We start from the raw sequence: 56,964 nt of genomic DNA on the forward strand, positions 1-56,964 counted from the left end.
AGAGCACACTAGGGCACTGCGAACCGTAGCGGGAGTGCTTCGGCCACTCGAATACTGAACTAGAGCACCTACCTGTCAAGAGGTCGGCCCTGTGATGTTCGAGAGGTGGCGATGCGCAGTGACGGAGCCGACCAGGTACTCCACCCCGGCGGTCGAACTCCCGTTGCGGCTGGACCCGGAGCCGACGCCCGTCGAAGGCTGTGCGGGGTGCGCGGAGCTGGCCGACGTACGCGACCGGGCCCGTGCGGTCGGCGACATGACCACCGTCAGCGACTGCAACGTGTACCTGGGACGCCACCCGGAGGGCCACCGGTGACCCCCCGCGCCGCCTACCGGCACGTTGATCACACCATCCGCCACGCCCCTGACGGGGATGTCACCTACGCGGCGTTCTGCGCCACCGCCGACTGTGAAGCCCGATCCGGCCCCCAGGACCGGCAGGAGACCGCTCAGGACTGGGCCCTTCGCCACGCCGGGCTCACCGGCCACCGCCTCTTCCGGCGCGTGTACACCGACCACGCCGAAGTGACCTGGGCCGGGGTGCGGGGCCGGTGAACCGCGCCCGCTCCGGGCCGGCACGGCCCGAGCGCGCCACCACGGGGCCGGGGTGAGCCACCGGCTCCGTCGCGGCCGGGACGGGCGCCCCGCCCCGGCGCTCCTTCCCCCGGGGCGGGACCGGGCGACGGCGCGAGGCCCGCAGCCCGGCCCGCCCCCGTCCCACGGCCGGAAAGCCCACAGGGCCGCCGCCCCCCTCCGGGGCGGCGGCCCTGTGGCAGCAGGGAGGGGTGGGTCAGAGGACCCGGACCGCGCCCGTGGCCGGGTAGCCGGACAGGTCCTGGATGACGACGCCCTTGCTCGGGTTGGCCGCGTCCAGGTACTTGCCGTCCCCGATGTAGACGCCGACGTGGTACGCCGAGCCCGCGGCGCCCCAGTAGAGGATGTCGCCGACCTGGAGGTTGGAGGTGCCGACCTGGGTGCCGGCGACCGACTGGTCCTGGGAGACGCGGGGCAGGTCGATGCCGACCTGGCGGAAGGCGGCCTGGACCAGGCTGGAGCAGTCCCAGGCGTTGGGGCCCGAGGCGCCCATGACGTAGGCGTCGCCGAGCTGGGCCTTGAGGAAGGCCACGACGGTGCCGGCGGAGCCGCTCGCCGGGGCGGAGGCGGTCTGGGAGGACGGCGCGGAGGCGGTGCTCGCGGTCGTGGAGAGCGTGGTGCGCTCGGTGCTGCGGCTGGCGCGCTCCTGGGCGGCCGCGGCCTCGGCGGCCTCGGCGTCGGCGCGGGCCTTCTCCTCGGCCTTCTTCTTCGCCTCGGCCTCGCGGTCGGCCTCGGCCTTGGCCTTCTTGGCCTCCTTGGACGCCTTGAGGGCGGCGGCGTCCTCCTGGGCCTGGAGCTCGGCGTCGAGCGCGATCTCCTGGGTGGCGGCGGCCGCCTGGGCGACGTGGGCCGAGAGGTCCGCCGAGGTGAGGACCGGCATCTCGATGGTCTCGGTCACCGGCTCGGCGTGGGCCGGACCGGAGGCGCCGGCCACGGCGATGGTGCTGAGGAAGCCACCGGCAACTCCGGCGCGGAGCGCGCTGCGCGAGCCGCCGCGGCGGGGCTTCCGGTGGCTGGGTATGTGAGCGGTGTGGGACATGGACACCACCGCTATCAGGGCCCGATGGTTCCCTTCAAGAAACGTGGGCTGCACCACAGTTGCCACCGGAACCGGTGAATCCGTCCCCGGCGACCCTTTATTGACGCCGTATCGGGCAAATCGGGCAAGCATGATCAAGCCTGTGATCATGGGCTTTGAATAAAAGGTCCGAATTGCCGGACGCCTACCACCGCTTCAGGCCGATGGCCAAGCCCTCTTTTCCGCCCACTCCCGATACGTGGTGCAGGTCACAGGGCGGTCACCATCGGGAGACGGTCCGGGGGCTCGTGAACCGGTGCACGTGTCCACCGCGGTCCGCCGCGTCCCACGACCGGGTGAGGCGCAGTCCTTTACCACCGCCGTGCCTCCCCTCGCCAATTTGCTTGTACAGGCCATGGCTTGATAGAGGCGACACCGCTCCGACCAGCGGTAACGGGGCCGCTTGTCACGTCTGGTGATCATCCGTGAGCTTCGCGTACGAAGATCACGGGTCCGGCGGCTTCATGATCCTTCGTCGGGTGGTGGAGATCACAAACTCGATGCCGGACCCCGTGTCGCAGATCACAGACCGACGGGCATAGGATGCGGGGCAGTCGGGCTTGTGAACTGCCTCACATGTGCACGATCTTCGAGGCGGCGCAGCGCTTGCCCGGTGCGGTCCAACGGTCAAGGACGACTGGAAGGAGCGGGGAGGGTGAATGCCTACACGCCCATCCTTGTGCTCGGCGCCCTCGGGGCAGGGTTTGCGATCTTCTCCGTGGTCATGGCCACGCTTATCGGCCCAAAAAGGTATAACCGGGCGAAACTTGAAGCGTACGAGTGCGGCATCGAGCCGACGCCCGTACCGGCCGGAGGCGGCCGCTTCCCGATCAAGTACTACCTGACGGCGATGCTCTTCATCATTTTCGATATCGAGATCGTCTTCCTCTACCCCTGGGCCGTCAGCTTCGACGCCCTGGGGATCTTCGGGCTCGTGGAGATGCTGCTCTTCGTGCTCACCGTCTTCGTCGCCTACGCCTACGTGTGGCGGCGCGGCGGCCTGGAATGGGACTGAGGGACGAAGGGGCACTCTCATGGGACTCGAGGAGAAGCTGCCGAGCGGCTTCCTGCTGACCACCGTCGAACAGGCCGCGGGCTGGGTGCGCAAGTCGTCCGTCTTCCCCGCGACCTTCGGCCTCGCCTGCTGCGCCATCGAGATGATGACCACGGGCGCCGGCCGCTACGACCTGGCCCGCTTCGGCATGGAGGTCTTCCGCGGCTCGCCGCGCCAGGCCGACCTGATGATCGTCGCCGGGCGGGTGAGCCAGAAGATGGCGCCCGTCCTGCGGCAGGTCTACGACCAGATGCCCAACCCCAAGTGGGTGATCTCCATGGGTGTCTGCGCCTCATCGGGCGGAATGTTCAACAATTACGCGATTGTGCAGGGTGTTGATCACATTGTCCCCGTCGACATCTATCTGCCCGGCTGCCCGCCGCGCCCCGAGATGCTGATGGACGCGATCCTCAAGCTCCACCAGAAGATCCAGTCCTCCAAGCTCGGCGTGAACGCGGAGGAAGCGGCCCGCGAGGCGGAGGAAGCCGCGCTGAAGGCCCTTCCGACCATCGAGATGAAGGGGCTGCTGCGGTGAGCGACGAACCGAACCCGGAGAAGGAGCTCTCCGAGCAGAACCTCCCCGGGCAGCGGGGCGAAGGCGGCGAGGAGATCCGCGTCCAGCGCGGCATGTTCGGCGCCGACGACGGAGGGGACACCTCCGGCTACGGCGGGCTGGTGCGCTCCGTGCGCCTGCCCGGCGCGTCCAGCCGCCCCTACGGGGGCTGGTTCGACGAGGTCGCCGACGAACTCGAAGGGGCGCTGGAGGAGCAGGACCTCCTCCCGGAGAACGCCATCGAGCGGACGGTCGTCGACCGCGGCGAGCTGACCTTCCACATCGCCCGCGAGCACCTGGTGCGCGTGGCCCGCACACTGCGCGACGACCCCGCGCTCCGCTTCGAGCTGTGCACGGGCGTCAGCGGGGTGCACTACCCCAACGACACCGGCCGCGAGCTCCACGCGGTCTACCACCTGCGCTCGCTCACCCACGGCCGGCTGATCCGGCTGGAGGTCTCCGCCCCCGACGGCGACCCGCACATCCCGTCGCTGGTGCCGGTCTACCCGACCAACGACTGGCACGAGCGGGAGGCGTACGACTTCTTCGGCCTGGTCTTCGACGGGCACCCCGCCCTCACCCGGATCATGATGCCGGACGACTGGCAGGGCTTCCCGCAGCGCAAGGACTACCCCCTCGGCGGCATCGCCGTCGAGTACAAGGGCGCCCAGATCCCGGCTCCGGACCAGCGGAGGTCGTACTCGTGACCACACCACCCGCCAGCCCCCGCGAGACCACCGAGGGCACCGTCTACACCGTCACCGGCGGCGACTGGGACGAGGTCGCCCGCTCCGCGGCCAGGGCCGACGACGAGCGGATCGTCGTCAACATGGGCCCCCAGCACCCGTCCACCCACGGCGTGCTCCGGCTGATCCTGGAGATCGACGGCGAGACGGTGACCGAGGCCCGCTGCGGCATCGGCTACCTCCACACCGGCATCGAGAAGAACCTCGAGTATCGGACGTGGACCCAGGGCACCACCTTCGTGACGCGCATGGACTACCTGACGCCGTTCTTCAACGAGACGGCGTACTGCCTCGGCGTGGAGCGGCTCCTCGGCATCGAGGACCAGATCCCGGACCGCGCCAGCGTCATCCGCGTCCTGCTGATGGAGCTCAACCGCCTCTCCTCGCACCTGGTGTGCATCGCCACCGGCGGCATGGAGCTGGGCGCCACCACCATCATGATCTACGGGTTCCGCGACCGCGAGCTGATCCTCGACCTCTACGAGCTGATCACCGGCCTGCGCATGAACCACGCCTACATCCGGCCCGGCGGCCTCGCCCAGGACCTGCCCCCGGGCGCGGTCGACCAGCTGCGCGAGTTCGTGAAGACCATGAAGAAGAACCTGCCGGAGTACGACAAGCTCGCCACCGGCAACCCGATCTTCAAGGCCCGCATGCAGGACATCGGGTACCTCGACCTCACCGGCTGCATGGCGCTCGGCGCCACCGGGCCGATCCTGCGCTCCGCGGGCCTCCCGCACGACCTGCGCAAGACCGACCCCTACTGCGGCTACGAGACCTACGACTTCGAGGTCCCGACCGCCGACACCTGCGACTCCTACGGCCGCTTCCTGATCCGGCTGGAGGAGATGCGCCAGTCGCTGCGGATCGTCGAGCAGTGCCTCGACCGGCTGGAGCCCGGCCCGGTCATGGTCGGCGACAAGAAGATCGCCTGGCCCGCCCAGCTCGCGCTCGGCCCCGACGGCCTGGGCAACAGCCTCGACCACATCAAGAAGATCATGGGCACCTCCATGGAGGCCCTGATCCACCACTTCAAGCTGGTGACCGAGGGCTTCCGGGTCCCGGCCGGGCAGACGTACGCGGCCGTCGAGTCCCCCAAGGGCGAACTCGGCGTGCACGTCGTCTCCGACGGCGGCACCCGGCCCTTCCGGGTCCACTTCCGCGACCCCTCCTTCACCAACCTCCAGGCCATGGCGGCCATGTGCGAAGGCGGCCAGGTCGCCGACGTGATCGTCGCCGTCGCGTCCATCGACCCCGTGATGGGAGGCGTCGACCGATGACGGACGTATCGCTGGGCATGCCGCAGCTGCCCGCACCCGACTACCCCGCGGACGTGCGCGCCCGGCTGGAGGCGGACGCGCGCGAGGTCATCGCCCGCTACCCCGGCTCGCGCTCCGCGCTGCTGCCGCTGCTGCACCTGGTGCAGTCCGAGGAGGGCTACGTCTCCCGCACCGGGATGGGCTTCTGCGCCGAGCTGCTCGACCTCACCACCGCCGAGGTCACCGCCGTCGCCACCTTCTACTCCATGTACCGCCGCAAGGAGTCCGGCGACTACCAGGTCGGCGTCTGCACCAACACCCTGTGCGCGGTGATGGGCGGCGACGCGATCTTCGAGGAGCTCAAGGAGCACCTCGGGGTCGGCAACGGCGAGACCACCGAGGACGGCGCCGTCACGCTGGAGCACATCGAGTGCAACGCGGCCTGCGACTTCGCCCCCGTGGTGATGGTCAACTGGGAGTTCTTCGACAACCAGACCCCCGACTCGGCCAGGCGGCTCGTCGACGACCTGCGCGCCGGGCGCCCCGTCACCCCCACCCGCGGGGCGACCCTGTGCAGCTTCAAGGAGACCTCCCGCATCCTGGCGGGCTTCCCCGACGAGCGCCCCGGCGCCGTCGAGGCCGGTGGCGGCGCGGGCCCCGCCTCCCTCGTCGGCCTGCGCCTGGCCCGGGGCGAGAGCGCCTCCGCCCGCGTGGTCCACCCGCGCGGCGAGGCGCCCGCCGACAGCCCGCAGCCCGGGTCCGAGCACCTCAGCTCGCACGACGCGCCGCAGCAGACGTCCGCATCCGACCCGGAGCACCCGGCCGGACCCGCCGGCGAGGAGGGGGAGTGATGACCGTGTCCACCCAGCACGGGGGACGGCCCGGCACCGGCGGCGAGCACAGCGCGGAGAAGCTGCTCGCCCCCGTGCTCTCGGCCTTCTGGGACGAGCCCGGGTCCTGGACCCTGGAGACCTACCTCCGGCACGACGGCTACCAGGGCCTGCGCAAGGCGCTCGCCATGAACCCCGACGACCTGATCGCCTACGTCAAGGACTCCGGCCTGCGCGGCCGCGGCGGCGCGGGCTTCCCCACCGGGATGAAGTGGCAGTTCATCCCGCAGGGCGACGGCAAACCCCACTACCTGGTGGTCAACGCCGACGAGTCGGAGCCCGGGACCTGCAAGGACATCCCGCTGCTCTACGCCAACCCGCACTCCCTCATCGAGGGCATCGTGATCGCCTGCTACGCGATCCGCTCCCGCCACGCCTTCATCTACCTGCGCGGCGAGGTCGTGCCCGTGCTGCGCAGGCTGCACGAGGCCGTGCGCGAGGCGTACGAGGCGGGCTACCTCGGCACCGACATCCTCGGCAGCGGCCTCGACCTCGAACTGACCGTGCACGCGGGCGCGGGCGCCTACATCTGCGGCGAGGAGACGGCCCTGCTGGACTCCCTCGAAGGACGCCGCGGCCAGCCCCGGCTGCGGCCCCCCTTCCCCGCGGTCGCCGGTCTGTACGCCTGCCCCACCGTGGTGAACAACGTCGAGTCGATCGCCTCGGTTCCCGCGATCCTGCACCGGGGCAAGGACTGGTTCCGGTCCATGGGCAGCGAGAAGTCCCCCGGCTTCACGCTCTACTCGCTCAGCGGCCACGTCGCCTCGCCCGGCCAGTACGAGGCCCCCCTCGGCATCACCCTGCGCCAGCTCCTCGACATGAGCGGCGGGATGCGGCCCGGGCACCGGCTCAAGTTCTGGACCCCGGGCGGCTCCTCCACGCCGATGTTCACCGACGAGCACCTCGACGTCCCCCTCGACTACGAGGGCGTCGGCGCCGCCGGGTCGATGCTCGGCACCAAGGCCCTCCAGTGCTTCGACGAGACCACCTGTGTGGTCCGCGCCGTCACCCGGTGGACCGAGTTCTACGCGCACGAGTCCTGCGGCAAGTGCACCCCCTGCCGGGAGGGCACCTACTGGCTGGTCCAGCTGCTGCGCGACATCGAGGCCGGCAAGGGCGCCATGGACGACCTCGACAAGCTCAACGACATCGCCGACAACATCAACGGCAAGTCGTTCTGCGCCCTCGGCGACGGCGCCGCCTCGCCGATCTTCTCCTCGCTGAAGTACTTCCGCGAGGAGTACGAGCAGCACATCACGGGCAAGGGCTGCCCCTTCGACCCGGCGAAGTCCACGGCCTGGGCGGGCCGGAACGGCATGGATGCTGAGGTGAACGCATGACCGTCACGACCAGTGCGCCCTCCGGCGGCGGCCAGGGCGCCGTCCCGCCGGAGGACCTCGTCACCCTGACGATCGACGGCGTCGAGATCTCCGTCCCCAAGGGGACGCTGGTCATCCGCGCCGCCGAGCAGCTCGGCATCGAGATCCCCCGGTTCTGCGACCACCCGCTGCTCGACCCGGCCGGTGCCTGCCGCCAGTGCATCGTCGAGGTGGAGGGCCAGCGCAAGCCGATGGCCTCCTGCACCATCACCTGCACCGACGGCATGGTGGTCCGCTCGCAGCTCACCTCGCCCGTCGCCGAGAAGGCGCAGCAGGGCGTGATGGAGCTGCTGCTGATCAACCACCCGCTGGACTGCCCGGTCTGCGACAAGGGCGGCGAGTGCCCCCTCCAGAACCAGGCCGTCTCGCACGGCCAGGCCGAGTCCCGCTTCGAGGGGCGCAAGCGCACCTACGAGAAGCCGGTCCCCCTCTCCACCCAGGTGCTGCTGGACCGCGAGCGCTGCGTGCTGTGCGCGCGCTGCACCCGCTTCTCCCAGCAGATCGCCGGGGACCCGATGATCGAGCTGGTCGAGCGCGGCGCCCTCCAGCAGGTCGGCACCGGCGAGGGCGACCCCTTCCAGTCGTACTTCTCCGGCAACACCATCCAGATCTGCCCGGTGGGCGCGCTGACCTCGGCCGCCTACCGGTTCCGCTCCCGCCCCTTCGACCTGGTCTCCTCGCCGAGCGTCTGCGAGCACTGCGCCGGCGGCTGCGCCACCCGCACCGACCACCGGCGCGGCAAGGTCATGCGGCGGCTGGCCGCCGAGGACCCCGAGGTCAACGAGGAGTGGGTCTGCGACAAGGGCCGCTTCGGCTTCCGCTACGCCCAGCAGCGCGACCGGCTCACCACCCCGCTGGTGCGCGGGGAGTCCGGCGAACTGGAGCCCGCGAGCTGGCCGGAGGCGCTGCGGGCCGCCGCCGAGGGGCTGGGCGCGGCCCGCGGCCGGGCCGCCGTGCTGACCGGCGGCCGGCTCACCGTCGAGGACGCCTACGCCTACGCCAAGTTCGCGCGGGTCGCCCTCGACACCAACGACATCGACTTCCGGGCGCGGGCGCACTCCGCTGAGGAGGCCGACTTCCTCGCCGCGCACGTCGCCGGGCGGGGACGGGACCTCTCCGGCGACGCGGTCACGTACACCGCCCTGGAGCAGGCCCCCGCGGTGCTGCTCGCCGGGCTGGAGGCGGAGGAGGAGGCCCCCGGCGTCTTCCTCCGGCTGCGCAAGGCCCACCGCAAGCACGGGCAGCGGACCTTCGCCCTCGCCACCCACGCCACCCGGGGCCTGGCCAAGGCGGGCGGCACCCTGCTGCCCGCCGCCCCGGGCACCGAGACCGAGTGGCTGGACGCGCTCGCCTCCGGGGTCGGCCTGGACGAGCGGGGCGCCGAGGCCGCCGAGGCACTGCGGGCCGAGGGCTCCGTGCTCCTCGTCGGCGAGCGCCTCGCCGGGGCGCCCGGCGCGCTGACCGCCGCCCTGCGCACCGCCGCCGCGACCGGGGCCCGCCTGGTGTGGATCCCGCGCCGCGCCGGTGAGCGCGGGGCCGTCGAGGCGGGGGCGCTGCCCTCGCTGCTGCCGGGCGGCCGCCCGGCCACCGACCCCCGGGCGCGGGAGGAGACGGCCGAGGCGTGGCGGGTGCGCGAACTGCCCCACCGCTACGGCCGGGACACCGGGCAGATCCTCACCGCCGCGGCCACCGGCGAACTCGCCGCCCTGCTGGTCGCCGGTGTCGAGGTCGCCGACCTGCCGGACCCGGCGCGGGCCCGCGAGGCGCTCGACGCGGTGGGCTTCCTGGTCAGCCTGGAGCTGCGGCCCAGCGAGGTCACCGAGCGGGCCGACGTGGTCCTGCCGGTGGCGGCGGTCGCCGAGAAGGCGGGCTCCTTCCTCAACTGGGAGGGGCGGGTGCGGATGTTCGAGGCCGCACTCAAGCCCGAGCAGATGACCCGCCGCCTGGCGCCCTCCGACACCCGGGTGCTCCACATGCTCGCCGACGCCCTCGACGTCCACTTCGCGCTCCCCGACCTCAGGGCCGTCCGCGCGGAGATGGACCGGCTCGGCCGCTGGGACGGGCCCCGGGCCGCCGAGCCCGCCGAGTCCGGGCGGCCGCTGCCGCGGCCCGCCGAGGGCGAGGCCGTCCTCGCCGGGCACCGGCTGCTGCTCGACCACGGCCTGCTCCAGCAGGGCGACGAGGCGCTGGCCGGCACCCGGCACCCGGCCCTCGCCCGGCTGTCGCCCGCCACCGCCGCCGAGGCGGGCGTGCGGGACGGGGACGAGCTGGAGGTGTCCGGGTCCGCCGGGTCCGTCCGCCTGCCGCTCGCCGTCACCGAGGAGCTGCCCGACCGGGTGGTGTGGCTGCCGATGAACTCCGTCGGCGGCGGCGTCACCGACGGCACCGGAGCCCGCCCGGGCGAACTGGTCCGCGTCGCACCCGCCGCTGGGGCCGCGCCGGAGCCCGGCGAGGTGCGGTCATGACCGCCCGCGGCCCCCGCCGTCCGGCCGCCGCGCCCCCGCGCGGCGCCGCACGGCCGACCGGGCCCTCGACCCCCGCCGTCCCGCCGGGCGCCGTACCGCCCGCCCCCGCACCGGAGGTGCGCGCATGATCGACCTGGCTCATGCGGCCGAAGCACACCACGGCGTCCTCGCGTTGGAGGACCTGTCGATGTTCGGCCGCGACCCGTGGTGGCTCGTCCTGATCAAGGCGGTGTTCTGCTTCGCCTTCCTGATGCTGACCGTGCTGTTCTCCATCGTGTGGGAGCGCAAGGTCGTTGCCTGGATGCAGCGGCGCATCGGCCCCAACCGGCACGGCCCCTGGGGGCTGCTCCAGTCGCTCGCCGACGGCATGAAGCTGATGCTCAAGGAGGACGTGGTCGTCAAGCGCGCGGACAAGGTGGTCTACGTCCTCGCGCCGGTCGTCGCCGCCATCCCGGCGTTCATGGCCATCGCCGTCATCCCCTTCGGGCCGGCGGGCAACGAGATCTCGATCTTCGGCCAGCGCACCACGATGCAGCTCACCGACCTGCCGATCGCGGTGCTATACCTCCTGGCGGTCGCCTCCGTCGGGATCTACGGCCTCGTCCTCGCGGGCTGGTCCTCCGGCTCGACCTACCCGCTGCTGGGCGGCCTGCGCTCCTGCGCGCAGATGATCTCCTACGAGATCGCGATGGGGGCGGCCTTCGCCTCCGTCTTCCTGTACTCCGGGTCGATGTCCACCTCGGCGATCGTGGACGCGCAGGAGGACCGCTGGTTCGTGCTGCTGCTGCCGGTGTCCTTCCTCATCTACATCGTCACCATGGTCGGCGAGGTCAACCGGGCGCCGTTCGACATGCCGGAGTCCGAGGGCGACCTCGTCGGCGGCTTCAACACCGAGTACAGCTCCATCAAGTTCGCGATGTTCATGCTGGCCGAGTACGTCAACATGGTCACCGTCTCCGCCGTCGCCGTGACCCTGTTCCTGGGCGGCTGGCGGGCCCCCTACCCGGTCTCCGCCTTCTGGGAGGGCGCGAACCACGGCTGGTGGCCGATGCTCTGGTTCGTCCTCAAGGTGCAGCTGCTGCTCTTCTTCTTCATCTGGCTGCGCGGCACCCTGCCACGCGTCCGCTACGACCAGCTGATGCGACTCGGCTGGAAGGTCCTCATCCCGGTCTCCGTGGTGTGGCTGATGCTGGTCGCCACCGTGCGGGCCCTGAGGAACGAGAACTACGAGTTCCAGCAGATCGTGCTCTACGTCGCGGGCGCCGTGATCGCCGTGCTGCTGCTCTCCCTCGTCGCGGACGTCTTCCGCGGCCGCAGGGAGAAGGAGGCCGAGGCGGCGCGCGCCGCGGAGGCAGGGCCCTTCGACCCGATGGCCGGCGGCTTCCCCGTGCCGCCGCTGCCCGGGCAGGAACTGCCACCGGTGCCGCGCAGGCGCCCGCGCGGCGACCGCGAGCTGATCGCCAGCGGCGCACCGCGACCCGACAGTGATGGTCCCCAGGACGGAAAGGAGGCTGACGGTGTCTGAGGAATCCCGGAGCTCGTTCCAGAACCCCGTCGCCGGCTTCGGCGTGACCTTCAAGGCCATGTTCAAGAAGCGGCTGACCGAGCAGTACCCGGAGCAGCAGAAGGTCACGGCGCCGCGCTTCCACGGCCGCCACCAGCTCAACCGGCACCCGGACGGACTGGAGAAGTGCGTCGGCTGCGAGCTGTGCGCGTGGGCCTGCCCGGCCGACGCCATCTACGTGGAGGGCGCGGACAACACCGAGGAGGAGCGCTACTCCCCGGGCGAGCGCTACGGCCGCGTCTACCAGATCAACTACGCCCGCTGCATCCTGTGCGGCCTGTGCATCGAGGCGTGCCCCACCCGCGCGCTGACGATGACCAACGAGTTCGAACTCGCCGACAGCAGCCGCGAGAACCTCATCTACACCAAGGAGCAGCTGCTCGCCGGACTGGAGGACGGCATGGTCGACACGCCGCACGCCATCCACCCCGGCACCGACGAGCAGGACTACTACCGGGGACTGGTCACCGAGGCCGCCCCCGGGACCGTCCGCCAGCGGGCCGTCTCCGCCGAGGAGCGGGAGAAGGACGAGGAGGTGGACGCGTGAGCACCCTCGCCGCCTACGCCACCTCCACCGGCGAGGCCGTGCAGTTCTGGATCCTGGGCACGGTCGCCGTGGTCGGCGCGCTGTGCACCGTCCTGATGCGGCGGGCCGTGCACAGCGCCCTCTGCCTCGCCGCCACGATGATCGTCCTTGCCGTCTTCTACCTGGCGAACGGCGCCTACTTCCTGGGCGTCGTCCAGATCGTCGTCTACACCGGCGCGATCATGATGCTGTTCCTCTTCGTGGTCATGCTGGTCGGCGTCACCGCCGCCGACTCGCTGAAGGAGACCATCAAGGGCCAGCGCTGGCTCGCCGCCCTGTGCGGGCTCGGCTTCGGCGTGCTGCTGGTCGCCGGGATCGGCAACGCGGCGCTGCGGAACTTCAACGGCCTCGGCGCCGCCAACACCGCCCGCGGCGGGAACGTGGAGGGCCTGGCGGCCCTCATCTTCACCCGCTACGTCTTCGCCTTCGAGATCACCGGCGTGCTGCTGATCACCGCGGCCGTCGGCGCCATGGTGCTCACCCACCGCGAGCGCACTGAGCGGGCCCGCACCCAGCGGGAGCTGGCCGAGCAGCGCGTCCGCGAGGGCAAGCACCTGCCGCCGCTGCCGGCACCGGGCGTCTACGCCCGGCACAACGCGGTGGACATCGCGGGCCTGCTGCCCGACGGCACCCCCTCCGAGCTCACCGTCAGCAGGACGCTGCGGGAGCGCGGCCAGGTCAGGGACGTGTCCCGGGAGGCGATGGAGGACCTCAAGGCCCTGGAGCAGCGCTCCGAGGAGCGGCTCGGCCGCGACCGGGCCGAGCACGACCGGGACGGACAGGAGGCCACGCGGTGAATCCGGTCAACTACCTGTATCTGGCGGCGCTGCTGTTCACCATCGGCGCCACCGGCGTGCTGATCCGGCGGAACGCGATCGTGGTGTTCATGTGCATCGAGCTGATGCTCAACGCCTGCAACCTCGCCCTGGTCGCCTTCTCCCGGATGCACGGCAACCTCGACGGCCAGATCATCGCGTTCTTCACGATGGTCGTCGCCGCGGCGGAGGTCGTGGTCGGGCTCGCGATCATCGTGTCGCTCTTCCGTTCCCGCCACTCGGCCTCGGTCGACGACGCCAGCCTGATGAAGCTGTAAGGGGACGGACGAATCGTGGAGAACCTGATCGCGCTGCTCGTCGCGGCGCCCCTGCTCGGAGCCGTGGTGCTCCTGCTGGGCGGCCGGCGCCTGGACGGGACCGGGCACCTGCTCGGCACCGTGCTCGCCGCCGCCTCCTTCGTGGTCGGCGCGGTGCTCTTCGCCGACATGCTGGGCAAGGGCGCCGAGGAGCGCACCCTGACCAGCACGCTCTACAGCTGGATCCCGGTCGAGGGCTTCCAGGCGGACGTGGCCTTCCGCCTGGACCAGCTGTCGATGACCTTCGTCCTGCTGATCACCGGCGTGGGCACCCTGATCCACCTCTACTCCATCGGGTACATGGAGCACGACGAGCGGCGCCGCCGCTTCTTCGGCTACCTGAACCTGTTCCTCGCGGCGATGCTGCTGCTGGTGCTCGCCGACAACTACCTGCTGCTGTACGTCGGCTGGGAGGGCGTCGGCCTGGCGTCCTACCTGCTGATCGGTTTCTGGCAGCACAAGCCGAGCGCGGCCACGGCCGCCAAGAAGGCCTTCCTGGTCAACCGCGTCGGCGACGTCGGCCTGTCGATCGCGATCATGCTGATGTTCACCACCTTCGGCACCTTCGCCTTCGGCCCGGTGCTGTCCTCGGTGGACGGCGCCTCCGAGGGGACGCTGACCGCGATCGGCCTGATGCTGCTGCTCGCCGCGTGCGGCAAGTCGGCCCAGGTGCCGTTGCAGTCCTGGCTGGGCGACGCGATGGAGGGCCCGACCCCGGTCTCCGCCCTGATCCACGCGGCCACGATGGTGACGGCGGGCGTGTACCTGATCGTCCGTTCCGGGGCGATCTTCAACGCCGCGCCGGACGCGCAGCTCGCGGTCGTGATCGTCGGCGCCGTCACGCTGCTCTTCGGTGCGATCGTCGGTTGCGCCAAGGACGACATCAAGAAGGCGCTGGCCGGTTCGACGATGTCCCAGATCGGCTACATGGTGCTGGCCGCGGGCCTCGGCCCGATCGGCTACGCCTTCGCCATCATGCACCTGGTCACCCACGGCTTCTTCAAGGCCGGGCTCTTCCTGGGCGCCGGTTCGGTGATGCACGGCATGAACGACGAGGTCGACATGCGCCGCTACGGCGGCCTGCGCAGGTACATGCCGGTCACCTTCGTCACCTTCGGCCTGGGCTACCTGGCCATCATCGGCTTCCCGGGCCTGTCCGGCTTCTGGTCCAAGGACAAGATCATCGAGGCGGCCTTCGCCTACGACGACGGCGTCCGCGGCTGGATCTTCGGCGGTGTCGCCCTGCTGGGCGCCGGGATCACCGCGTTCTACATGACCCGCGTGATGATCATGACCTTCTTCGGCGAGAAGCGCTGGCAGCCGGACGCGGAGGGCAACCCGCCGCACCCGCACGAGTCCCCGAAGTCCATGACCATCCCGATGATCGTGCTGGCCTTCGGCTCGGTCTTCGCGGGCGGCTTCTTCGCCGTCGGCGACCGCTTCGTCAACTGGCTCGCACCCGTGACCGAGTTCGAGCACCCGCACCCGGTCATCAGCGTCCCGGCCATCACCACCGCCACCGTGGTGGTCCTGCTGGCCGGCGCCGCGGTCGCCTGGGCGATGTACGGGCGGCGACCGGTGCCCGTGGAGGCGCCGCGCGGCTCGCTCCTCACCCGGGCCGCCCGCCGGGACCTGTACCAGGACGACGTCAACCACGTGGTCCTGGTCCGCGGCGGCGAGCACCTGACCCGGTCCCTGGTCTACGTCGACCACACCCTGGTCGACGGCGTGGTCAACGGCACGGCCGCCGGCTTCGGCGGCCTGTCCGGCAGGCTGCGCAGGCTGCAGAACGGCTACGCCCGCAGCTACGCGGTCTCGATGTTCGGCGGTGCGGCGATCCTGGTCGCCGCGACCCTGCTGATGAGGGCGGTCTGACATGTCATTCCCGATCCTGACCGCCACGGCGGTACTGCCCGCGGTCGGCGCGATCGCCACCGCGGCCGTGCCGGCCGCCCGCAGGACGGCGGCCAAGTGGACGGCGCTGCTGTTCTCCCTGGGGACGCTGGTCCTCGCGGGCGTGGTGCTCGCCCGCTTCGAGCCCGGCGGCGACCGCTACCAGCTCACCGAGTCGCACGCCTGGATCGCCGACTTCGGCGTCCGCTACGAACTCGGCGTCGACGGCATCGGCGTGGTGATGGTGGCGCTCACCGCGCTGCTGATCCCCTTCGTGATCGCGGCCGGCTGGAACGACGCCGACCCGCTGGAGGCCGGCTCCAGGCGCTGGCGGCCCACCCAGGGCTTCTTCGCCCTGATCCTGATGGTCGAGGCGATGGTGATCCTCTCCTTCGAGGCCACCGACGTCTTCCTCTTCTACATCCTGTTCGAAGCCATGCTCATCCCGATGTACTTCCTCATCGGCGGCTTCGGCGACCGCGCCCACGCGGGCACCGAGGAGCACGCGGCGGCCCAGCGCTCCTACGCCGCGGTGAAGTTCCTGCTCTACAACCTCGTCGGCGGCCTGATCATGCTGGCCGCGGTCATCGGGCTCTACGTGGTCGCGGGGAGCTTCTCGCTCTCGGAGATCGCCGCGGCGCGGGCGAGCGGCGAACTGGAGATGGCGACCACCACCGAGCGGCTGCTGTTCCTCGGCTTCTTCTTCGCCTTCGCGGTGAAGGCCCCGCTGTGGCCGCTGCACACCTGGCTGCCGAACGCGATGGGCGAGGCCACCGCGCCGGTGGCTGTGCTGATCACCGCGGTGGTCGACAAGGTCGGCACCTTCGCGATGCTGCGCTTCTGCCTCCAGCTCTTCCCGGAGGCCTCCCAGTGGGCCACCCCGGTGATCGTGGTGCTGGCCCTGGTGAGCATCGTCTACGGCGCGCTGCTGGCCGTCGGCCAGCGGGACATCAAGCGCCTGGTGGCCTACGCCTCGGTCTCGCACTTCGGCTTCATCGTCCTGGGCATCTTCGTGATGACCAGCCAGGGCCAGTCCGGCGCCACGCTCTACATGGTCAACCACGGCCTGTCGACCGCCGCGCTGATGCTGGTCGCCGGGTTCCTGATCTCGCGGCGCGGCTCGCGTCTGATCGCCGACTACGGCGGCGTGCAGAAGGTGGCGCCGGTGCTGGCCGGGACCTTCCTCATCGGGGGCCTGGCCACCCTGTCGCTGCCCGGCCTGGCCCCGTTCGTCAGCGAGTTCCTGGTCCTGGTGGGCACCTTCTCCGTCTACCCCGTCGCCGGGATCGTGGCCACCACCGGCATCGTGCTGGCCGCCCTCTACACCCTGGTGCTCTACCAGCGCACCATGACGGGCCCGGTCAAGGAGGAGCTGCGGGCCATGCCGGACCTGAAGGCGCGTGAACTGGCCGTGGTGGCACCGCTGATCGCGCTGCTGCTCTTCCTGGGCGTGTTCCCGAAGCCGGTCACCGAGATCGTCAACCCGGCCGTGGAGCACACGATGTCCGACGTACAGAAGCAGGACCCCCGGCCCGAGGTGGAGGCGGCCAAGTGAGCGCTACAGCTGTCCACAGCCTGTGGACGACGGCTGCGGAGGTCGAGCCGATCGGCTCGATCCCCGCACCCCACATCGAGTACGCCCAGCTGGCGCCGGTGCTGATCGTGGTCGGCGCCGCCCTGGTGGGCATCCTGGTGGAGGCCTTCGTCCCCCGCCGGGCCCGCTACCACACCCAGCTCTTCCTGACGGTGGTCGCCCTCGCGGCCGCCTTCGCCGCGGTCGTCGGCCTCGCCGCGGGCGGGTACGCCACCACCAAGGCGCAGATCGCCGCCATGGGCGCCATCGCCGTCGACGGCCCCGCCCTGTTCCTCCAGGGCACCATCCTGCTGGCCTCGGTGGTCGCGGTCTTCACCTTCGCCGAGCGCCGGCTGGACCCGGCGGGGGACGGCGGCCGGGTCGACTCCTTCGCCGCGATGGCCGCCGCGGTCCCCGGCAGCGACCAGGAGAAGGCCGCCGTGAAGGCGGGGTTCACCACCACCGAGGTCTTCCCCATCAGCCTGTTCGCCGTCGCCGGGATGCTGGTCTTCCCCGCGGCCAACGACCTGCTGACCCTCTTCATCGCGCTGGAGGTCTTCTCCCTGCCGCTGTACCTGCTGTGCGCGCTGGCCCGCCGCAAGCGGCTGCTGTCGCAGGAGGCCGCGGTCAAGTACTTCCTGCTCGGCGCCTTCTCCTCGGCGTTCATGCTCTTCGGCATCGCGCTGCTCTACGGGTACGCCGGCTCGGTGTCCTACGCGCGGATCGCCGAGGTCGTCGACGGCAGCGTCCGCACCATCGACCCGGCGCTCGCCGACACCATGGGCAACGACGCGCTGCTGCTCGTCGGCGGTGCGCTGCTGCTGATGGGCCTGCTGTTCAAGGTCGGCGCCGTGCCCTTCCACATGTGGACGCCCGACGTCTACCAGGGTGCGCCGACCCCGGTCACCGGCTTCATGGCCGCGGCCACCAAGATCGCCGCCTTCGGCGCCCTGCTGCGGCTGCTGTACGTGGTCCTGCCGGGTCTGGCCTGGGACTGGCGGCCGGTCATGTGGGGCGTGGCCGTCGTCACCATGCTCGGCGGTGCGATCGTCGCCATCACCCAGACCGACGTGAAGCGGCTGCTGGCCTACTCCTCCATCGCCCACGCGGGCTTCATCCTCGCCGGTGTGATCGCGATGCGGCCCGAGGGCATCTCCTCGGTGCTGTTCTACCTGCTCGCCTACTCCTTCGTGACCATCGGCGCCTTCGCCGTCGTCACCCTGGTGCGCGACGCGGGCGGCGAGGCCACCCACCTGTCCAAGTGGGCCGGGCTCGGGCGGCGTTCGCCGCTGGTGGCGGCGGTCTTCGCGGTCTTCCTGCTGGCCTTCGCGGGCATTCCGCTGACCTCCGGCTTCACGGGCAAGTTCGCCGTGTTCAAGGCGGCGGCGGAGGGCGGTGCGGGCGCGCTGGTCGTGGTCGGTGTGATCTCCTCGGCGATCGCCGCGTTCTTCTACATCCGGGTCATCGTGCTGATGTTCTTCAGCGAGCCCAAGCCCGAGGGGCCGACGGTGGCGGTGCCCTCGCCGCTGACGATGACCACGATCGGGGTCGGCGTCGCGGTGACGCTGGTGCTGGGCGTGGCGCCGCAGTACTTCCTCGACCTGGCCGGTCAGGCGGGCGTGTTCGTGCGCTGAGCGCCGCGCCGCTCCGACGGCCGAGGGTCCGGTCCCCGGGAGGGGGCCGGACCCTTTGCCGTGCGCCCGCGGGCCTCAGGGCGGGCCCCGCCCCGCTTGGCGGTGATCGCCGTGAGGTCCAGGCCGGCGGGGAACGGGGCGTCCGTAGCCCCACGGACGTGTGTACGGAGAGCCGGTGCGTTGACGCGACGGGTGCGCGCCGTTCCGCCGGGCGTCTCCGCATGGCAGGGTGGCGCGGCACCGATTGGTCTGGACCTGATGTCCGGTTCCTGCGAGAGGACGAGGAGAGGCGATGCGCGGCACCACCGTGTTACCGGGAACCCCCTGCGACGCGCCCCGGGAGGGTGTGCTGCCCATGCACCGGCTGGAGGTCGCGATGCCGAACGCCATGCCCTTCGCGATCGGCACCTTCGACACCATCGGCCCGATGTCCCGGGCGGACTTCCCCCACCGCCACACCTTCTGGGAGATCGTCCACGTCACCGCGGGCCGCGGCGCGCACGTCGTCGACCTGGCCCGCTGGGAGCTGGAGCCGCCCCACCTGTGCGTCATCGCCCCCGGCCAGGTGCACCACTGGGAGGACGCCCGGGGCCTGGACGGCTCGGTGGTGCTCTTCACCGAGGACTTCCTGCTCGACCACCCCGGCGACCGGGACCTGCTGCTGCGCCTCTCCCGGGGCCCCTGGCTCGGGCTCGGCCCCGCCGCGCACGAGGCGACCGCCCGGCTCCTCCAGGAGCTCTCCGGCGAGTACCTCCGGGCCGCCGAGGGCTTCGACTCCGTCCTGCGGGCCCTGCTCCACGTCCTGGTGGTGCGCGCGGCCCGGATGCCCCGGCGCCCGGTGCGGGCCGCGGCGGCGCCCCCGGGCCGCGCCGCCGCGGTGGCCGAGGAGTTCGCCCGCCTGATCGGGGGCCCCGAGCCCGAGCCGGGGGGCTGGTCCGTGGGCGACTGCGCCCGGCGCATCGGCGTCACCCCGGGCTACCTCACCGAGGCGGTCAAGGCGGCCACCGGGCGCACCCCCGGTCAGCTGGTGCGCGCCGCCCGCACCCACGAGGCCAAACGCCTGCTCGTACGCACCGACCTGACGGTCCGGCAGGTCGCCGGGCGGGTCGGCTTCGCCGATCCCGCCTACTTCTGCCGCTTCTTCCGGCGGGAGACGGGGCTCAGCCCCGGGGACTTCCGGCGGGGCGGCGGTCTTCACCACGGCGGTATTCACCACGACCCCCGTGTTCCGTCCATCGATCGCCCCGCGGCCCGGGCCTAGGTTCGTTGCGATCCCCCCAAGCCCCCACAAGGAGCAGCCATGGACGGCGAGACCACTCCGGGCGGGACCGCGCCCGGTGAGGAGATCACCGGAGCGCGGGACGCGTCCTCGCGCCACCCGAGCCGCAAGACCGTGCTGCGCGCGGCGGCGGCCGCCGCGGTCGCGGCACCGCTGGCCTTCATGGGCGTGCCCGCGCTCGCCCGCACCGCGGCCGCCGACGGCACCGCGCCCGAGGCGACCCCCGCCTGCGACGACGGCGACGACCCGACGCCGCCGCAGATGGAGGGCCCCTACTTCAAGCCCAACTCCCCGCGCCGCACCTCGCTGCTGGAGCCCGGCACCCCGGGGACCCGCCTGACGGTGTCGGGCTACGTCTTCGGTCTCGGGTGCCGGCCGATCAGCGGGGTGCTGCTGGACTTCTGGCAGGCGGACGTCAACGGCGCCTACGACAACACCGGCTTCCGCTTCCGCGGCCACCAGTACACCGACGCCCAGGGCATGTTCCGCCTCACCACCATCGTCCCGGGCCTCTACCCGGGGCGGACCCGGCACATCCACGTGAAGGCGCAGGCCCCCGGGCGCCCGGTGCTGACGACCCAGCTCTACTTCCCCGGCGAGCCGCGCAACAACACCGACTCCCTCTACGACCCGCGCCTGCTGATGACCGTCCGGGACGCGGGCGGCAGCAGGGAGGCGGCGTTCGACTTCGTGCTCGACGTCCCCCAGGGGCCGGGCCCCACGCCGACCGGAAGCCCCACCACCCAGCCGCCCGGCGGTACCTGGGCGGCCGGCACCACCTACGCGGCGGGCGACCGGGTGACCTACGGCGGCGCGGCCTACGTGTGCCTCCAGGGGCACCTGGCCCAGCCGGGCTGGGAGCCGCCGGCGGTGCCCGCGCTGTGGCGGGTCGCCTGACCGCCCCCGGGGTCCGCCCCGGCTGAGGACCCGGTCCCGGGCGCGCCCTCGGCGCCTCCCCGGGACCGGACGGTCCGCGCGGCCGCGCCCTCCGGGTGCGGCCGCCTCCCGGGCGGCACGGCACGCGCCGGCGCCGTGCCGCCCAGGGTGCCTCCGCGGCGTGGCAGGTGCAGCCCCCCGGAGGCGCCTGTGGCCCCGGTACCCCTGAGCCGGGGGTGCCGGGGCCACGTCGTTGGTGCGGGGGAGCCGCCCGCGGGGCCGTGGCCCCGCGGGCGGACAGGCAGGCGCCTAGGAGGCGGAGGGGACGATCCGCCCGGTGACCTCGCCGAGGCCGACCCGGACGCCGTCCGGGCCCGGGGCCCAGGCGGTCATCGTCACCACGTCGCCGTCCTCCAGGAAGGTCCGCTTCCCCTCGGCCAGTTCCAGGGTGTCCCGGCCGTTCCAGGTCAGTTCCAGCAGCGAGCCGCGCTGGTCCTTCTCGGGGCCGCTGACGGTGCCGGAGGCGTACACGTCCCCGGTGCGCAGGGAGGCGCCGTTGACCGTCATGTGGGCGAGCTGCTGCGCGGCGGTCCAGTACATGGACGCGAACGGCGGCTCGGCCACCACCGTGCCGTTGATCGCCACGGCCATGCGCAGGTCGAAGCCGCCGGGCCGCTCCTCCGCGGAGTCGTCCAGGTACGGCAGCAGGGGCACGTCCCGGGCGGGCGGCGCGGTGCGGGCGTCCTCCAGGGCCTCCAGCGGCGTGACCCAGGGGGAGACCGAGGTGGCGAAGGACTTGCCCAGGAAGGGGCCGAGCGGCACGTACTCCCAGGCCTGGAGGTCGCGCGCCGACCAGTCGTTCAGCAGGAACAGGCCGAAGACGTGGTCCTCGAAGCGCTCCAGGGGGACCGGGGAGCCGAGTTCCGAGGGGGTGCCGACGAGGAAGCCGACCTCCGCCTCGATGTCCAGCTTCACCGACGGCCCGAACACCGGGGCCGGGTCGGAGGGGGCCTTGCGCTGCCCGGAGGGGCGCACCACGTCGGTCCCGGAGACGACCAGGGTCCCCGCGCGTCCGTGGTAACCGATGGGCAGGTGCTTCCAGTTGGGCGTCAGCGGCTCGCCGTCGGGGCGGAAGATGCGGCCGACGTTGGTGGCGTGGTGCTCGCTCGCGTAGAAGTCGACGTAGTCGGCCACCTCGTAGGGCAGGTGCATGGTGACGTCACCGAGCCGGTGCAGCAGCGGTTCGACCGCCGACCGGTGCGCGGGCACGGTGACCCAGGCGGTCAGCGCCCGGCGGACGTCCCGCCAGGTGCTGCGCCCGGCGGCCAGCAGCGGGCCCAGGTGGGGCTGGTCGAGCAGTCCGGCGTACGGGGAGCCGAGCGCCCGGGCCGCCGCCCCGGCGTCGAGCACATGGTTGCCGATCCGCACGCCGAGCCTGCGGCGTTCGGGCTCGTCGGCAGTGGTGAAGACGCCGTACGGGAGGTTGTGCGGGCCGAAGGGGTCGCCGTCGGCCAGTTCGAGCGGGCTCTGCTCGGACATCGGTGCCTGCCTCGCTTTCCACGGGTGTGGACCACACGTTACGTCCACGGCACGGGCGGGCGGGAGCGTCCGGGGTGACCATTCTCCGGAGAGTTGTGTCCGATTATCGGAATCGGCGGGGCGGTCCGTGGTCCCGGGGTGCGGGCTCCGGACGTCCACCGGGGCGGCGGACGCGGCCGGTTCAGCCCGGCGGCCGGGGGAGCGGGTACGGGCCCCGGGGCAGGCGGTCCTCCCAGGTCCGGTGGAAGACCGCCTCGCGACCGTCCAGGCACACCAGCTCGGCGGAGGCGGCGAGGTGGTCCGCGCCGTCGCACCGCAGCTCCGAGCGGACCTCCACCCGTACGTCCCAGGCCGCCTCGGGGCGGTGCAGCCGGATCGTGCGGACCGAGCGGGCGCGGGCGGAGAGCGGGTCGGAGTCCTCGACGGTGTAGCTCTCGCGGGCCTCCTCGGTGTACTCCAGCCCGTCCGGGTGCACATGGGGCCGGCCGCGGTGGGGCACCGCCTCCACGGTCCAGGTCCCGGCGGGCACGTCACGGGTGACCAGCAGCCGGGAGGGCGGAGGATCGAGCGTCCCCGGTACGGAGACCAGCGGCGGCGCCGCGTGCTCCGGCTCCGCCGTGGGGGCGCCCGGGAGCGTGGCGTCCCCGCCGTCCGCCTGCGGGGCCTCGTGCACCGGGAGCACCAGGGCGGAGCCGGCCGGGTCGAGCACCAGGTCCACCGGGCCGGGCGCGGGCCACAGCCACGGCCAGTACGCGCCGGAGACGGCGAGGCGGACGCGGTGGCCGGGCGCGAAGCGGTGGGCCGCCGGGGTCAGGCCGACGGTCACCCCGCCGGGTCCGGCCGTCCCGCCGTCCCCGCCCGCCTCGTGCGGTCCGTTCGCCCCGCCGTCCCCGCCCGCCTCGCCGTCCCCGCCCGGCCCCGCCGCGGGCAGCCGCAGCGCACCCCGGGCGACCAGCACCGAGGTCCCGTCGGGGGCGACGTCGCACAGCCGGGCGACCACCGGGGCACCCGGCGCGCTGCTGGTCAGCCGCAGGACCGCCCGCGGCCGCCCCAGCACCACCACCGGTTCCGCCCCCACCGGGAACTCGAAGCAGACCGAGCGTGCGTCCTCCTCCCGCTGGTCCGGCGGCAGGTCCCCGGCATGCCCCACCGGGCGGTGGCGCCCGGCGTCCACCCCGGTGTGGAGCGGGGAGGCCACCGCCACCGGCACCCCGCCGAGTGCCCGGCGCACCTCGGCCACCCGCGGGGACGGCCACCGCTCCGACGCCGCCCACCCGGCGCCCTCCGGCCCGGAGCCCCCGAGCCGCCAGCGGAGCAGCGGACCGGCCGGGACCCCCGTGTCGCGGCCGCGCAGCCAGTGGTCCCACCAGCGCAGCGTCTCCTGGAGGAAGCCCACCGCCTCCGCCGGGTCCTCGGCCCGGTCCGGGTACTGGTGCTGCCAGGCTCCCAGCAGCCCCCGGACCCGGTCCGGGGGAAGCCCCTCGACCAGGCGCAGCACCGTGGCGCTGCCGGGGCCGTGCAGCGAGCCGACGGCCAGCACCGCGGCCGTCACGGGGGAGCCGCCCGTGTCCGTGCCGTCCGTGTCCGCGCGCCCGGCGCCGGGCGCGGCCCGCCACCGCGGACGGAGCGCCTCCAGTCGGGTCTCCCACAGCGCGCGCCAGTCCCCCTCGCAGTGCCGGGGGTCCGGCGGCCGGGCGGCGTGCGCGAGCGCTTCGGAGACGTCGGCGAGGAGGCCCTGGGCGGCGCCCGCGCCCCCCAGCGCCTCCTCACCGGGAGCACCGGGAGCACCCGGGGCGCCGGGAGCGCCGGACGGGCAGACCGCGACCACCGCCCGCAGGGGAGCCGGGGCCGGTGCGGCGATCCGCAGGGCGGTGGCGGCGGCGGAGCCGAGACCGATCATGCCCACCCGTCCGGTGCACCAGGGCCGGGCGGCCAGCCATCCCACCACCGCCCTTCCGTCCGCCACCTCGCCCGCCCCGCCCCCGGGGACCCCGCCGCCGGAGCCGTGGCCGCGCGCGTCGACGCGGACGCAGGCGTAGCCGTGCCCGGCGTACCAGGGGTGGCGCTCGCCGTCGCGCACCGCGGAGGCGTCCGTCAGCCGGTCCGGCGCGTACTCCAGCACCGCGGGCACCGGCCCTGCGGCCACCGGCCGCCAGATCCGCGCGTGGAGGGCGATGCCGTCCGGCAGCGGGACGCGGGCGTCCTCGACCAGCACCTCGTGGGGGAAGTCGGTGCGGATGCGCATGGCGGCTCCGGCTGCACGGCCCCGGCGGGCCCGCGGGCGGGCGCGGGTCCCTCAGGGACGATCGGCGGGACCGGGTCCGGCCCCGGGGGGAGGCGGGCGCCGCGAGGGCGTGTCGCCCCTGATCACGAACATACCGGCGGCCGCGGGAAGGCGCTCACGGTGATCGAAAGGCGACCGGATACGCTGACTTGAGTGAACCCAGTGACACCTCGACGATTCGTGTGATCGTCAGCAGACAGGAGACCCCCTCGTGACCGTCGTCGGGCCGTTCGGGCTGAGCGTGCGGGACCAGGCTCTTGAAGCCGATGTCCAGACCGGACTGTCGGCTGTGGAGGCGGGCCTGCTCGATGCCACCAAGAGCGAGGTTCCGTTCATCACGGAGGCCGCCCAGCACCTCGTCCACGCGGGCGGGAAGCGCTTCCGGCCGCTGCTGGTGATGCTGGCCGCGCAGTTCGGCGACCCGCACGCCCCGGGCGTGGTGCCGTCCGCCGTCGTCGTGGAGCTCACCCACCTCGCCACGCTGTACCACGACGACGTCATGGACGAGGCGGACGTGCGCCGCGGCGTGCCCAGCGCCAACAACCGCTGGGACAACTCGGTCGCCGTGCTCACCGGGGACTTCCTCTTCGCCCGCGCCTCCCACGTCCTGGCGGACCTCGGCCCCGAGGCCGTACGGATCCAGGCGGAGGCCTTCGAGCGCCTGGTCACCGGCCAGATCCTGGAGACGGCCGGCCCCCGGGACGGCCGCGACCCGGTCGAGCACTACCTCGACGTCCTCGCGGGCAAGACCGGCTCGCTGATCGCCGTCTCCTGCCGCTTCGGGGCGCTGATGGCCGGGGCCGACGAGCGCGTCGTGGACGTCCTCACCCAGTACGGGGAGCGGCTGGGAGTCGCCTTCCAGCTCGCCGACGACGTCCTCGACATCGCCTCCGACTCCCACGAGTCCGGCAAGACGCCCGGCACCGACCTGCGCGAGGGCATCCCCACGCTGCCGGTCCTCCTGCTGCGCGCCGCCGCCGAGGCCCACGGCCGCCCCGAGGACCTGGAGCTCGTCGCCCTGCTCGACTCCGACCTCGCCGACGACGCCCGCCACGCGGAGGCGCTGCGGCTGCTGCGCGCCCACCCGGCACTGGAGCAGGCCCGCAGGGACACCGTGCGCTACGCCCAGGAGGCACGCGCCCTGCTCGCCCCGCTGCCGGACGGCTACCCGAAGGCGGCGCTGGAAGAGCTCTGCGACGCGGTGGTGCACCGCGCGGGGTGACCCCGCCCCCGGCACGCGCCCCGGCACACCCGCTGGGGCCGCTCCACTCCCCGTCCCGCCTCGGGGTGACCCCTACGGCCCCGGGCGCGGCGGAGCCCCGGGTGTCATCCCTGAGGGGTACGCGGTTCCAGCCCGCGGGCTGATGCCTGAGGGGCCGTCGGTTTGGTCGGATGGACACCATCACCGCTGAACCGACCACGGAGGTAGGGGACACCATGGCACCGAACGACAGCGCACACTCCGCCGACCGGGAGCAGGAGCCCGCCGCGGGACGCCGCAAGGCCGCCCGCTACGCGGTCCCCATGGCGGTGGCCGCGGTGGCGGCGGGCACCATCGGGCTCGTCCCCGCACTGGCCGCCTCCGGCGACCCCGAGCTGCCGGAGATCACGGCGCGGCAGCTCATCGAGAAGATCGCCGCCTCGGACACCCAGCAGCTCTCCGGCACCGTCAAGATCAGCACCGACCTCGGGCTGCCCGCCCTGGACGGGCTGGCGGGCGCGGTCGCCGGGGGCGCGGACTCCTCCGCCGACCCGCAGTCCCGGCTGACCGAGCTGGCCACCGGCACCCACACGCTGCGGGTCGCCGCCGACGGCCCGGACCGCCAGCGGCTCACCGTCGTCGACGGCTCCGACGAGTACAGCCTCATCCACGACGGGGACGAGCTGTGGGCCTACGACAGCGCCTCCAACGAGGTCTTCCACGCGAAGGACCCCGAGGCTAGCGGCCCCGGAGCCGAGCGGGACGGGGCCCCGCTCGCGGCGCCCCTGACCCCGAAGGAGCTGACGGACCGCCTGCTGGAGCTGTCCGGCGACACCACCTCCTACGAGGTGGACGGCACCGCGAGGATCGCCGGGCGGGACGCCTACCGGCTGGTCGTGCGGCCCGAGCAGAAGGGGTCGACGGTCGGGGCGGTCACCATCGCGGTCGACGCGCGCACCGGGACCCCGCTGAAGGCCACCCTCACCTCCAGCGAGGGGGGCAAGGCCGTCGTGGACGTGGGCTTCACCCGGGTCGACTTCGCCAAGCCCGCCGCGTCCACCTTCTCCTTCACCCCGCCGAAGGGCGCCAGGGTCACCGAGGCCGACGAGGCGGCGGCACGGGAGGCGGCGGAGGAGGCCGGGTCCCCGGTCGGCGAGCTGCTGCCCGGCGAGGGCGCGGAGGACGTCGGCGCCGTGGACGTCATCGGCGAGGGCTGGACCGCCGTGGCCGTGCTCGAAGGCCCCTCGGGCGGTGCCGGGCACGAGAAGACGCCCTCCGCGGCGGACGGGCTCCCGGGCGGGGCCGGGGCCTTCCTGGACTCCCTCGGGGACAAGGTCAGCGGCAAGTTCGGCACCGGCACGGTCTTCTCGACCCGCCTGGTCAACGCGCTGCTCACGGACGACGGGACGGTCTACGTCGGCGCCGTCACCAAGGACGCCCTGGTCCGCGCGGCCGACCAGGCGCGCTAGGCACTCCCCGGGGCGGGACCGGAACCGGGGCCGGTGCGCCGCCGGTCCCGGGCACCGGCCCCCGGAGCCCCGGAGGCACGCCCGCGCCCCGCCGTACCGATCCGGGTACGGCGGGGCGCGGGCGTCGTGCGCCGGAGCGGGGATCCCGGAGGCAGGCAGGGCCCGGGCGGGACCCGCGGCGGCGCGTCGGCCGCCGCCGGTCCGTCAGAAGGTGAGCTTCCAGGAGTCGATGTAGCCCGTGTCCCACCGGGCCACGTCCTGGACCCGCAGCTTCCACGCGCCGTTGGCCGCCTCGGAGGAGGCGTTCACCGTGTACGTGGCGATCACGTTGTCGGCGGAGTCGCTGCCGCTGGAGTTCTTCAGCCGGTACGTGCTGCCGTCGGGCGCGACGAGGTCGATCACCAGGTCACCGCGGTAGGTGTGCTTGATGTCCACACCGACCTTGAGAGCCGAGGGGGCGTTGCCGCTGCGTCCGGAGACGTTCACGGTCGAGGTCACGGCCGAGCCGTAGTCCGGGATGGACACGTCCGCGGTGTTCTCGTAGACGTCGCCGTCCGGCGGGACGGTCGTCCCCGAGGACAGGGTCCACAGCGCGTGGGCCAGGGCGTCGCTGTTGCGGTCCAGCGCGGTGTCGTTGATGTTCGCCGTGGTGTCGCAGGACGAGTGGTAGCACCGGTCGAAGGACTGCCCGGCGGTGCCGCCCCACTTCTGCGCCTGGGCGCTGGTCTTGGTGCGCCCGGCGCCGGTGAACAGGCCGCCCACCGGTATGCCGACGTTCTTGAACGAGGCGTGGTCGGAGCGGCCGTCGCCCTCGGTCTCGATCTCCGTCGGCACCCCTATCCCGGCGAAGTAGTCCTTGAAGGTCTGCTCCAGCAGCGTGTCGTCGTCGTAGACGAAGTACCCGGCGTTCGGCGAGCCGACCATGTCGAGGTTCAGATAGCCCGCGATCCTCGAACGCTCGGTGGAGGAGAGGCTGCTGACGTAGTACCGGGAGCCGACGAGGCCGAGCTCCTCGGCGCCCCACCAGCCGAAGCGCAGGTGCTTGTCGGGCCGGAGCTCGGCGCGGGACACGGCGAGTGCCGCCTCCAGGACGGCCGCGGAGCCCGAGCCGTTGTCGTTGATGCCGGCTCCGGAGCTGACCGAGTCGAGGTGGGCGCCGGTCATCAGCGTCTGGGTGGTGTCGCCGCCCGGCCAGTCGGCGATCAGGTTGTAGCCGGTGCTGCCGCCGTAGCTGAACTGCTGGATCGTGGTGGTGTACCCGGCGGCGTCCAGCTTCGCCTTCACGTAGTCGAGGGACGCCCGGTAGCCGGATCTGCCGTGGGCGCGGTTGCCGCCGTTGGCGGAGGCTATGGACTGGAACTGGTCGAGGTGGGCCTTGACGTTGGCCACGGGGATGTCGGGTGCGGCCGCCGCGGAGGGCGCGCTCTGCGCGGCCTGCGCCGGTGCGCCAGCGGCGAGCAGCCCGGCGAGGGCGAGCGTTGCCGTGGCGAGGGTGCGCCCGGGAACGGAGAGTTTCATGTGGGGGCTCCGGATTCCGTATGGGGATGGGACGGAAAACGTGCAGGACGCCCCGGGCCGGCGGGGTCCGGGGCGCTGGAGCGTGAACATGGTGCGCGTGGTGCGTGTGCGTCGTACGTGACCCGCGTGGGCGGTGCGAGGTGCGTCGTACGGGGTACGCGGGCGTCGTGCCGTGCAAGGTGCGGGTGTCCGCTGCGGCGCCCTGGCTCGGGGCACCGCCCGGCCGCTCGGTTGGTGCGCGAGGTGCTGCGCCGGGTGGACGTGGTGCAGGAACGGGGTGTGCTCGACTGCGCTGTGCGCCCTGAATGGTGGGTGAGACGCGGACGCACCGTCAAGGGCGCAATCCGGTCAGCGGCGTTCGGATAGCGGACATCCCGCCCGACCTGCGGCGGCGAGCCCACCGGTGCCGGGGGCGGCCACGGGTGGCTGTTCCGGAGGTTCTTCGGCGGACGTGGAAGGCGCGCTCGGCGAAGCCGAGGACCTTGTCGCTCTCCGTTACGCGATGCTTCCGGCGGTCGTACTCTGGCGCCATGACGTATGCGGGGAAGAAAGTCAAGGACGCCCGTAAGCGCAGCGGGCTCACACAGCGAGAGTTGGCCGATCACTCCGGGGTTTCGCTCTCGACCATCCGCAAGCTCGAACAAGGGGAGCGGTCCGGAGCGCGCATGGAAACGCTGCACACGCTCGCCAAGGCGTTGCGGTTGCCGACCATGGCCCTGGTTGCCGAGCCTCGGGAGGAAGGAGCCCGAGCGGGCACACGGGAGCTGTGGGAGCCGGTCCGTGCCGAACTGGTGCGGCCACCTGCCCCGCAAGCCGGTGATCCGGCCACCCCCGCCGGAGTCGCAAGGGTGCTTGCGGCAGCAGAGGCGTTCTACCGCGATCACCACTTCGCCGAACTCGCGGCCTTGCTGCCTGCACTGGTCCACGACGCCGACACCCTGACCGAGGACGGGCGGGGGGTCCGCGTTCGGGTGCTCCAACTCGCGGCGGGAGCGATGACGCACACGCGGCAGTTCGGCATCGCGGAACTGGCGGTCCGCCGGTCCCTGGAGCACGCACAGGACCGCCTGGAAGCCTCCGCAAGCGCCAACACACTCGCGTGGCTTCTCATCCGTCAGGGTCGCCTGGACGAGGCTCTGGCGCTGGCGACGCGGTGGGCGGACGATCTGGAGCCGCGCGTCAGTCGTGCGACCGCGTCCGAACTCGGTGCCTGGGGTCTTCTGCTCCTGCGAGCGTCGGGCGCCGCGGTACGCAACAACCAGCCGGAGGTCGCCGCCGACATGAAGCGGCTGGCCCGGAGTGCCGCGACGGCCATCGGGCGGGAGGTGCAGGTGGCTCACGAGACCGTTCGCACCTTCGGCCCGACAACGGTCCGGATGCTGACGGTTGAGGACGCCTTGGTGAAGGACCGACCGGACACCGCGCTGAGGCTCGCCGAACGGGTACCCCTGTACTCCGTGCGCCCTTCCGGCAGCGTTCGGAGTCGGCACGGGCTCGATGTCGCCAACGCCTACGCCCGGCTCGGCCGCTACGCCGAGGCGTTCGGCAAGCTGAGCGAAGTGCAGGCCGCTTCCCCTGAGTGGTTCCCGAACCAGACACCCGCCCGGGACGCCCTGCAGACCGTCATCGACGGTCGACGCACGCTCACGGCGGAGATGCGGCACATGGCCGACACGCTGCAACTGAGCCTGTAGGAGTGGCACTTCTGCACGGTGAGTAGCGGAAGTGCCACAGACGGCAGTGCTGCGGCGGTTCTAGCGTCGTGGCATGACCCGACGAACCCCCGCCGACAGTGCCCGCCGACGCGCGCTCTTGGATGCCGCGTCTGGTCTCTGGCCCTCCCGCTACGCGTACCCCGTGCCCTTGCCCGAGCCCCGCCGCGACGGGACGCCGAAGGGGTGCGAGCGCGCGTCGGGGGGAGCGCGATGAGCGCGGCCCCTGCCGTCGGCGCGCTGGTCGTGGACACCGGGGCCGACCGGCTCGGGGAGTTCCGCGGGGTCGTCGGCCCGCACTGGTCACTGCGCCCCGTCGGCGGTGGGGCCGAGTGGGAGGCCGAGCCCGGCCGCGTGCGCCCCGCGGACCCGATGGAGCGCCTGCGGGCGGAGACCGCCCGCGTGAACGCGCGGAGCCGGGGGGAGCGGCTGTGACCGCTGCAACCCGGCGCAGGTTCGCTTTCGTGGACTGGACGTTACGCCCGGACCAGGACGACGACGCCCCGCCGACGACCTACGCGTTCCGGTGCCTCACGCTCGCCGAGGACGGCACCGAGTGCGCCGCGATGTCACCCGCGAGCGAGGACCCGACCGAGCCGCAGTCCTGGGTGTTCGACCACATGCGGGAGTACCCCGGGCACACCGGCTATGCCGAACTGATCGAACGCCCGTGGGTCATGTGGCGGGGGCGTCCGTCATGAACGACCGACCCGACCCGGCGGGCTACCGGGCGGAGGTACGCGCGGAAGGGCCCGTGTACGGCACGGGCGAGACCGTGCAGCACGTCCTCGGGACCACGCAGAGCATTTCCCCCGTGCTGGCACTCCGATGGCTCCGCGGCGAGGCACTGCGCATCGCGGACCGGCTCGACCCCGACCCGGACCGTTCGGCATGGGTGCAGCCGGCCATGCGCGTGGCGACCGTGCCCGTCCCGGACTGCCCCGCGGGACTCCGCGTGTGGGCTACGGACCCGGACCGGCAACACGAGGCACGCGAGCACATCAAGGGCGGGCACCCGCTGGTCGTCACGGTCCCGGATGCGGACTGCACGTACACCCTGTCCGTCCGGCCGGTCGGGCTCCCCGCCGACGAGCCCGACCCATCGTCGCCCGAGCCGCTACGTCACCGAATGGGCGGGCTGTCGCACCCCCTGTACGTCCTCGCTGCGGACCCGTGGGCGTAGCGCCCTGATACTCCCGCCCTCGCCACATCGGACCCCGGACCGGGACAGCACGGGGCCGCGACTCGCTCTGCGGCAGAGGGCGGGGCTCAACCCCGGTCGGCTGTCGCGCGTGACGGTCTGGCAGCCGACCGGTTCTGCAGGAGCACGACGAGCACCACCCACACCGCAAGAACTCACTTCACAGGAGGAACGCAGCATGAGCACCGCAGCGGCAACGCCCGTACCGTTCGGGGTCCGGCACCTGGTCTCGCCGGCTCCTACGAACAGCGAAGAACCGGTCATCACCTACAGCGAGGGACTTCAGCTCAACGTCTCCGCCGAGGGGAACCCGTGGCACGCGATCACGGCCGAGATGCCCGAGACGCAGACCGAGACCAGCAACGGCGACGGCTCGGCCCCCGGCTCCGACTCCGGAACCGACCTGTACTGACATGCGACCCATCCTCATCCTGACCGGCCGGAACGATCTCACGGCCGATGCAGTGGTTGAGGAGCTGGTGAATCGCGGGGAACACGTCGTCAGGTTCGATACTGCCGACTTTCCGACCGCATCCCGTCTGGCCGTCTCCCTCACCGGGGATGGCTGGACGGGGCCTCTCACCGGTTCCCGTACGGTCCGCCTGGAATCCGTCAAGTCGGTGTGGTGGCGACGCCCCAACGAGTTCCGAACCCCTGACGACTGGTCCGGACACGCCCGAGCCCTCGCGGTCTCGGAAGCACGCTCCGGACTGCTCGGCGTGCTCGGCTCACTGCCCGTGCGGTGGGTCAACCATCCGAACAAGGATGCCGCCGCGAACTACAAGCCCGTTCAACTGGCGGTTGCCGCTCGCTGCGGGCTGGACGTACCCCGCTCCGTGATCACATCTGACCCCGAGCACGCCCGCACGTTCATGGGGGACGACGCGGTCGTCTACAAGGGGCTCGGCGGTGGCGTGCTCGGCCCCGAGGGAAAGCGGCAGTTCCTCCCCGTGGCGCTCGTCTCCGCGGACGAGGTGGACGACGGAGTGAGCGGCACCGCCCACCTGTTCCAAGAGCGTGTGGACAAGGCGTACGAGGTGCGCTTGACCGTGATCGGGGAGCGCATGTTCCCCGTTGCCATCCATACCGACAGCGAAGCCGCACGGCTCGACTGGCGGACGGACTACCAGTCCCACCGATACGAAGTGGTGGATATGCCCCCGGAGGTAGAGAAGGGGGTCCGCCAACTCATGGACGCACTCGGCTTGTTTTTCGGCGCGCTGGACTTTGCCGTCACGCCGGACGGACGTTGGGTGTTCTTCGAGGTGAACCCCAACGGTCAATGGCACTGGCTCGCTGTCAGGGCTGGTGTGCCGCTCGTTGAAGCCATGGCCGATGCCCTGCAAGGAGAGCCCGCATGACCGAAGCGCGCCCGTGGACCGAAGCCGCCAAAGCGCTTGCCGACACAGTGACCGCCGACGCCCCCGCGTGGCACGAAGCCGTGAGCAACACCCCCCGTCACCGGCTCGTCCCCCGCTGGTGGCAGCGCATCCCGGACAGCCCGACGCAGGAATGGGCGTTGGTGGACCTCCCCGAGGACTCTGCCGAGCGGCTGCACGCCGCGTACACGGACGAGACGCTGGTGACCCGCGTCGGTCCCACGCACGCCGACCACGCGACCCCCGGTGAACACGGGAAGGGCGCCCCCACGTCGTCAAGCACCCTGCCGGGGCTCATCGTGTCCATGGCGCATCGACTCGACGTGAAGCCCGGGCACAAGGTGTTGGACGTGGGTACGGGCTCCGGGTACTCCGCCGCTCTGTTCGCCCGCCGCTTCGGGGACGAGAACGTGACGAGCGTGGACGTGGACCCGTACCTGGTGGAGGCAGCCCGGACCCGCCTCGCCGAGTTCGGACGCACACCGCGCGTGGAAGCCGTCGACGCCACCGGGGAACTTCCCGATGCGGAGTACGACCGCATCATGGCGACCGTCTCCGTACGGCCCGTCCCTCCGTCGTGGCTGCGCGCGCTCCGTCCCGGCGGACGGCTGGTCACGACGATTGCCCACACCGCCCTACTGATCGCGGCGGACATGGGAACGGACGGCATCGCACGCGGCACCGTCCAGCCCGATCCGGCAACGTTCATGGAGACCCGGCAGGAAGCGGACTACCCGGCCATGCTGAACAGCGTGTTCGTGTCCGCCCGTGTGAGGGAGGGCGAGGACGTGCGGCCCCCGGACGGTCCGGTTCCCGACCTGTGGCAGGAATGGCCGCTCCGGTGGTTGTACGAGCTGGACACGCCCGGAGTCGAGACCCGAGCGGCTACGTACCCGGACGACGGGCGGCGGGTGGTGTGGTTGCTCGCTGCGGACGGGTCATGGGCGCGTGCCGAGGACGGGGCCACGCCACTCGTCCACCAGGGCGGACCCCGCCGACTGTGGGATGACCTCGAACGTGTCCGCCGCAAGTGGGAAGAGAACAACCGGTTCTCTCTCCACACGATGCGCGGGGAACTCTCGCCCGGGGGCGGTCACCTGCTGTCCCCGGACGGCACATGGCGATTCCCGATCTGACCACGGCAGACCCGGCCCCCGGTACCGCGGACCCTTCCTGAGTAGCCCGCGTGCGGTCCCTGGCCACCCGAGCCGACACGGATCCCCCGTCGCGGCGAGGGCGCCACTCCCGCCCCGTCCGTGTGCCGCCCCGTGGCCCATGGGCGGGGTTTCCCTGCCTCCTGCCCGTTCTGGTGCTCGTCCTCGCCCTGCTCCGCGGGGTCGGCGGCGAAGGATCCCCGTGCCCACCCCGTGACGACGGGCCCGCGGGGCGCCCGGCCGGCAGGCGGGTGCCCCGGGGTGTCCCTCAGTGGACGCAGAACTCGTTGCCCTCGGGGTCGGTCATCACGGTCCACTCCCCGCCGGGTTCGCTCCGGTGCTCCAGGACCGCGGCGCCCAGGACGACCAGCCGCGCGGTCTCGGCCTCCCGCTCACCGGGGGCGGTGTGCAGGTCGATGTGCAGCCGGTTCTTCCCGGTCTTCTCCTCGGGCACGCGCTGGAAGAGGATCCGGCGCCCGAGCCCCGTCCCGGTGCGGCTGTCGCAGGGGTCGTCCGGATGCCGGACGGCGATCAGATCGCGCCAGGCGCGGCGGCCGTGGGACTCCACCGTGGCCTCCTCCGGTGCCGCCCCGGCGGCCAGCACCTGGTCGATCAGGGCGCTGTTGTCCTCCACCAGGTAGCCGAGGGCGGCCGCCCAGAAGTCCGCCTGGGCGTGCGGGTCACGGGCGTCGACGACGAGTTTCCAGTGCAGTGTCATGCCCTACTTGTACGGGCTCCGGCCGCCCGGCGCGCGGATGTCCCGCGCACCGGGCGCGAGCCGCCCGGGGCGGCTCAGGCCGTGGGCTCGGTGGCGCGCTCCGTCCGCTCCCGCTCGGCGCCGTGCGGCTGCGCGGCGGCGGCCGGGACCCCGGCCGCCGGGGCGCCGGAGGCCACGATGCCGCCCGGGGCCGGGGTGCCCGGCAGGGCCGCCGCGGCCGGTTCGGCGCCCGCGGCGGCGGCCTGGGCGGCCAGCCGCCGGGCCTCCGCCTTGTTCCGCCGGGCGGTGCGCAGGGCGTCCCAGCTCAGGACCGACAGCGCCAGCCACACCAGGGCGAACCCGGCCCACCGCTCGGCGGGCATCGCCTCCCTGAAGTAGAGGATGCCCAGCAGGAACTGGAAGACCGGCGCCAGGTACTGCAGCAGCCCGAGGGTCGACAGCGGGACCCGGATGGCCGCCGCGCCGAAGCAGACCAGGGGCACGGCCGTCACGATGCCCGTGGCGGCCAGCAGCGCGGCGTGGCCGGCACCGTGCGCCCCGAAGGCCGCGTCGCCCCGGGAGCCGAGCCAGAGCAGGAAGGCCAGGGCCGGCAGGAACTGGATCGCCGTCTCGGCGGCCAGCGACTCCAGCCCCCCGATGTTGACCTTCTTCTTCGCCAGGCCGTAGATCGCGAAGGACACGGCGAGGACGAGGGAGATCCACGGCGGGCGGCCGTACCCGACGGCGAGCACCAGGACCGCCGCGCCGCCGATGCCGACGGCCGCCCACTGAGCGGGCCGCAGGCGCTCCTTCAGCAGCAGCACGCCGAGCGCGATGGTCACCAGGGGGTTGATGAAGTACCCGAGCGAGGCCTCGACCACGCGACCGGCGTTGACGGCCCAGATGTAGAGCCCCCAGTTGACGGAGATCACCGAGGCGGCGAGCGTGATCAGCCCCAGCTTCCGCGGGCTGCGGAGCAGCTCCCGGACCCAGCCCCACTGCCGCAGGGCCAGCAGGGCGACGGCCACCAGGGCGAGCGACCAGACCATACGGTGGGCGAGGATCTCGGTGGCCCCGGCGGGCTTGAGCAGCGGCCAGAAGAGGGGGACCAGGCCCCACATCCCGTAGGCCCCGATCCCGTACAGCAACCCTGCCCGCTGGTCGTTCCGCGTCGTCACTGACCCCTCCTGCCCCTGTGCGTCCCGAGAAGACGGTACGACGGGCAGGGCCTCGGTGTCATGCCCGTATCGGCATACGGTACTGACGGATTGTTGAAGCTCCGACGAGGGGCGCCGGGTGGGGTCGGACCTCGTCGGGCAGGTCCGGGGCGGTGCCCCCGTAAGCCCTGGTCAGGCGTCTGCCAGGCATCCGTCAGGCGTCCTTCAGTGCCGCCGCGACCGAGTCCGCCAGGGGGGTGGTCGGCCGTCCGGCGAGCCGGGCGAGGTCCCCGCTGCGCCCCGCGAGCCGGCCGCGCCCGATGGCGTCGTCCACGTCCACCAGCAGGCGTGCGAAGGGCTCGGGCACGCCCGCGCCGGTGAGCGCGGCCAGATGCGCCTCCGGCGTGAGCTCGGTGTGGACGACGGTGCGCCCGGTCTGCCGGGAGAGCTCGGCGGCGTACTCCGCCAGCGACCAGGCGGTGTCGCCGCTCAGCTCGTACGCCCGGCCCAGGTGCCCGTCCTGCGTCAGCACGGCGGCCGCGGCCGCCGCGTAGTCGGCGCGCGCCGCGGAGGCGATCCTGCCGCCCCGGGTGCTGCCGATGACCGCGCCGTGCTCCCGTGCCTGTGCCAGGTGCGCGGTGTAGTTCTCCGTGTACCAGCCGTTGCGCAGGAAGGTGTGGGGCAGCCCCGACGCCAGGATCAGCCGCTCGGTCTCGGTGTGCTCCGCGGCCAGGTCGAAGTCGGCCTCCGGGCCGCCCAGGATGCCGGTGTAGGCGAGCTGTGCCACGCCCGCCGCCCGGGCCGCCTCGACGACGGCCGTGTGCTGCGGGACGCGCCGGCCCACCTCGCTGCCGGAGACCAGCAGGACGCGGTCCCCGGGGCGCAGGGCGGCGGCGACGGTCTCCGGCCGGTCGTAGTCGGCCCGGCGGACCTCGACGCCGCGTGCGGCGAGGTCCGCGGCCTTCGAGGTGTCGCGTACGGCCGCGGCGACCGAAGCGGCGGGGACGGTGCGCAGCAGCTCCTCGACGACCAGGCGGCCGAGTGCTCCGGTGGCGCCGGTGACGACGATGCTCATGACGTTCTCCTCGGGGTGGGGGTGCCGGGCCCGCCGCGTGGGCGCTCCGGCGGTTCGGGGACCACCCTAGGAAAGGCACTAACTATTCGTAAGTACCCACTTTGAAGTAAGGTACTGGCATGTCCGTACGTGCCGACGAGGGCCCCGCGCCCGATGTGAACCGCGAGCTGTGCCCGTCCCGGGCGATCCTGGAGCACGTGACCAGCCGCTGGGGGGTGCTGGTGCTCGCGCTGCTGCTGGAGCGCACCCACCGCTTCAGCGAGCTGCGCCGCGGGATCGGCGGCGTCACCGAGAAGATGCTGGCCCAGACCCTGCGGACGCTGGAGCGGGACGGCCTGGTCCACCGCGAGGCCTGGCCCGTGATCCCGCCGCGCGTGGAGTACTCGCTCACCCCCCTCGGCCGGCAGGCCGCGGCGCAGGTGTGGGAGCTGGCCCGGTGGACCGAGCGCAGCGTCGCCGAGGTCGAGGCCGCGCGCGCCGCCTACGACGAGGAGAAGCTGCGCCAGGCGCCCCCGGCCGGGGGCGCCTGAGCCGGAGCGGCCCGTCACGGGCCGCGCCCCGGCAGCCGGAAGGGCCGGCGCCCCGCGGGGCGCCGGCCCTTCCTCCCGTGCCCCGGCTCCGGGGCCCGGGGCGTCAGCCGACGACCGTCCAGGTGTCGCCGCCCGCCAGCAGCGTGCCCAGGTCGCCCTTGCCCTGCTGCTCGACGGCCGCTTCCAGCTGCTCCGCCATGAGCGTGTCGTAGACGGGGCGGCGCACACTGCGCAGCACACCGATCGGGGTGTGGTGCAGGGTGTCGGGGTCGGCCAGCCGGGAGAGCGCGAAGGCCGTGGTCGGGCTGGCCGCGTGCGCGTCGTGGACGAGCACCGCCGACTCGTTCTCCGGGGTCACGTCGACCACGTGCAGGTCCCCGGTCCCCGGGTCGCGCACCACGCCCTTGGCGAGGCCGGCGCCGAAGCGGATCGGCTCGCCGTGCTCCAGGCGGATGACGGCCTCCTCGGCCTGTGCCTTGTCCTTCAGGACGTCGAAGGCCCCGTCGTTGAAGATGTTGCAGTTCTGGTAGATCTCCACCAGCGCCGTGCCCGGATGCGCCGCCGCCTGGCGCAGCACCTCCGTCAGGTGCTTGCGGTCGGAGTCGACGGTGCGGGCCACGAAGCCCGCCTCCGCCCCCAGGGCGAGCGAGACCGGGTTGAAGGGCGCGTCCAGCGAGCCCATCGGTGTCGACTTGGTGACCTTGCCGAGCTCCGAGGTGGGGGAGTACTGGCCCTTGGTGAGCCCGTAGATCCGGTTGTTGAACAGCAGGATCTTCAGGTTCACGTTCCGGCGCAGCGCGTGGATCAGGTGGTTCCCGCCGATCGAGAGCGCGTCGCCGTCCCCCGTCACCACCCACACCGACAGGTCCTGCCGGGAGGAGGCCAGCCCCGTCGCGATGGCCGGGGCGCGGCCGTGGATGGAGTGCATCCCGTAGGTGTCCATGTAGTACGGGAAGCGCGAGGAGCAGCCGATGCCCGAGACGAAGACGATGTTCTCCCGCGCCAGGCCCAGCTCCGGCATGAAGCCCTGCACGGCCGCCAGGATCGCGTAGTCCCCGCAGCCGGGGCACCAGCGCACCTCCTGGTCGGACTTGAAGTCCTTCATGGACTGCTGTGCCTCGGCCTTGGGCACCAGCGACAGCGCCTCAGTCATCGATGGCCTCCTTGAGAGCCGTGGCGAGCTGCTCCGCCTTGAACGGCATGCCGTTCACCTGGGTGTGGCTGTGCGCGTCGACCAGGTACCGGGCCCTGATCAGCGTGGCGAGCTGGCCGAGGTTCATCTCCGGCACCACGACCCGGTCGTAGCTCCGCAGGACCTCGCCCAGGTTCGCCGGGAAGGGGTTCAGATGCCGCAGATGGGCCTGGGCGATCGGCACCCCGGCCGCCCGCAGCCGCCGCACCGCCGCCGTGATCGGCCCGTACGTCGACCCCCAGCCCAGCACCAGGGCGCGTGCGCCGTCCGGGTCGTCGACCTCGACCTCGGGGACGGCGATGCCGTCCACCTTGGCCTGCCGGGTGCGGACCATGAAGTCGTGGTTGGCCGGGTCGTAGGAGATGTTGCCCGTGCCGTCCTGCTTCTCGATGCCGCCGATCCGGTGCTCCAGGCCGGGCGTCCCGGGGACCGCCCACGGCCGGGCCAGGGTGTGCGGGTCGCGCTTGTACGGCCAGAACACCTCGGTGCCGTCGGCCAGTTCGTGGTTGGGGCCGCCCGCGAACTGCACCCGCAGATCGGGCAGCTCGTCGAGCTCGGGGATCCGCCAGGGCTCGGAGCCGTTGGCCAGGTAGCCGTCCGACAGCAGGAACACCGGGGTGCGGTACGCGAGCGCGATCCGTGCGGCGTCCAGCGCGGCGTCGAAGCAGTCCGCCGGGGTGCGCGGGGCGACCACCGGGACGGGGGCCTCGCCGTTGCGCCCGTACATCGCCTGGAGCAGGTCGGCCTGCTCCGTCTTGGTGGGGAGGCCGGTCGACGGCCCGCCGCGCTGGATGTCCACGACGAGCAGCGGAAGCTCCAGCGAGACCGCGAGCCCGATCGTCTCGCTCTTGAGCGCCACCCCCGGACCGGAGGTGGTCGTCACCGCCAGCGAGCCGCCGAACGCCGCGCCCAGCGCGGCGCCGATCCCCGCGATCTCGTCCTCCGCCTGGAAGGTGCGCACCCCGAAGTTCTTGTGGCGGGACAGCTCGTGCAGGATGTCCGAGGCCGGGGTGATCGGGTACGAGCCCAGGTAGAGGGGCAGGTCCGACTGGCGCGCCGCCGCGATCAGCCCGTACGACAGGGCGAGGTTCCCCGAGATGTTGCGGTAGGTGCCCGGCGGGAAGGCGCTGCTCGCGGGGGCGACCTCGTAGGACACCGCGAAGTCCTCGGTCGTCTCGCCGAAGTTCCAGCCCGCCCGGAAGGCGGCGATGTTGGCCTCGGCGATGGCCGGGGACTTCGCGAACTTGCGCCGCAGGAAGCGCTCGGTGCCCTCGGTCGGCCGGTGGTACATCCACGACAGCAGGCCCAGCGCGAACATGTTCTTGCTCCGCCCGGCCTCCTTGCGGGACAGGCCGAACTCCTTCAACGCCTCGATGGTCAGCGTCGTCAGGGGCACCTCGTGCACCCGGTAGGCGTCCAGCGAGCCGTCCTGGAGCGGCGAGGTCTCGTACCCCACCTTGGCCATGGCCCGCTTGGCGAACTCGTCGGTGTTCACGATGATCTCGCCGCCGCGCGGGACGTCGGCGATGTTCGCCTTCAGCGCCGCCGGGTTCATCGCGACCAGCACGTTCGGGGCGTCACCCGGGGTGAGGATGTCGTGGTCCGCGAAGTGGAGCTGGAAACTCGACACGCCCGGCAGTGTCCCCGCGGGGGCGCGGATCTCGGCGGGGAAGTTCGGCAGCGTCGACAGGTCGTTGCCGAAGGACGCCGTCTCCGAGGTGAAACGGTCGCCTGTCAGCTGCATGCCGTCACCGGAGTCACCCGCGAAGCGGATGATCACCCGGTCCAGCCGGCGGACCTCCTTCCCGTCGCCGGGTCTGCGTTGCTCGCCGACGACGGCTTCCTGGGGCTCCTGGGCGTGCTGGGCCCCGCCGGCCTCGCCGGCCTGTCCTGCCGGGCTACTGACCTGGCTGGTCACTGAACTGGACCTCCCTCGTCGAGGCGGCTCCCCGGGACGCGGCCGGTCGACCGGCCGCCCTACTGGCAACCCTACGACGGCAGGGGCGCCCTCCCGGGACCGCTCACGTGTCGGATGAACCTAATGAGACGCCGTGGCGACCGGTTTTGTCATGCACCACCGGCCCCCGTCCGTTCTTTCCCTGCCGCGCCGCCCCGCCGGGTCCCGCTCGGGCGCGGGGTGCCGGACGCCTCACGAGTCGAGGTAGGCCAGCACCGCGAGGACCCGCCGGTGGTCGCCGTCGCTGGGGGACAGCCCCAGCTTCAGGAAGATGTTGCTCACGTGCTTCTCCACGGCCCCGTCGCTCACCACGAGTTGCCGGGCGATCGCCGAGTTGGTGCGCCCCTCGGCCATCAGCCCGAGGACCTCCCGCTCCCGCGGTGTGAGCCGGGCGAGCACGTCCTGCTTGCGGCTGCGCCCGAGCAGCTGGGCCACCACCTCCGGGTCCAGCGCCGTGCCGCCCCGGGCGACCCGCACCACGGCGTCCACGAACTCCCGCACCTCGGCGACCCGGTCCTTCAGCAGGTAGCCGACGCCGCGGCTGCTGCCGGCCAGCAGCTCGGTCGCGTACCGCTCCTCGACGTACTGCGAGAGCACCAGCACACCGATCCCCGGGTGCTCGCGGCGCAACCGCACCGCGGCGCGGACCCCTTCGTCCGTGTGGGTGGGCGGCATCCGCACGTCGGCCACCACCACGTCGGGCAGCGCGTCACCGGAGGCGAGCTCCGCGACGGTCTTCAGCAGCGCCTCCGCGTCCCCCACCCCCGCCACGACCTCGTGGCCGCGGTCGGTCAGCAGCCGGGTCAGGCCCTCCCGCAGCAGCACGGAATCCTCGGCGATGACCACCCGCACCCTGTCCTCCACAGCCCCGTGCCCCCACTCGTCCCGTGTCCGCCCGTGTGCCGCGTACAGCATCCCAGGTAAGGGCGCCGGACGGGCACGGCCCGCGCGAATCCGCGGGGGAGCGCGCAAGGCCGCCCCACCAGGGGACGCGCGCGGGCGCGGCGGAGTTGAGTGGCGCGTGCGCCGGGGCGCGCTCACCCCCGGCCCCGGGGGCGGCGGGAGAGGGGCCGGGTCAGTCGCGCCAGGGCAGTTCGGCGACCACCGCGGTGGGGCCGCCCGCGGGGGAGTCCACGGCGAGGATCCCGTCCACCGCGGCCAGCCGCTCCGCCAGTCCGGCCAGGCCGCTGCCCGCCGCCGGGTCCGCACCGCCGCGCCCGTCGTCCGCCACCCGCAGCATCAGGCGGTCCTCCGCACGCCAGACGTCCACGGACGCGACGCTCGCGCGGGCGTGCTTGCCGACGTTCTGGAGCAGTTCGGAGACGGTGAAGTAGGCGATCCCCTCGATGGCCGCCGCCGGGCGCCGGTCCAGGTCGACCTCCACCGCCACCGGGACGGTGCAGCGGGAGGCGAGGGAGGACAGGGCCGCGTCGAGCCCCCGGTCGGTGAGGACGGCCGGGTGGATGCCGCGGGCGAGGTCGCGCAGCTCCTTCAGGGCCACCTTCACCTCCGCGTGCGCCTCGTCCACCATGGCCGCGGCGGCCCGGGGGTCCTCCGCGAGCTTCTCCTTCGCCAGCCCGAGGTCCATCGCGAGGGCCACCAGGCGGGCCTGCGCGCCGTCGTGGAGGTCGCGCTCGATGCGCCGGAGGTCGGCCGCGGCCGTGTCCACCACCACCCCGCGGTCCGACTCCAGCTCCACCACGCGGCTGGCCAGCCGGGACGGGCCGAGGAGACCGGTCACCATCAGCCGGTCCACCTGGTTCAGCCCCCGGGCGAGGTACGGCGCGGCCAGGGTCAGCAGCAGTCCGACGACGCTCGTGCCCGCGATCTCCAGAGGGGTGTCCAGGTAGTGGCCGCCGGTTCCGTCGTCGTAGAGCTGCAGGCCCTCCTGGCCCGTGAACGCCGGGAACACCCAGTGCCACAGCGGGTAGGCGAGCAGCGCCCACCCGGACGCCCAGACCGTGACGAGCAGGGAGAACGTGAAGACGGCCCACGGGAAGTGCAGCACCGCGTACAGCAGGTGGCGCCAGGAGGCCCCGCTCTTCAGCATCCCGCCGACCCACGCCAGGAAGCCGCGCCGCCGGACGCGCACCGGCTCCGGGGCGGGCACCTCCACCCCCAGCAGGGCCCGGGCCCGTGCCCGCTCCACGGCGCCCGCGGCGCGCAGCACGGCGAAGGTCCCGGCCAGCAGCGGCACGCCGAGGAAGGTGACCAGCAGCCCCGCCCCGGCGGAGACCAGGGACACCGCGAGCGAGAACAGCACGGCGCTCAGCGGAAGGCCGAGCAGGATCCAGCCGAACTCCCGCCAGGTGCGGCCCGTGAACGGCGCGCGCAGTACGGCGGCCAGTTCCTGCGCCGGGCGCGGGGGTGCGGGGTCGGGGCTGCGGTCCGTGGCCATCGGCGGCGTCCGTTCTGCGAGGCGGGCTGTCATGGTTCCAGCCTCCGGATCGCGGACCGCCGGGGCCATGAGGGCGGTCGCCGTCTTCTCCGGGGGTTTTCCCCACCCCGGTGCCCCCGGAAAACCGGTGCCGGCGGCCCTACGGGCGGGGGCCGGGGCCGGACCCCGCGGAGCACCCGGCGGCGCGCCGCGGGGGCGGGCCGGTCCGCCCGGCCCGCCCCGCGCGCTTCGTCGCCGCTCAGCCGCGCTCGCGCCAGGGCAGCTCCGCGGTCACCGTCGTCGGACCGCCGACCGGGGAGTCCAGGGCGAACAGCCCGTCCACGGCCCCCAGCCGCTCCGCCAGCCCCGCCATGCCGGTCCCGCCGTCCAGCCGGGCGCCGCCCCTGCCGTCGTCGACGACCTGGATGAGCAGCCGCCGGTCCGCCCGCCACACGTCCACCGTGACCCGGGTGGCCCCCGCGTGCTTGCTGACGTTCTGGAGCAGTTCGGAGACGGTGAAGTAGGCGATCCCCTCGATGGCCTGGGCGGGACGCGAGGACAGGTCCACCGTGACCGCGACCGGCGCCGTGCAGCGGGAGGCGAGGGAGGACAGGGCCGCGTCCAGGCCCCGGTCGGTGAGGACGGCCGGGTGGATGCCGCGGGCGAGGTCGCGCAGCTCCTTCAGGGCCAGCTTCACCTCGCCGTGGGCCTCGTCCACCATGGCGGCGGCCGCGTCCGGGTCCTCCAGCAGCTTCTCCTTCGCCAGCCCGAGGCCCATGGCGAGGGCCACCAGCCGGGCCTGCGCGCCGTCGTGGAGGTCGCGCTCGATGCGGCGCAGGTCGGCCGCGGCCGAGTCCACCACCACCCCGCGGCCCGACTCCAACTCGGCGATCCGCCGCTCCAGTTCGTCCGACGGGGAGAGCAGCCCGCGCACCATGGCCCGGTCGGCGTTCGCCAGCGCGCGCGCCAGGTACGGCACCAGCGGGAACAGCACCAGCGAGGAGGTCAGCATCACCGCGAACACGGCCACCGCCCACGGCAGGCGCACGAACGCGTAGAGCACCGTGCGCCAGGCGACCGGATCCCTCAGCCGCCTCCAGACCCACGGCAGCAGCCCGCCCCCGCCCGGCAGCGGACTGGGCTCCTCGATGCGCACACCGAGCAGCGCCCGTGCCCGGCCGCGCTCCAGCCGCCCCAGCAGCCGGGCCCCCGCCAGCCCCCCGGCCAGCAGCGGCAGCCCCACCACGGTGACCGACAGCCCGGCGCCGACGGACACGGTGACCACGGCGTAGACGAACCCCAGCAGGCCGGCGGGCAGGTCGAGCAGGAGGAACGACAGCTCCCGGAACGTGCGGCGGTCGAGGACGTGGCGCACGGGCGGCGGGGCGTCCTCGCCGGGTGCGTACCCGTCCACCGGTGCGGAGGCGGGCCCCTTCGCGGCCCTTGAGGCGATCTTGCTCACGGTCATGCGCCCAGCCTGCACGGACCGGGCCCCGGACGCCATGGGGTCCGTAGGTGGGGTGGAGTGGGGATAACCCCACCCGGCGCCGGCCCGGACCCGGCGGCCCACCCCGTGCGGTCCCGGGCCGTGCCCGCGCCGGATGCGGGGCGCCGCGCGGCGGAGGTCGGCTCCTGCGCCGCGTGGGCGCGGCCGGTCCGGCCAACGCGGCGGGCTGCCGCGGGCCCTCGCCGCGGGCCCGTGGGGGATCGCGGGACAGGGCTTAGACTCCCGTGCGTACGAGAGGCGCCGGGCGGCGCCGGACGGAGGCGGCGCTCCGGCCGCACGCGGGCGGTGCGGGGCGCGGCAGCCCCGGAGCGGACCGGCCCGGGGCCCGGAACACCGAGGCGACAGGGAGCGAGGGCGGACGTGCCGGAGACGAGCGTGGTCCCACTCGCGGCGGAGTACTTCCGCGGCTACACGGTCGTCGGCCTGCTCGCGGCGGCCGGCGTGCTCTTCGTGGCCGTGGCCTTCACCGCCGGGCGGCTGCTGCGGCCCGCCGTGCCCACCCCGGAGAAGCTGCTCACCTACGAGTGCGGCGTGGACCCGGTGGGCGAGGGCTGGGCCCACACCCAGGTGCGCTACTACGTCTACGCCTTCCTCTACGTGATCTTCGCCGTGGACTCGATCTTCCTCTTCCCCTGGGCGACCGTCTTCGCCGCCGACGGATACGGCGCCACGACGCTCGTCGAGATGTTCGTCTTCCTCGGCTTCCTGGCCGTGGGACTGCTCTACGCGTACAAGAAGGGCGTCCTGACATGGGCGTGAACCCGGTGGACCTGCCCGAGCCCCAGCGGCTCGGCGTGCTCTCGCGCCTCGCTCCGGAACCGATGAAGGTGGTCCTCAACTGGGGGCGCCGCTACAGCCTGTGGGTCTTCAACTTCGGACTCGCCTGCTGCGCCATCGAGTTCATCGCCGCCTCCATGGCGCGCCACGACTTCATCCGGCTCGGCGTGATCCCCTTCGCGCCCGGCCCCCGGCAGGCGGACCTGATGATCGTCTCCGGCACCGTCACGGACAAGATGGCCCCGGCGGTCAAGCGCCTGTACGAACAGATGCCTGAGCCGAAGTACGTGATCTCCTTCGGCGCCTGCTCCAACTGCGGCGGTCCCTACTGGGACTCCTACGCGGTGACCAAGGGCGTCGACCAGATCATCCCCGTCGACGTGTACGTGCCCGGCTGCCCGCCCCGGCCCGAGGCCCTGCTCCAGGGCATCCTCAAGCTCCAGGAGAAGATCGCACGCGAGTCGCTGGGGGAGCGCTACGGACACGGCGGGACGCGTCCCTCGACGGAGGCCCTGCGCAGCGGCCTGGCCGCCCCGCCCCCGCCCCCGGCGCCCGAGCCGGGCCCCGGACCGGAAGGAGGGGACGGCCGGTGAACGCCTACGACCGTCTGCCCGAGGCGGCGGCCGAGCTCTTCGGCCCCGGGGCCACCGCCGAGCGCAGCCACGACCTGCTCACGGTGGACGTCCCCCCGCAGGAGTGGCTCCGCGCCCTTCGGACCGCCCGCTCCACCCTCGGCTGCACCTTCTTCGACTGGCTGAGCGCCGTCGACGAGCCGGGCACCGGCTTCCGGGTCTGCGCGCACGTCGCGGCCCTCGGCCGGGGCACCGTCCGCCGGCTGCTGCTGCGCACCACCGTGCCGCACGACGCCCCCTCGCTGCCGACCGCCGTGGACGTGTACGCCGGTGCCGACTGGCACGAGCGCGAGACCCACGAGATGTTCGGAGTGGACTTCACCGGCCACCCGCACCTGCACCCGCTGCTGCTGCCCGAGGGGTTCGAGGGCCACCCCCTGCGCAAGGACTTCGTGCTCGCCGCCCGGGTCGCCAAGGCGTGGCCGGGCGCCAAGGAACCGGGGGAGTCGGAGCACGGGGGCCCCAAGCGCCGCCAGATGCTGCCCCCCGGGGTGCCCGACCCCAACGAGTGGGGACCGCTGAAGGGCCAGCTCCCGCCTGCTCCGGCGCGTCCCGCCCGGGCCGCGCGCGGTGCCGCCGCGGGGGAGCGGCCCGTGCGCCGCACCCGCAGCGCGTCGGGGGGCTCGGCCTCCCAGGCGGCCGGGACCGCCGCGTCCCCGGAGCCCGGGACCGCCTCCGACGCCCCGGCGGCGGGGGAGCGCCCGCCCCGCCGCAACCGCAGCGCCGCCGAGGGCTCGGCCTCGCAGCCCGCGCCCCCCGCGTCCCGCCCCCGCCGCAACCGCAGCGCCGCCGAGGGTTCCGCCTCGCAGTCCGCGCCCCCCGCGCCCGGCACCGGCCCGGACGACGCCGGCACCGCCCCGCAGGCGCCCCGCAGCGCGGACGCCCCCTGGCACCACGCCCGCCCGGCCTTCGACGACGCCGGCCCCGGTGCGCAGGGCGAGCCGCCCTCCGGCACCGGCGGCCGCACGGCCCCGGACACCGGCGCACCCGGGACCGACCGGCCCGAAGAGCACGCACCCGAGGCCACCGACGGGCCCGGGACCGACCGACCGACCGGAGGCGACCCCGCGTGAACGACGTGCTCGACGTCGCCCTCCGGCTCCTCGCCGTCTTCGCCGCGTTCCTGGTCCTCCCGCTCGTCGTCGGGCAGACCGAGCACAAGGTGATGGCCCATATGCAGGGCCGGCTCGGCCCCATGTACGCGGGCGGCTTCCACGGCTGGGCGCAGCTCGTCGCCGACGGCGTGAAGTTCGCGCAGAAGGAGGACGTGGTCCCGGCCGAGGCCGACCGCCGCGTCTTCCGCCTCGCTCCCGCCGTCGCCCTCCTGCCCTACCTCCTCGTGCTCCTCGCGATCCCCGTCGGACCGGACACGGTCGGGCAGGTCGTGGACGCGGGCGTCTTCTTCGTCCTCGCCGTGATGGGCGTCGGCGTACTCGGCTCCCTCATGGCGGGCTGGGCCTCGGCCAACAAGTTCTCCCTCCTCGGCGGGCTGCGCACCGCGGCCCAACTGCTCTCCTACGAGCTGCCGATGCTGCTGGCCGCCGCCTCCGTCGCGATGGCCGCGGGCACCGTCTCCCTCACGGGCATCCTCGACGCCTTCGAGTGGTGGTGGCTGCCCTGGCAGATCGTCGGGGCCGTCGTCTTCTTCGTCGCCGGACTCGCCGAACTCCAGCGGCCGCCCTTCGACATGCCGGTCGCCGACTCCGAGATCATCTTCGGCGCCTACACCGAGTACACCGGAATGCGCTTCGCGCTGTTCCTGCTCGCCGAGTACGCGGGCATCGTGGTGCTCTGCGGCCTCACCACGGTCCTCTTCCTCGGCGGCTGGCACGGACCGCTGGGCGCCGACGGCCTCGGCTGGCTCTGGACCCTGCTGAAGACCGCGGTGCTCGCCTTCGTCGTCATCTGGCTGCGGGTCTCCTACCCCCGGATGCGCGAGGACCAGCTCCAGCGGCTCGCCTGGACCGTCCTCGTCCCCCTCGCCCTCGCCCAGATCGCCCTCACCGGCGTCGTCAAGGTGGTGCTCTAGCCGTGTCCCCGATCCCCGGATCCGGCCTCGCCAAGGGCCTGGCCGTCACCCTGCGGACGATGACGAGGAGATCCGTCACCGCCCGGTACCCGGACGTCCTCCCCGACCTGCCGCCCCGCACCCGCGGGGTCATCGGACTGTTCGAGGAGAACTGCACGGTCTGCATGCTGTGCGCCCGCGAGTGCCCGGACTGGTGCATCTACATCGACTCCCACAAGGAGACCGTGCCGCCCGCGGCCCCCGGCGGCCGCGAACGCAGCCGCAACGTGCTGGACCGCTTCGCCATCGACTTCTCGCTCTGCATGTACTGCGGCATCTGCATCGAGGTCTGCCCCTTCGACGCGCTGTTCTGGTCGCCCGAGTTCGAGTACGCGGAGACCGACATCCACGAACTCACCCACGAGCGGGACAAGCTCCGGGAGTGGATGTGGACGGTGCCCGCGCCGCCGCCGCTCGACCCGCGGGCCGAGGAGCCCAAGGAGCTCGCCGCCGCCCGCAAGGCCGCCGAGAAGCTCGAAGCCGCCGAGGCCGCGGCGGCGGCCCGGGCCGACGAGCCCTCCGGGCCCGCCGCCGAGGCCGACGGCACCGGCGGCGGCGACCGCCAGGGCGGGGAGGGACCGGCATGACGCCCGCCGCCCCCCAGGGGTTCCTCTCCCCTACGGGCGTCGAGGTCGCCTTCGTCCTGGTCGGCCTCGCCACCCTCGGCGCCGCGCTCGTCTCCGTCACCACCCGCCGGCTGGTGCACGCCGCCCTCTGGCTGGTCGTCGCCCTCGGCGGCGTGGCCGTCGAGTACCTGCTGCTCACGGCCGAGTTCATCGCCTGGGTGCAGGTGCTGATCTACGTCGGCTCCGTGGTCGTGCTGCTGCTGTTCGGGCTGATGCTGACCAAGGCGCCCATCGGGCCCTCCCCGGACGCGGACTCCGGCAACCGGTGGATCGCCCTCGGCGTGGCCGGGCTCGCCGCCGCCACCCTCGGCTGGGTCGTCCTCGACGCCTTCCGCACCGCCTGGATCGATCTGGACGGACCCGTCCAGGGCTCCACCCGGGTCACCGGCGACATGCTCTTCCGGCACTGGGTGCTGCCCTTCGAGGCCCTCTCGGTGCTGCTGCTCGCCGCCCTCGTCGGGGCGATCGTGCTCTCCCGCAAGGACCCCCGGGCCACCGGGGACACGGCGGCCCCCGGCTCCCGGGGGGCCGACGGCACCGAGGACCCCGAGGGGACGCGCTGATGCATCTCGCCTATCCCGCCGTCCTCGCCGTGCTGCTGTTCTGCATCGGCCTGTACGGCGTGCTCGCCCGCCGCAACGCGATCCTGGTCCTGATGTCCGTCGAGCTGATGCTCAACGCCGTCAACCTCAACCTGGTCGCCTTCGACGTCTGGCTCCGCGACACCCTGCACGCCGGGCAGGCCCTGACCCTGTTCACCATCGCGATCGCCGCCGCCGAGATCGGCATCGGCCTGGCGATCGTGCTGATGGTCTACCGCAACCGCGGCACCTCCGACGTCGACCGCCTGCGCGACACCGCCGAGCGGCCCGGCGACGACGGGCCCGGCGGCGGACCGGACCGCCCGACCGCGCCCGCGGACCGCGAGGAGAAGGCCGAGGCCGCCGCGTGACCACCACGACCCTCGCCGTCCTCGTCCCCCTCCTGCCCTTCCTGGGCGCCGCGGCGGGCCTGCTGCTCGGCCGCACCGCGCCCGGGTTCGTCCGCCCGCTGGCGGTCCTGCCGACCCTCGCCGCCGCCGGGCTCGCCGTCGCGGTGGCCGTCCGCCAGGGCGGCGGGCCCGCCGTGGAGGCGTCCACCGAACTCACCCCGACCGGCTCGGTCCCCGTCGACCTCGCCCTGTACGTCGACGGCTTCGCCGCGCTCGTCGCCGTCCTGGTCGGCGTGGTGGCCGCCTGCGTGCAGATCTACTCCACCGCCTACCTCCGCGACGACCCCCGCTACCCCTCCTACGCCGCGCTCGTCTCCCTGTTCACCTCGGCGATGCTGCTGGTCGTCTACTCCGGCGACCTGATGGTGCTGCTGGTCGGCTGGGAGGTCATGGGCATCTGCTCCTACTTCCTCGTCGGCCACTACTGGGAGACGCCCGAGGCCCGCGCCGCCTCCCTGAAGGCCTTCCTCGTCACCAAGCTCGGCGACGTGCCCTTCCTGATCGGCCTGTTCGCCCTCGCCTCCGCCGCCGGGACCTTCCGCATCACCGGGGTGCTCGGCGCCGTGGCCGCGGGCACGATCGAGCACCCGACGCTCGTCGCGCTGCTGCTCCTCGCGGGCGTCGCGGGCAAGTCGGCGCAGTTCCCGCTGCACACCTGGCTGCCCGACGCCATGGCGGGCCCCACACCCGTCTCCGCGCTCATCCACGCGGCCACCATGGTGGCCGCGGGCGTCTACCTCGTCGCCCGCCTGCTCCCGCTGTTCGCCGCCTCCGCCGCCGCGATGACCGTGCTGGCCGCGATGGCCGCCGTGACCATGGTCGGCTCCGGGCTCGCCGCCCTCGCCCAGGACGACATCAAACGGGTGCTCGCCTACTCGACCATCGGCCAGCTCGGCTACATGACCGGCGCCCTGGCCGTCGGCGACCGCGGTGCGGCCGTCTTCCACCTGCTCTCCCACGGCGCCTTCAAGGCGGTGCTCTTCCTCGCCGCCGGTGTCGTCATCCACGCGGCGGGCACCAACTCGCTGGCCGCCATGAGCCGGATGAGCGGCCTGGCGCGGCGCGTGCCCGACGCCTTCTGGACGATGACCGTCGCGCTGCTCGCCCTCGCCGCGATCCCGCCCTTCGCCGGCTTCTTCTCCAAGGAGGCCGTGCTGGTGGCCGCCGAGCACGCCGCCCTCGACGGCTCGGGCGCGGTGCCCGCGGCGGCGGGCTGGACGGTCCTCGTGGCGGGCCTGGCCACCGCCCTGCTCACCGCCGCCTACGCGGCCCGGCTGTGGCTGCGCACCTTCCGCGGACGGGGAGCCGAGGCCCCCGACCACGGGCGCCAGCCGCTCGCCATGACCTCCGTCCTGTGGGTGCTCGCCGTGCCCTCGCTCGCCTTCGGGCTCGCCTACGGCGCCCTCCCCGAGTGGTTCGACGGCCGCGCCCTGACCCCCACCCTGACCACCGCCGTCCTCGGCACCGGCGCGGCCCTCGTCGGCGGCCTCGTCACCTACGCGGCCTGGCGCCACGCCACCGCGCCCGCGGCCCGCCCCCCGGCCGGAGCCGTCACGGCGCACCCGGGCGAGGCGCCCGCCGTCTCCGCGGCCGCCGACCCCACCGACCCCGGTCGGCTGCTGCTCGGCCCGCTCCACCGGTCCGCCGCCGAGGGCTTCCGCGTCGACGCCCTGTACTCGGCCCTGTTCGTGCGGCCCGTCCGGGCCGGCGCGCGGCTCGTGTCCTTCCTGGACCGCGAGGTCGTCGACGCCTACGTCCGCGGCTCGGGCACCGGCGCCCGGCTGCTCGGCGCCGCCGTCCGCCGGGCCCAGACCGGCAACGTGCAGACCTACCTCGGCGCACTCCTCGCCGGCTCGGTCGCCGTGGCCGTGCTCGCCGTCGTCCTGTCCCACACGAACGCGGGGTCCTGAGCCGTGATCGACATCAGCGAGTCCGTGATGCGGCTCCTCCTCGTCTTCATCGTCGCCGCCCCGCTCGTCGGTGCCGCCGCGGCCCTGCTGCCCGCCCCGCCCGGCCTGCGCGGCACCGGACCCGACCAGGCCGTGCTGCGCCACGGGGTGACCGTCACCGGCGCCGTGCTGCTCGCCTCCCTCGTCCTGGCGGCCGGCTTCGACCACGACGACCCCTCGCGGATGCAGGCCACCACCGACCTCAGCTGGATCCCCGCCCTCGACGTGCGGATCCACCTCGGCGTGGACGGCATCTCGCTCCCGCTGATCGTGCTGACCTCCCTGCTGACCTTCCTCTGCGCACTGCACAGCTACGCCACCCGGCGCTCCGGCTCCGGCGCCCCCGCGGGCGGCCACTCGGCCAGGGCATTCACCGCCCTGCTCCTCGTCCTCGCGTCCGGCACCCTGGCGACCTTCGCCGTCCTGGACCTGGTCCTGTTCTTCCTGGCCTTCGAGACGGTCCTCATCCCGATGTACTTCCTCATCGCCCGCTGGGGCGGCGCCGGACGGCGGGCCGCCGCGTGGAAGTTCATCCTCTACACGCTCCTCGGCTCCGTGGTGATGCTGCTGGGCCTGCTGCTGGTCGGCCTCCAGGCCGGCACCTTCGACATGGTCGCCCTCGCCGCGGGCGAGGGTGGCGGGCTGACGGCCACCGTGCAGGTCACCGCCGCCCTGGCCATCGGTCTCGGCCTCGCGGTCAAGACCCCGATGTGGCCGCTGCACACCTGGCTGCCCGACGCCCACACCGCCGCGCCCACCGTCGGCTCGGTCCTGCTGGCGGGCGTCCTGCTCAAGATGGGCACCTACGGCCTCGTCCGGATCGTGCTGCCGATCACCCCGCACGGCATGCAGGTCCTCGCTCCCTACCTGGCCGGCTTCGCCGCCGTGGGCATCGTCTACGGGTCCCTCGCCTGCCTCTCCCTGGCCCGGCGGGGCTCGGGCGGCGACCTGAAGCGCCTGATCGCCTACTCCTCCGTCGGCCACATGGGCTTCGTCCTGCTCGGCATCGCCAGCATGACCCCGACCGGGGTCAACGGCGCCCTGTTCGCCAACGTCGCCCACGGGCTGATCACCGGTCTGCTCTTCTTCCTCGTCGGCGCCGTCAAGGAGCGCTACGGCACCGCCGACCTCGACACCCTCGCCGGAGCGGGCGGCGCCGCGCTCTACGGGCGGGCGCCCCGGCTCGGGGGGCTGCTCGCCTTCGCCGCCGTCGCCTCCCTGGGCCTGCCCGGGCTCGCCGGGTTCTGGGGGGAGATGCTCGCGATGTTCGGGGCCTTCGACCCCGCCGAGGGCCTGAACCGGCCCGCCTTCCTCGTCTTCCTGTCCGTGGCGGCCTTCGGCACCCTGCTGACCGCCGCGTACCTCCTCGTCGTGGTGCGGCGCGTGTGCATGGGCGCCACCGCGCCGGTGCCCGGCGCCCCCGCGGAGGCCGCGGCCCCCGGTCGCCCGGGCCCGGCCGGGGCCGCCGGCCCCCCGGAGCCGCCCGGCACCCTCGCCGACCTCCGCGGCCACGAGGCGGCCGCCTGGACGCCGCTCGTCGCCCTCACCGTCCTCGCCGGACTCTGGCCCGCGGTCCTCCTCGGGCTCACCGACCCGGCCGTGCAGCAGCTCCTCGCAGGAGGCAGGTCGTGAACCCGGCAGCCGCCGGCCTCGTCCAGTCGGTCGACTGGCAGGCCATCGCCCCGCCCACCCTCACCGCGGTGGCCGCCCTGGCGGTCCTCGTCGCGGACCTGTTCACCGAGGAGCGCCGCAAGCCGCTCCTCGGCGCCACGGCGATCGCCGGACTCGCCGCCGCGCTGCTGGCCCTGATCCCGCTGCGCGCCGGTGACCGCTCCACGTTCTGCCTGACCACCGACGCGACCGCGTGCAGCTACACCGCGGACCACTTCACCCTCGTCATCCAGTTCCTGGTCCTGGGCGGCGCCCTGCTGACGGCCGTCCTCTCCCTCACCGACACCCGCCGCGAGCTGCCCGCGGGCGAGTACTGGTTCCTGCTGCTGGCCTCGGCCGCGGGCGCCGCCCTGCTGCCCGCCTCCCGCGACCTCGCCACCCTCGTCGTCGCCCTGGAGGTCGCCTCGCTGCCCGCGTTCGCGCTCGTGGGACTGCGCCGGGGCGACCGGAGGTCCAGCGAGGCGGCGCTGAAGTTCTTCCTCTCCTCCGTCACCGCGACGGCCGTGACGCTCCTCGGCGTCAGCTTCGTCTACGCCTCCACCGGCACCCTGCACCTCACCCGGGTGGCCGCCGGACTGGCGGAGGTACCCGCCCCCCTCGACACCCTGGCCACCACCGGAGTGGCCCTGACCCTGGTGGGCTTCGCCTTCAAGACCGCCGCCGTTCCCTTCCACTTCTGGGTCCCCGACACCTACGCCGGGGCCCCGCTGCCCGTGGCGGGCTACCTCTCCGTGGTGGGCAAGGCGGTCGGCTTCACCGGCCTGATCCTGGTGACCGTCGTCGCCTTCCCCGGCCACGCCCGGGTGTGGGGGCCCGTACTGGCGGTCCTGGCGGCCCTGACCATGACCGCGGGCAACGTCGCCGCCCTGCGCCAGTCGGCCACCCGCGCCGGGGGCGCCGTCCGCCTGCTCGCCTGGTCCTCCGTCGGGCAGGCCGGCTACCTGCTCGTGCCGATCGCCGCCGCCGCGTACGCCGGGGGCGACCGGATCGGCGCCACCGTCGCCTACGCGCTGATGTACGCGGTGGTGAACCTCGGGGCGTTCTCGGTCGCGGCGCTCGTCGCCCGCACCCGACCGGCCAACCGGATCGCCGACTACCGGGGCCTGTACGCGACCCGTCCGCTCGCCGCCCTGGCCCTGGGCTTCTTCCTGCTCTGCCTGGCCGGACTGCCCCCGGGCGTCATCGGCCTGTTCGCCAAGGTGGCCGTCTTCTCGGCGGCGGTCGACGCGGGCCTCGGCTGGCTGGCCGTCGTCATGGCCGTCAACGTCGTGGTGGCCCTCTACTACTACCTGCGCTGGACGGCGCTCCTCTTCCGCGCCCCCGACGCGGCCGGGGACTCCGGGGCGCCGGTGTCCGCCGAGGGGGACCGGCCCGTCCCCTCGCGGCGTCCCCGGCCCGCCCCGGCGGCGGTCGCCGTCGCGGTGACCGCGGCGGCGGCCGTGGTCCTCTCCGGCTGGCCCCAGCCGGTGCTGCGGTTCGCGGCGACCACCCTCTTCTGACCCCGCCCGGGGCCGCCGGATCCCGCCCCCGCCCCCGCTTCGCGGACCCCCCGCGCCGGGGGCGGCGTCACCCGGACGGCGCCGGCCGCGGCCCGGTGACACGGGGAACCAGCGTCCCCCGCCTGGCGTTGACCAGAACAGAAGGGTCCACTGGAGGGTGGAGCACCACCAGGCAAAAGGGTTCCCCTGCCGCACCACTTGGAGGGCGTACCGTGCACCGCCGGCACAACGGGCTGAAGACCGCCGTACTCCTCGGGGGCCTGTCCGCACTGATCCTCGTCATCGGCAGCTTCTTCGGCCGTACGGGGCTGGTCGTCGCGCTCGTCGTCGCCGTCGGCACCAACGCCTACGCCTATGTCAACAGCGACAAGCTCGCACTGCGGGCCATGCGGGCCCGGCCGGTGAGCGAGTTCGAGGCCCCGGCGCTCTACCGCATGGTCCGGGAGCTCTCCACGGCCGCCCGCCAGCCCATGCCCCGGCTCTACATCTCCCCGACCCAGGCGCCGAACGCCTTCGCCACCGGCCGCAACCCGCGCAACGCCGCGGTGTGCTGCACCGAGGGCATCCTCGCGCTCCTCGACGAGCGGGAACTGCGCGGCGTCATCGGCCACGAGCTCAGCCACGTCCACAACCGGGACATCCTCATCTCCTCCGTCGCGGGAGCCCTCGCCTCGGTGGTGATGTTCCTGGTCAACTTCGCCTGGCTGATCCCCGTCGGCCGCTCCAGCGACGACGACGGCCCGGGCCTCTTCGGCCTCCTGCTCATCATGATCCTCGGCCCGCTGGCCGCCTCCGTCATCCAACTCGCGGTCAGCCGCTCGCGCGAGTACGAGGCCGACGCCTCCGGAGCGCACCTCACCGGCGACCCGCTCGCCCTGGCCAGCGCCCTGCGCAAGCTGGAGGCGGGCACCAGGCAGCTCCCGCTGCCACCGGAGCCCCGGCTGGAGACGGCGAGCCACATGATGATCGCCCACCCCTTCGCCCCCGGGCGCGGCCTCTCCAGGATGTTCTCCACCCACCCGCCGATGGCGGAACGCATCGCACGACTAGAGCAGATGGCAGGTCACCGCCCATGAAGACACTTCTGAATGTCATATGGCTGTTCCTGAGCGGCTTCTGGCTGTTCCTGGGCTACCTGGTGGCAGGGCTCATCCTCTGCATCACCATCATCGGCATCCCCTTCGGCATCGCGGCCTTCCGGATCGGCGTCTACGCCCTGTGGCCCTTCGGGTACCGGGTCGTCGACCGGCACGACGCGGGAGCACCGTCCCTGATCGGGAACGTGCTCTGGATCCTGCTGGCGGGGTGGTGGCTCGCCCTCGGGCACATCGCCGCGGGCATCGCGCTCTGCGTGACGATCATCGGCATCCCCTTCGGCATCGCCAACTTCAAGCTCATCCCGGTGTCGCTGATGCCGCTGGGGAGGGAGATCGTCCGGACGGACGAGCCGTTCGCCGGGCGGCGCTACTGAGGCCCCGCGGTGCCCCGGCCCCCGGTGCCCGCCGAGGCCCTCAGGCGGAGGCGCCGCCCCCGCCGTCGTGCCGTCGCCGCAGCGCGTACAGCACCGCGCCCACGGCCAGCACCCCCGTGCCCGCGATCGCCGACACCGCGGGCAGCGACAGCGCCAGCACCAGGCACCCGGTCAGCCCGCACCCGGCGGTGACCCGCGCCGCCCGGGACGGAAGCGTCCAGGCCGAGGCGTTGGCCACCGCGTAGTAGACCAGCACCCCGAAGGAGGAGAAGCCGATCGCCCCGCGCACGTCGACCGTGGCCGCCACGACCGCGACCACCGCCCCCACGGCCAGCCCCGCGCGGTGCGGCACCCGGAAGCGCGGATGGACCGCGGAAAGGCCCCTGGGCAGGTGCCCGTCCCGGGCCATCGCCAGCGTCGTCCGGGACACCCCGAGGATCAGTGCCAGCAGCGACCCCAGCGCGGCCACCACCGCGGCCGCGCGGACCACCGGCCCCAGCCAATCCGCCCCGGCCGCCTCGGCCGCGGCGGCCAGCGGGGCCTCGGCCGCTCCCAGCCCGGCCGCCCCCAGCACGGCGAGCGCCGCCGCGGCGACCGCGGCGTAGACGGCGAGCGCCGCTCCGAGCGCCAGCGGCACCGCCCGCGGGATGGTCCGCGCCGGGTCGCGCACCTCCTCGCCCAGGGTGGCGATCCGCGCGTACCCGGCGAAGGCGAAGAACAGCAGGCCGGCCGCCTGCAGCACGCCGCCGGGACCCGTGGCGCCCCCCGGGGCCAGC

53 protein-coding genes (1 of these 53 only partly in view) are annotated in these 56,964 nt (G+C 73.4%); 40 read left to right on the forward strand and 13 right to left on the reverse strand.

Going from position 1 to position 56,964, the window contains the following annotated elements:
* Positions 1-118 precede the first annotated feature (118 nt).
* Both NPS70_RS18165 and NPS70_RS18170 read left to right on the forward strand, forming a co-directional pair.
* Positions 119-316: a hypothetical protein gene (locus NPS70_RS18165; RefSeq protein ID WP_256525358.1), complete on the forward strand. Its 198-nt coding sequence runs from the start codon at positions 119-121 to the stop codon at positions 314-316.
* Positions 313-555: a hypothetical protein gene (locus tag NPS70_RS18170; RefSeq protein ID WP_256525359.1), complete on the forward strand. Its 243-nt coding sequence runs from the start codon at positions 313-315 to the stop codon at positions 553-555. The genes NPS70_RS18165 and NPS70_RS18170 overlap by 4 nt, the downstream gene beginning before the upstream one ends.
* A 235-nt stretch (positions 556-790) precedes the next feature.
* Here NPS70_RS18170 and NPS70_RS18175 read toward each other — a convergent pair whose 3' ends face one another.
* Positions 791-1,633 carry a C40 family peptidase gene (locus NPS70_RS18175; protein ID WP_256525360.1) on the reverse strand — a complete coding sequence of 281 codons (843 nt, stop codon included), beginning with the start codon at positions 1,631-1,633 and terminating at the stop codon, positions 791-793.
* A gap of 694 nt (positions 1,634-2,327) precedes the next feature.
* Here NPS70_RS18175 and NPS70_RS18180 point away from each other — a divergent pair.
* From NPS70_RS18180 to NPS70_RS18255, 16 genes are all read left to right on the forward strand, one after another.
* On the forward strand, positions 2,328-2,687 hold the full coding sequence (locus NPS70_RS18180; RefSeq protein WP_256525361.1) for an NADH-quinone oxidoreductase subunit A: 360 nt from the start codon (positions 2,328-2,330) through the stop codon (positions 2,685-2,687).
* 19 nt (positions 2,688-2,706) lie between these two features.
* Positions 2,707-3,261, forward strand: a complete 555-nt coding sequence (locus NPS70_RS18185) for an NADH-quinone oxidoreductase subunit B family protein (RefSeq protein ID WP_018528252.1) — start codon at positions 2,707-2,709, stop codon at positions 3,259-3,261.
* On the forward strand, positions 3,258-3,986 hold the full coding sequence (locus NPS70_RS18190) for an NADH-quinone oxidoreductase subunit C (RefSeq protein WP_256525362.1): 729 nt from the start codon (positions 3,258-3,260) through the stop codon (positions 3,984-3,986). The genes NPS70_RS18185 and NPS70_RS18190 overlap by 4 nt, the downstream gene beginning before the upstream one ends.
* Complete coding sequence (locus tag NPS70_RS18195) at positions 3,983-5,305, forward strand: NADH-quinone oxidoreductase subunit D (protein ID WP_256525363.1); 1,323 nt, start codon at positions 3,983-3,985, stop codon at positions 5,303-5,305. Before NPS70_RS18190 ends, NPS70_RS18195 begins: the two co-directional genes overlap by 4 nt.
* Positions 5,302-6,135, forward strand: coding sequence for an NADH-quinone oxidoreductase subunit NuoE (nuoE, locus tag NPS70_RS18200; protein WP_256525364.1), 834 nt, complete (start codon positions 5,302-5,304; stop codon positions 6,133-6,135). Before NPS70_RS18195 ends, nuoE begins: the two co-directional genes overlap by 4 nt.
* Entirely contained in the window at positions 6,135-7,514 is a 1,380-nt protein-coding gene (gene nuoF, locus NPS70_RS18205; RefSeq protein ID WP_256525365.1) for an NADH-quinone oxidoreductase subunit NuoF, read from the forward strand. Before nuoE ends, nuoF begins: the two co-directional genes overlap by 1 nt.
* Entirely contained in the window at positions 7,511-10,018 is a 2,508-nt protein-coding gene (locus NPS70_RS18210; RefSeq protein WP_256525366.1) for an NADH-quinone oxidoreductase subunit G, read from the forward strand. The genes nuoF and NPS70_RS18210 overlap by 4 nt, the downstream gene beginning before the upstream one ends.
* A gap of 124 nt (positions 10,019-10,142) precedes the next feature.
* Entirely contained in the window at positions 10,143-11,543 is a 1,401-nt protein-coding gene (nuoH, locus tag NPS70_RS18215; RefSeq protein WP_256525367.1) for an NADH-quinone oxidoreductase subunit NuoH, read from the forward strand.
* Positions 11,506-12,129 carry an NADH-quinone oxidoreductase subunit NuoI gene (gene nuoI / locus NPS70_RS18220; RefSeq protein ID WP_256525368.1) on the forward strand — a complete coding sequence of 208 codons (624 nt, stop codon included), beginning with the start codon at positions 11,506-11,508 and terminating at the stop codon, positions 12,127-12,129. Before nuoH ends, nuoI begins: the two co-directional genes overlap by 38 nt.
* Positions 12,126-12,965, forward strand: coding sequence for an NADH-quinone oxidoreductase subunit J (locus tag NPS70_RS18225; RefSeq protein ID WP_256525369.1), 840 nt, complete (start codon positions 12,126-12,128; stop codon positions 12,963-12,965). The genes nuoI and NPS70_RS18225 overlap by 4 nt, the downstream gene beginning before the upstream one ends.
* Positions 12,962-13,261, forward strand: a complete 300-nt coding sequence (gene nuoK, locus NPS70_RS18230; protein WP_019756142.1) for an NADH-quinone oxidoreductase subunit NuoK — start codon at positions 12,962-12,964, stop codon at positions 13,259-13,261. Before NPS70_RS18225 ends, nuoK (NPS70_RS18230) begins: the two co-directional genes overlap by 4 nt.
* Positions 13,262-13,276: 15 nt before the next feature.
* Positions 13,277-15,175 carry an NADH-quinone oxidoreductase subunit L gene (nuoL, locus tag NPS70_RS18235; RefSeq protein ID WP_256525370.1) on the forward strand — a complete coding sequence of 633 codons (1,899 nt, stop codon included), beginning with the start codon at positions 13,277-13,279 and terminating at the stop codon, positions 15,173-15,175.
* A 1-nt stretch (position 15,176) separates the two neighbouring features.
* The gene (locus NPS70_RS18240) at positions 15,177-16,748 is read left to right on the forward strand and encodes an NADH-quinone oxidoreductase subunit M (RefSeq protein WP_256525371.1); all 1,572 of its coding nucleotides are present in this window, start codon (positions 15,177-15,179) and stop codon (positions 16,746-16,748) included.
* The gene (gene nuoN, locus NPS70_RS18245; RefSeq protein WP_256525372.1) at positions 16,745-18,400 is read left to right on the forward strand and encodes an NADH-quinone oxidoreductase subunit NuoN; all 1,656 of its coding nucleotides are present in this window, start codon (positions 16,745-16,747) and stop codon (positions 18,398-18,400) included. Before NPS70_RS18240 ends, nuoN begins: the two co-directional genes overlap by 4 nt.
* 292 nt (positions 18,401-18,692) lie before the next feature.
* On the forward strand, positions 18,693-19,661 hold the full coding sequence (locus tag NPS70_RS18250; RefSeq protein ID WP_256525373.1) for an AraC family transcriptional regulator: 969 nt from the start codon (positions 18,693-18,695) through the stop codon (positions 19,659-19,661).
* 39 nt (positions 19,662-19,700) lie between these two features.
* Positions 19,701-20,576 carry a carbohydrate-binding protein gene (locus tag NPS70_RS18255; RefSeq protein WP_256525374.1) on the forward strand — a complete coding sequence of 292 codons (876 nt, stop codon included), beginning with the start codon at positions 19,701-19,703 and terminating at the stop codon, positions 20,574-20,576.
* A 288-nt stretch (positions 20,577-20,864) separates the two neighbouring features.
* On the opposite strand, the gene fahA is transcribed toward NPS70_RS18255, so the two are convergent.
* A complete protein-coding gene (gene fahA, locus NPS70_RS18260) occupies positions 20,865-22,094 on the reverse strand; it encodes a fumarylacetoacetase (RefSeq protein ID WP_256525375.1) in 1,230 nt (409 codons plus the stop codon).
* A 181-nt stretch (positions 22,095-22,275) separates the two neighbouring features.
* Complete coding sequence (locus NPS70_RS18265) at positions 22,276-24,339, reverse strand: CocE/NonD family hydrolase (RefSeq protein WP_256525376.1); 2,064 nt, start codon at positions 24,337-24,339, stop codon at positions 22,276-22,278.
* Positions 24,340-24,589: 250 nt separating this feature from the next.
* Here NPS70_RS18265 and NPS70_RS18270 point away from each other — a divergent pair, with 250 nt between their 5' ends.
* A complete protein-coding gene (locus NPS70_RS18270; RefSeq protein ID WP_256525377.1) occupies positions 24,590-25,600 on the forward strand; it encodes a polyprenyl synthetase family protein in 1,011 nt (336 codons plus the stop codon).
* 215 nt (positions 25,601-25,815) lie between these two features.
* The gene (locus NPS70_RS18275) at positions 25,816-27,048 is read left to right on the forward strand and encodes a DUF2092 domain-containing protein (RefSeq protein ID WP_256525378.1); all 1,233 of its coding nucleotides are present in this window, start codon (positions 25,816-25,818) and stop codon (positions 27,046-27,048) included.
* 204 nt (positions 27,049-27,252) lie between these two features.
* On the opposite strand, the gene NPS70_RS18280 is transcribed toward NPS70_RS18275, so the two are convergent.
* Positions 27,253-28,566 carry a M28 family metallopeptidase gene (locus NPS70_RS18280; protein ID WP_256525379.1) on the reverse strand — a complete coding sequence of 438 codons (1,314 nt, stop codon included), beginning with the start codon at positions 28,564-28,566 and terminating at the stop codon, positions 27,253-27,255.
* 530 nt (positions 28,567-29,096) lie between these two features.
* Here NPS70_RS18280 and NPS70_RS18285 point away from each other — a divergent pair.
* From NPS70_RS18285 to NPS70_RS18315, 7 genes are all read left to right on the forward strand, one after another.
* A complete protein-coding gene (locus tag NPS70_RS18285) occupies positions 29,097-30,260 on the forward strand; it encodes a helix-turn-helix domain-containing protein (RefSeq protein ID WP_256525380.1) in 1,164 nt (387 codons plus the stop codon).
* Between the two features lie 231 nt (positions 30,261-30,491).
* A complete protein-coding gene (locus tag NPS70_RS18290; RefSeq protein ID WP_256525381.1) occupies positions 30,492-30,713 on the forward strand; it encodes a hypothetical protein in 222 nt (73 codons plus the stop codon).
* Positions 30,710-30,979 (forward strand): hypothetical protein, encoded by a 270-nt coding sequence (locus NPS70_RS18295; RefSeq protein WP_256525382.1) that lies wholly within the window; start codon positions 30,710-30,712, stop codon positions 30,977-30,979. The genes NPS70_RS18290 and NPS70_RS18295 overlap by 4 nt, the downstream gene beginning before the upstream one ends.
* Positions 30,976-31,461, forward strand: coding sequence for a hypothetical protein (locus NPS70_RS18300; RefSeq protein ID WP_256525383.1), 486 nt, complete (start codon positions 30,976-30,978; stop codon positions 31,459-31,461). The genes NPS70_RS18295 and NPS70_RS18300 overlap by 4 nt, the downstream gene beginning before the upstream one ends.
* A 196-nt stretch (positions 31,462-31,657) precedes the next feature.
* On the forward strand, positions 31,658-31,891 hold the full coding sequence (gene tgmA / locus NPS70_RS18305; protein WP_256525384.1) for a putative ATP-grasp-modified RiPP: 234 nt from the start codon (positions 31,658-31,660) through the stop codon (positions 31,889-31,891).
* 1 nt (position 31,892) lies between these two features.
* A complete protein-coding gene (tgmB, locus tag NPS70_RS18310) occupies positions 31,893-32,840 on the forward strand; it encodes an ATP-grasp ribosomal peptide maturase (RefSeq protein ID WP_256525385.1) in 948 nt (315 codons plus the stop codon).
* Positions 32,837-33,994 carry a methyltransferase domain-containing protein gene (locus NPS70_RS18315; RefSeq protein WP_256525386.1) on the forward strand — a complete coding sequence of 386 codons (1,158 nt, stop codon included), beginning with the start codon at positions 32,837-32,839 and terminating at the stop codon, positions 33,992-33,994. Before tgmB ends, NPS70_RS18315 begins: the two co-directional genes overlap by 4 nt.
* 286 nt (positions 33,995-34,280) lie before the next feature.
* Here NPS70_RS18315 and NPS70_RS18320 read toward each other — a convergent pair whose 3' ends face one another.
* The 3 genes from NPS70_RS18320 to NPS70_RS18330 all read right to left on the reverse strand — a co-directional run bounded on the left by NPS70_RS18320 (position 34,281) and on the right by NPS70_RS18330 (position 36,941).
* On the reverse strand, positions 34,281-34,730 hold the full coding sequence (locus NPS70_RS18320) for a VOC family protein (RefSeq protein WP_256525387.1): 450 nt from the start codon (positions 34,728-34,730) through the stop codon (positions 34,281-34,283).
* A gap of 74 nt (positions 34,731-34,804) precedes the next feature.
* On the reverse strand, positions 34,805-35,830 hold the full coding sequence (rarD, locus tag NPS70_RS18325; protein ID WP_374212027.1) for an EamA family transporter RarD: 1,026 nt from the start codon (positions 35,828-35,830) through the stop codon (positions 34,805-34,807).
* Positions 35,831-36,080: 250 nt separating this feature from the next.
* Positions 36,081-36,941, reverse strand: a complete 861-nt coding sequence (locus tag NPS70_RS18330) for an SDR family oxidoreductase (protein ID WP_256525389.1) — start codon at positions 36,939-36,941, stop codon at positions 36,081-36,083.
* Positions 36,942-37,060: 119 nt separating this feature from the next.
* Here NPS70_RS18330 and NPS70_RS18335 point away from each other — a divergent pair, with 119 nt between their 5' ends.
* The gene (locus NPS70_RS18335; protein WP_256525390.1) at positions 37,061-37,471 is read left to right on the forward strand and encodes a helix-turn-helix domain-containing protein; all 411 of its coding nucleotides are present in this window, start codon (positions 37,061-37,063) and stop codon (positions 37,469-37,471) included.
* A gap of 103 nt (positions 37,472-37,574) precedes the next feature.
* On the opposite strand, the gene NPS70_RS18340 is transcribed toward NPS70_RS18335, so the two are convergent.
* The 5 genes from NPS70_RS18340 to NPS70_RS18360 form a co-directional block, all read right to left on the reverse strand.
* Entirely contained in the window at positions 37,575-38,624 is a 1,050-nt protein-coding gene (locus NPS70_RS18340; RefSeq protein WP_256525391.1) for a 2-oxoacid:ferredoxin oxidoreductase subunit beta, read from the reverse strand.
* Positions 38,617-40,581 carry a 2-oxoacid:acceptor oxidoreductase subunit alpha gene (locus tag NPS70_RS18345; RefSeq protein WP_256525392.1) on the reverse strand — a complete coding sequence of 655 codons (1,965 nt, stop codon included), beginning with the start codon at positions 40,579-40,581 and terminating at the stop codon, positions 38,617-38,619. The genes NPS70_RS18340 and NPS70_RS18345 overlap by 8 nt, the downstream gene beginning before the upstream one ends.
* 231 nt (positions 40,582-40,812) lie before the next feature.
* Positions 40,813-41,484 (reverse strand): response regulator transcription factor, encoded by a 672-nt coding sequence (locus NPS70_RS18350; RefSeq protein ID WP_308315025.1) that lies wholly within the window; start codon positions 41,482-41,484, stop codon positions 40,813-40,815.
* A 211-nt stretch (positions 41,485-41,695) separates the two neighbouring features.
* The gene (locus tag NPS70_RS18355) at positions 41,696-43,018 is read right to left on the reverse strand and encodes a sensor histidine kinase (RefSeq protein WP_256525563.1); all 1,323 of its coding nucleotides are present in this window, start codon (positions 43,016-43,018) and stop codon (positions 41,696-41,698) included.
* 238 nt (positions 43,019-43,256) lie between these two features.
* Entirely contained in the window at positions 43,257-44,465 is a 1,209-nt protein-coding gene (locus NPS70_RS18360) for a sensor domain-containing protein (RefSeq protein ID WP_308315026.1), read from the reverse strand.
* Positions 44,466-44,864: 399 nt separating this feature from the next.
* On the opposite strand from NPS70_RS18360, the gene NPS70_RS18365 reads away from it, so the two are divergent.
* From NPS70_RS18365 to NPS70_RS18420, 12 genes are all read left to right on the forward strand, one after another.
* Complete coding sequence (locus NPS70_RS18365) at positions 44,865-45,263, forward strand: NADH-quinone oxidoreductase subunit A (RefSeq protein WP_256525395.1); 399 nt, start codon at positions 44,865-44,867, stop codon at positions 45,261-45,263.
* On the forward strand, positions 45,254-45,874 hold the full coding sequence (locus NPS70_RS18370; RefSeq protein ID WP_256525396.1) for an NADH-quinone oxidoreductase subunit B: 621 nt from the start codon (positions 45,254-45,256) through the stop codon (positions 45,872-45,874). The genes NPS70_RS18365 and NPS70_RS18370 overlap by 10 nt, the downstream gene beginning before the upstream one ends.
* Complete coding sequence (locus NPS70_RS18375; protein WP_256525397.1) at positions 45,871-46,986, forward strand: NADH-quinone oxidoreductase subunit C; 1,116 nt, start codon at positions 45,871-45,873, stop codon at positions 46,984-46,986. Before NPS70_RS18370 ends, NPS70_RS18375 begins: the two co-directional genes overlap by 4 nt.
* Positions 46,983-47,942, forward strand: a complete 960-nt coding sequence (locus tag NPS70_RS18380; RefSeq protein WP_256525398.1) for a complex I subunit 1 family protein — start codon at positions 46,983-46,985, stop codon at positions 47,940-47,942. Before NPS70_RS18375 ends, NPS70_RS18380 begins: the two co-directional genes overlap by 4 nt.
* A gap of 2 nt (positions 47,943-47,944) precedes the next feature.
* Positions 47,945-48,568 carry an NADH-quinone oxidoreductase subunit I gene (locus NPS70_RS18385; RefSeq protein ID WP_256525399.1) on the forward strand — a complete coding sequence of 208 codons (624 nt, stop codon included), beginning with the start codon at positions 47,945-47,947 and terminating at the stop codon, positions 48,566-48,568.
* Positions 48,565-49,170, forward strand: coding sequence for an NADH-quinone oxidoreductase subunit J (locus NPS70_RS18390; RefSeq protein WP_256525400.1), 606 nt, complete (start codon positions 48,565-48,567; stop codon positions 49,168-49,170). The genes NPS70_RS18385 and NPS70_RS18390 overlap by 4 nt, the downstream gene beginning before the upstream one ends.
* The gene (gene nuoK, locus NPS70_RS18395; RefSeq protein WP_256525401.1) at positions 49,170-49,559 is read left to right on the forward strand and encodes an NADH-quinone oxidoreductase subunit NuoK; all 390 of its coding nucleotides are present in this window, start codon (positions 49,170-49,172) and stop codon (positions 49,557-49,559) included. Before NPS70_RS18390 ends, nuoK (NPS70_RS18395) begins: the two co-directional genes overlap by 1 nt.
* Positions 49,556-51,508, forward strand: coding sequence for an NADH-quinone oxidoreductase subunit L (locus NPS70_RS18400; protein ID WP_256525402.1), 1,953 nt, complete (start codon positions 49,556-49,558; stop codon positions 51,506-51,508). Before nuoK (NPS70_RS18395) ends, NPS70_RS18400 begins: the two co-directional genes overlap by 4 nt.
* Before the next feature lie 27 nt (positions 51,509-51,535).
* The gene (locus tag NPS70_RS18405) at positions 51,536-53,179 is read left to right on the forward strand and encodes a NuoM family protein (protein ID WP_256525564.1); all 1,644 of its coding nucleotides are present in this window, start codon (positions 51,536-51,538) and stop codon (positions 53,177-53,179) included.
* A complete protein-coding gene (locus NPS70_RS18410; protein ID WP_256525403.1) occupies positions 53,176-54,717 on the forward strand; it encodes an NADH-quinone oxidoreductase subunit N in 1,542 nt (513 codons plus the stop codon). The genes NPS70_RS18405 and NPS70_RS18410 overlap by 4 nt, the downstream gene beginning before the upstream one ends.
* Positions 54,718-54,929: 212 nt before the next feature.
* A complete protein-coding gene (gene htpX, locus NPS70_RS18415; protein ID WP_256525404.1) occupies positions 54,930-55,793 on the forward strand; it encodes a zinc metalloprotease HtpX in 864 nt (287 codons plus the stop codon).
* Positions 55,790-56,188, forward strand: coding sequence for a YccF domain-containing protein (locus NPS70_RS18420; protein ID WP_256525405.1), 399 nt, complete (start codon positions 55,790-55,792; stop codon positions 56,186-56,188). The genes htpX and NPS70_RS18420 overlap by 4 nt, the downstream gene beginning before the upstream one ends.
* Before the next feature lie 40 nt (positions 56,189-56,228).
* Here NPS70_RS18420 and NPS70_RS18425 read toward each other — a convergent pair whose 3' ends face one another.
* Positions 56,229-56,964, reverse strand: the 3' portion of a protein-coding gene (locus NPS70_RS18425; RefSeq protein WP_256525406.1) for an APC family permease. Its footprint extends 512 nt past the window's final position; 736 of the gene's 1,248 nt are visible here — the last part of the coding sequence; its start codon lies off the right edge, out of view; the stop codon is at positions 56,229-56,231.

The organism is Streptomyces sp. C10-9-1 (assembly GCF_024497955.1).
Taxonomy (GTDB): Bacteria; Actinomycetota; Actinomycetes; order Streptomycetales; family Streptomycetaceae; genus Streptomyces; species Streptomyces sanyensis.

Bases quoted from the DNA above. Each gene is read 5' to 3' on its own strand.
- NPS70_RS18175 (WP_256525360.1), bottom strand. From the start codon at position 1,633: ATGTCCCACACCGCTCACATACCCAGCCACCGGAAGCCCCGCCGCGGC.
- NPS70_RS18185 (WP_018528252.1), top strand. From the start codon at position 2,707: ATGGGACTCGAGGAGAAGCTGCCGAGCGGCTTCCTGCTGACCACCGTC.
- nuoE (WP_256525364.1), top strand. From the start codon at position 5,302: ATGACGGACGTATCGCTGGGCATGCCGCAGCTGCCCGCACCCGACTAC.
- nuoF (WP_256525365.1), top strand. From the start codon at position 6,135: ATGACCGTGTCCACCCAGCACGGGGGACGGCCCGGCACCGGCGGCGAG.
- NPS70_RS18210 (WP_256525366.1), top strand. From the start codon at position 7,511: ATGACCGTCACGACCAGTGCGCCCTCCGGCGGCGGCCAGGGCGCCGTC.
- nuoH (WP_256525367.1), top strand. From the start codon at position 10,143: ATGATCGACCTGGCTCATGCGGCCGAAGCACACCACGGCGTCCTCGCG.
- nuoI (WP_256525368.1), top strand. From the start codon at position 11,506: ATGGTCCCCAGGACGGAAAGGAGGCTGACGGTGTCTGAGGAATCCCGG.
- NPS70_RS18240 (WP_256525371.1), top strand. From the start codon at position 15,177: ATGTCATTCCCGATCCTGACCGCCACGGCGGTACTGCCCGCGGTCGGC.
- NPS70_RS18250 (WP_256525373.1), top strand. From the start codon at position 18,693: ATGCGCGGCACCACCGTGTTACCGGGAACCCCCTGCGACGCGCCCCGG.
- NPS70_RS18255 (WP_256525374.1), top strand. From the start codon at position 19,701: ATGGACGGCGAGACCACTCCGGGCGGGACCGCGCCCGGTGAGGAGATC.
- fahA (WP_256525375.1), bottom strand. From the start codon at position 22,094: ATGTCCGAGCAGAGCCCGCTCGAACTGGCCGACGGCGACCCCTTCGGC.
- NPS70_RS18265 (WP_256525376.1), bottom strand. From the start codon at position 24,339: ATGCGCATCCGCACCGACTTCCCCCACGAGGTGCTGGTCGAGGACGCC.
- NPS70_RS18275 (WP_256525378.1), top strand. From the start codon at position 25,816: ATGGCACCGAACGACAGCGCACACTCCGCCGACCGGGAGCAGGAGCCC.
- NPS70_RS18280 (WP_256525379.1), bottom strand. From the start codon at position 28,566: ATGAAACTCTCCGTTCCCGGGCGCACCCTCGCCACGGCAACGCTCGCC.
- NPS70_RS18285 (WP_256525380.1), top strand. From the start codon at position 29,097: ATGACGTATGCGGGGAAGAAAGTCAAGGACGCCCGTAAGCGCAGCGGG.
- NPS70_RS18290 (WP_256525381.1), top strand. From the start codon at position 30,492: ATGAGCGCGGCCCCTGCCGTCGGCGCGCTGGTCGTGGACACCGGGGCC.
- NPS70_RS18300 (WP_256525383.1), top strand. From the start codon at position 30,976: ATGAACGACCGACCCGACCCGGCGGGCTACCGGGCGGAGGTACGCGCG.
- tgmA (WP_256525384.1), top strand. From the start codon at position 31,658: ATGAGCACCGCAGCGGCAACGCCCGTACCGTTCGGGGTCCGGCACCTG.
- tgmB (WP_256525385.1), top strand. From the start codon at position 31,893: ATGCGACCCATCCTCATCCTGACCGGCCGGAACGATCTCACGGCCGAT.
- NPS70_RS18315 (WP_256525386.1), top strand. From the start codon at position 32,837: ATGACCGAAGCGCGCCCGTGGACCGAAGCCGCCAAAGCGCTTGCCGAC.
- NPS70_RS18320 (WP_256525387.1), bottom strand. From the start codon at position 34,730: ATGACACTGCACTGGAAACTCGTCGTCGACGCCCGTGACCCGCACGCC.
- rarD (WP_374212027.1), bottom strand. From the start codon at position 35,830: ATGTGGGGCCTGGTCCCCCTCTTCTGGCCGCTGCTCAAGCCCGCCGGG.
- NPS70_RS18330 (WP_256525389.1), bottom strand. From the start codon at position 36,941: ATGAGCATCGTCGTCACCGGCGCCACCGGAGCACTCGGCCGCCTGGTC.
- NPS70_RS18335 (WP_256525390.1), top strand. From the start codon at position 37,061: ATGTCCGTACGTGCCGACGAGGGCCCCGCGCCCGATGTGAACCGCGAG.
- NPS70_RS18340 (WP_256525391.1), bottom strand. From the start codon at position 38,624: ATGACTGAGGCGCTGTCGCTGGTGCCCAAGGCCGAGGCACAGCAGTCC.
- NPS70_RS18355 (WP_256525563.1), bottom strand. From the start codon at position 43,018: ATGGCCACGGACCGCAGCCCCGACCCCGCACCCCCGCGCCCGGCGCAG.
- NPS70_RS18360 (WP_308315026.1), bottom strand. From the start codon at position 44,465: ATGACCGTGAGCAAGATCGCCTCAAGGGCCGCGAAGGGGCCCGCCTCC.
- NPS70_RS18370 (WP_256525396.1), top strand. From the start codon at position 45,254: ATGGGCGTGAACCCGGTGGACCTGCCCGAGCCCCAGCGGCTCGGCGTG.
- NPS70_RS18390 (WP_256525400.1), top strand. From the start codon at position 48,565: ATGACGCCCGCCGCCCCCCAGGGGTTCCTCTCCCCTACGGGCGTCGAG.
- nuoK (WP_256525401.1), top strand. From the start codon at position 49,170: ATGCATCTCGCCTATCCCGCCGTCCTCGCCGTGCTGCTGTTCTGCATC.
- NPS70_RS18405 (WP_256525564.1), top strand. From the start codon at position 51,536: ATGCGGCTCCTCCTCGTCTTCATCGTCGCCGCCCCGCTCGTCGGTGCC.
- NPS70_RS18420 (WP_256525405.1), top strand. From the start codon at position 55,790: ATGAAGACACTTCTGAATGTCATATGGCTGTTCCTGAGCGGCTTCTGG.